The organism is Streptomyces sp. NPDC002838, from assembly GCF_040295365.1.
Lineage (GTDB): Bacteria > Actinomycetota > Actinomycetes > Streptomycetales > Streptomycetaceae > Streptomyces.
Window position 1 is genome coordinate 1 of the sequence record NZ_JBEOVF010000007.1, and the last position, 57,671, is coordinate 57,671.

At 70.7% G+C, this 57,671-nt stretch carries 42 protein-coding genes, 6 tRNA genes, 2 pseudogenes and 1 riboswitch; of the genes and pseudogenes, 20 read left to right on the top strand and 30 right to left on the bottom strand.

Going from position 1 to position 57,671, the window contains the following annotated elements:
* Positions 1 to 514 precede the first annotated feature (514 nt).
* Complete coding sequence (locus ABT063_RS11525; protein ID WP_351057052.1) at positions 515 to 1,069, bottom strand: MarR family winged helix-turn-helix transcriptional regulator; 555 nt, start codon at positions 1,067 to 1,069, stop codon at positions 515 to 517.
* Between the two features lie 141 nt (positions 1,070 to 1,210).
* Between ABT063_RS11525 and ABT063_RS11530 the strand changes: the two genes are divergently transcribed.
* Complete coding sequence (locus ABT063_RS11530; RefSeq protein WP_351057295.1) at positions 1,211 to 2,491, top strand: MFS transporter; 1,281 nt, start codon at positions 1,211 to 1,213, stop codon at positions 2,489 to 2,491.
* A gap of 61 nt (positions 2,492 to 2,552) precedes the next feature.
* Here the strand turns inward: ABT063_RS11530 and ABT063_RS11535 are convergent, their stop codons facing one another.
* From ABT063_RS11535 to ABT063_RS11545, 3 genes are all read right to left on the bottom strand, one after another.
* Positions 2,553 to 3,635 carry a hypothetical protein gene (locus tag ABT063_RS11535; protein ID WP_351057053.1) on the bottom strand — a complete coding sequence of 361 codons (1,083 nt, stop codon included), beginning with the start codon at positions 3,633 to 3,635 and terminating at the stop codon, positions 2,553 to 2,555.
* A gap of 585 nt (positions 3,636 to 4,220) precedes the next feature.
* Positions 4,221 to 5,870 (bottom strand): SpoIIE family protein phosphatase, encoded by a 1,650-nt coding sequence (locus ABT063_RS11540; RefSeq protein WP_351057054.1) that lies wholly within the window; start codon positions 5,868 to 5,870, stop codon positions 4,221 to 4,223.
* Positions 5,871 to 6,141: 271 nt separating this feature from the next.
* Positions 6,142 to 7,518: an NAD(P)/FAD-dependent oxidoreductase gene (locus ABT063_RS11545; RefSeq protein ID WP_351057056.1), complete on the bottom strand. Its 1,377-nt coding sequence runs from the start codon at positions 7,516 to 7,518 to the stop codon at positions 6,142 to 6,144.
* A gap of 378 nt (positions 7,519 to 7,896) precedes the next feature.
* Between ABT063_RS11545 and ABT063_RS11550 the strand changes: the two genes are divergently transcribed.
* Together ABT063_RS11550 and ABT063_RS11555 are read left to right on the top strand one after the other, a co-directional pair.
* Positions 7,897 to 8,685 (top strand): TetR/AcrR family transcriptional regulator, encoded by a 789-nt coding sequence (locus tag ABT063_RS11550; protein WP_351057057.1) that lies wholly within the window; start codon positions 7,897 to 7,899, stop codon positions 8,683 to 8,685.
* A gap of 272 nt (positions 8,686 to 8,957) precedes the next feature.
* Positions 8,958 to 10,937 carry a sigma-70 family RNA polymerase sigma factor gene (locus tag ABT063_RS11555; protein WP_351057058.1) on the top strand — a complete coding sequence of 660 codons (1,980 nt, stop codon included), beginning with the start codon at positions 8,958 to 8,960 and terminating at the stop codon, positions 10,935 to 10,937.
* Between the two features lie 21 nt (positions 10,938 to 10,958).
* Here ABT063_RS11555 and ABT063_RS11560 read toward each other — a convergent pair whose 3' ends face one another.
* Both ABT063_RS11560 and ABT063_RS11565 read right to left on the bottom strand, forming a co-directional pair.
* Positions 10,959 to 14,252 carry an ATP-binding protein gene (locus tag ABT063_RS11560; protein ID WP_351057059.1) on the bottom strand — a complete coding sequence of 1,098 codons (3,294 nt, stop codon included), beginning with the start codon at positions 14,250 to 14,252 and terminating at the stop codon, positions 10,959 to 10,961.
* Between the two features lie 336 nt (positions 14,253 to 14,588).
* A complete protein-coding gene (locus ABT063_RS11565) occupies positions 14,589 to 16,688 on the bottom strand; it encodes an asparagine synthase-related protein (RefSeq protein ID WP_351057060.1) in 2,100 nt (699 codons plus the stop codon).
* A gap of 751 nt (positions 16,689 to 17,439) precedes the next feature.
* Here ABT063_RS11565 and ABT063_RS11570 point away from each other — a divergent pair.
* The 4 genes from ABT063_RS11570 to ABT063_RS11585 all read left to right on the top strand — a co-directional run bounded on the left by ABT063_RS11570 (position 17,440) and on the right by ABT063_RS11585 (position 22,749).
* Positions 17,440 to 18,864 (top strand): NsdA family TPR-like regulatory protein, encoded by a 1,425-nt coding sequence (locus ABT063_RS11570; protein WP_351057061.1) that lies wholly within the window; start codon positions 17,440 to 17,442, stop codon positions 18,862 to 18,864.
* 190 nt (positions 18,865 to 19,054) lie between these two features.
* On the top strand, positions 19,055 to 20,275 hold the full coding sequence (lhgD, locus tag ABT063_RS11575) for an L-2-hydroxyglutarate dehydrogenase (protein WP_502990799.1): 1,221 nt from the start codon (positions 19,055 to 19,057) through the stop codon (positions 20,273 to 20,275).
* Positions 20,276 to 20,470: 195 nt separating this feature from the next.
* Entirely contained in the window at positions 20,471 to 21,379 is a 909-nt protein-coding gene (trmB, locus tag ABT063_RS11580) for a tRNA (guanosine(46)-N7)-methyltransferase TrmB (protein ID WP_351057063.1), read from the top strand.
* A gap of 50 nt (positions 21,380 to 21,429) precedes the next feature.
* The gene (locus tag ABT063_RS11585) at positions 21,430 to 22,749 is read left to right on the top strand and encodes a PrsW family intramembrane metalloprotease (RefSeq protein ID WP_351057064.1); all 1,320 of its coding nucleotides are present in this window, start codon (positions 21,430 to 21,432) and stop codon (positions 22,747 to 22,749) included.
* Positions 22,750 to 22,933: 184 nt separating this feature from the next.
* Here ABT063_RS11585 and ABT063_RS11590 read toward each other — a convergent pair whose 3' ends face one another.
* The 4 genes from ABT063_RS11590 to ABT063_RS11605 all read right to left on the bottom strand — a co-directional run bounded on the left by ABT063_RS11590 (position 22,934) and on the right by ABT063_RS11605 (position 26,744).
* Positions 22,934 to 23,881, bottom strand: a complete 948-nt coding sequence (locus tag ABT063_RS11590; protein WP_351057065.1) for an aldo/keto reductase — start codon at positions 23,879 to 23,881, stop codon at positions 22,934 to 22,936.
* An 82-nt stretch (positions 23,882 to 23,963) separates the two neighbouring features.
* Positions 23,964 to 24,992: a M23 family metallopeptidase gene (locus ABT063_RS11595; RefSeq protein ID WP_351057066.1), complete on the bottom strand. Its 1,029-nt coding sequence runs from the start codon at positions 24,990 to 24,992 to the stop codon at positions 23,964 to 23,966.
* A 12-nt stretch (positions 24,993 to 25,004) separates the two neighbouring features.
* Positions 25,005 to 25,162, bottom strand: a riboswitch (cyclic di-AMP (ydaO/yuaA leader).
* Between the two features lie 305 nt (positions 25,163 to 25,467).
* Positions 25,468 to 25,541: transfer RNA gene (locus ABT063_RS11600), tRNA-Met, on the bottom strand.
* 75 nt (positions 25,542 to 25,616) lie between these two features.
* On the bottom strand, positions 25,617 to 26,744 hold the full coding sequence (locus ABT063_RS11605; RefSeq protein WP_351057067.1) for a dihydrofolate reductase family protein: 1,128 nt from the start codon (positions 26,742 to 26,744) through the stop codon (positions 25,617 to 25,619).
* 55 nt (positions 26,745 to 26,799) lie between these two features.
* Here ABT063_RS11605 and ABT063_RS11610 point away from each other — a divergent pair, with 55 nt between their 5' ends.
* Positions 26,800 to 27,318, top strand: coding sequence for a MarR family winged helix-turn-helix transcriptional regulator (locus tag ABT063_RS11610; protein WP_351057068.1), 519 nt, complete (start codon positions 26,800 to 26,802; stop codon positions 27,316 to 27,318).
* A 155-nt stretch (positions 27,319 to 27,473) separates the two neighbouring features.
* On the top strand, positions 27,474 to 28,115 hold the full coding sequence (locus tag ABT063_RS11615) for a GTP cyclohydrolase II (protein ID WP_351057069.1): 642 nt from the start codon (positions 27,474 to 27,476) through the stop codon (positions 28,113 to 28,115).
* A gap of 15 nt (positions 28,116 to 28,130) precedes the next feature.
* Here the strand turns inward: ABT063_RS11615 and ABT063_RS11620 are convergent.
* Positions 28,131 to 28,583: pseudogene (locus tag ABT063_RS11620) on the bottom strand (response regulator transcription factor); the annotation flags it as partial.
* Positions 28,584 to 28,719: 136 nt separating this feature from the next.
* A pseudogene (locus ABT063_RS11625) lies at positions 28,720 to 28,977 on the bottom strand (sensor domain-containing protein); the annotation flags it as partial.
* 238 nt (positions 28,978 to 29,215) lie between these two features.
* On the opposite strand from ABT063_RS11625, the gene ABT063_RS11630 reads away from it, so the two are divergent.
* A complete protein-coding gene (locus ABT063_RS11630; RefSeq protein WP_502990800.1) occupies positions 29,216 to 30,307 on the top strand; it encodes a sugar ABC transporter substrate-binding protein in 1,092 nt (363 codons plus the stop codon).
* A gap of 163 nt (positions 30,308 to 30,470) precedes the next feature.
* Here ABT063_RS11630 and ABT063_RS11635 read toward each other — a convergent pair whose 3' ends face one another.
* Both ABT063_RS11635 and ABT063_RS11640 read right to left on the bottom strand, forming a co-directional pair.
* Positions 30,471 to 30,794: a hypothetical protein gene (locus ABT063_RS11635; RefSeq protein WP_351057071.1), complete on the bottom strand. Its 324-nt coding sequence runs from the start codon at positions 30,792 to 30,794 to the stop codon at positions 30,471 to 30,473.
* Entirely contained in the window at positions 30,791 to 31,138 is a 348-nt protein-coding gene (locus ABT063_RS11640; RefSeq protein WP_351057072.1) for a DUF6247 family protein, read from the bottom strand. The genes ABT063_RS11635 and ABT063_RS11640 overlap by 4 nt, the downstream gene beginning before the upstream one ends.
* A 93-nt stretch (positions 31,139 to 31,231) precedes the next feature.
* Between ABT063_RS11640 and ABT063_RS11645 the strand changes: the two genes are divergently transcribed.
* A complete protein-coding gene (locus ABT063_RS11645; RefSeq protein ID WP_351057073.1) occupies positions 31,232 to 31,615 on the top strand; it encodes a class I SAM-dependent methyltransferase in 384 nt (127 codons plus the stop codon).
* 92 nt (positions 31,616 to 31,707) lie between these two features.
* Here the strand turns inward: ABT063_RS11645 and ABT063_RS11650 are convergent, their stop codons facing one another.
* The 7 genes from ABT063_RS11650 to ABT063_RS11680 form a co-directional block, all read right to left on the bottom strand.
* A complete protein-coding gene (locus ABT063_RS11650; protein ID WP_351057074.1) occupies positions 31,708 to 31,905 on the bottom strand; it encodes a hypothetical protein in 198 nt (65 codons plus the stop codon).
* Between the two features lie 356 nt (positions 31,906 to 32,261).
* A tRNA-Lys gene (locus tag ABT063_RS11655) sits at positions 32,262 to 32,334 on the bottom strand.
* A 131-nt stretch (positions 32,335 to 32,465) separates the two neighbouring features.
* On the bottom strand, positions 32,466 to 34,001 hold the full coding sequence (locus tag ABT063_RS11660; RefSeq protein ID WP_351057075.1) for an amino acid permease: 1,536 nt from the start codon (positions 33,999 to 34,001) through the stop codon (positions 32,466 to 32,468).
* A gap of 48 nt (positions 34,002 to 34,049) precedes the next feature.
* On the bottom strand, positions 34,050 to 37,169 hold the full coding sequence (locus tag ABT063_RS11665; protein ID WP_351057076.1) for an FG-GAP repeat domain-containing protein: 3,120 nt from the start codon (positions 37,167 to 37,169) through the stop codon (positions 34,050 to 34,052).
* Positions 37,170 to 37,376: 207 nt separating this feature from the next.
* Entirely contained in the window at positions 37,377 to 39,530 is a 2,154-nt protein-coding gene (locus ABT063_RS11670; protein ID WP_351057077.1) for a DEAD/DEAH box helicase, read from the bottom strand.
* 219 nt (positions 39,531 to 39,749) lie between these two features.
* Positions 39,750 to 40,277 (bottom strand): hypothetical protein, encoded by a 528-nt coding sequence (locus tag ABT063_RS11675; protein ID WP_351057078.1) that lies wholly within the window; start codon positions 40,275 to 40,277, stop codon positions 39,750 to 39,752.
* An 88-nt stretch (positions 40,278 to 40,365) separates the two neighbouring features.
* The gene (locus ABT063_RS11680; RefSeq protein ID WP_351057079.1) at positions 40,366 to 40,716 is read right to left on the bottom strand and encodes a metallopeptidase family protein; all 351 of its coding nucleotides are present in this window, start codon (positions 40,714 to 40,716) and stop codon (positions 40,366 to 40,368) included.
* 85 nt (positions 40,717 to 40,801) lie between these two features.
* Between ABT063_RS11680 and ABT063_RS11685 the strand changes: the two genes are divergently transcribed.
* The 4 genes from ABT063_RS11685 to ABT063_RS11700 all read left to right on the top strand — a co-directional run bounded on the left by ABT063_RS11685 (position 40,802) and on the right by ABT063_RS11700 (position 42,750).
* On the top strand, positions 40,802 to 42,388 hold the full coding sequence (locus ABT063_RS11685; RefSeq protein ID WP_351057080.1) for a metallophosphoesterase family protein: 1,587 nt from the start codon (positions 40,802 to 40,804) through the stop codon (positions 42,386 to 42,388).
* A gap of 80 nt (positions 42,389 to 42,468) precedes the next feature.
* Positions 42,469 to 42,541, top strand: a tRNA-Glu gene (locus ABT063_RS11690).
* A 36-nt stretch (positions 42,542 to 42,577) separates the two neighbouring features.
* Positions 42,578 to 42,652 (top strand) — tRNA-Asp (locus ABT063_RS11695).
* 24 nt (positions 42,653 to 42,676) lie between these two features.
* Positions 42,677 to 42,750: transfer RNA gene (locus tag ABT063_RS11700), tRNA-Phe, on the top strand.
* 89 nt (positions 42,751 to 42,839) lie between these two features.
* On the opposite strand, the gene ABT063_RS11705 is transcribed toward ABT063_RS11700, so the two are convergent.
* Complete coding sequence (locus ABT063_RS11705) at positions 42,840 to 43,205, bottom strand: hypothetical protein (protein ID WP_351057081.1); 366 nt, start codon at positions 43,203 to 43,205, stop codon at positions 42,840 to 42,842.
* 253 nt (positions 43,206 to 43,458) lie between these two features.
* Between ABT063_RS11705 and hrpA the strand changes: the two genes are divergently transcribed.
* The 3 genes from hrpA to ABT063_RS11720 all read left to right on the top strand — a co-directional run bounded on the left by hrpA (position 43,459) and on the right by ABT063_RS11720 (position 48,082).
* Positions 43,459 to 47,436, top strand: coding sequence for an ATP-dependent RNA helicase HrpA (hrpA, locus tag ABT063_RS11710; RefSeq protein ID WP_351057082.1), 3,978 nt, complete (start codon positions 43,459 to 43,461; stop codon positions 47,434 to 47,436).
* 94 nt (positions 47,437 to 47,530) lie between these two features.
* Positions 47,531 to 47,605 (top strand) — tRNA-Asp (locus ABT063_RS11715).
* Between the two features lie 273 nt (positions 47,606 to 47,878).
* Positions 47,879 to 48,082 (top strand): DUF6274 family protein, encoded by a 204-nt coding sequence (locus ABT063_RS11720; protein WP_351057083.1) that lies wholly within the window; start codon positions 47,879 to 47,881, stop codon positions 48,080 to 48,082.
* Positions 48,083 to 48,495: 413 nt separating this feature from the next.
* Here the strand turns inward: ABT063_RS11720 and bldC are convergent, their stop codons facing one another.
* The gene (bldC, locus tag ABT063_RS11725; protein WP_003949541.1) at positions 48,496 to 48,702 is read right to left on the bottom strand and encodes a developmental transcriptional regulator BldC; all 207 of its coding nucleotides are present in this window, start codon (positions 48,700 to 48,702) and stop codon (positions 48,496 to 48,498) included.
* Between the two features lie 507 nt (positions 48,703 to 49,209).
* Entirely contained in the window at positions 49,210 to 50,052 is an 843-nt protein-coding gene (locus ABT063_RS11730) for a DUF8083 family protein (protein ID WP_351057084.1), read from the bottom strand.
* Positions 50,053 to 50,274: 222 nt separating this feature from the next.
* Here ABT063_RS11730 and ABT063_RS11735 point away from each other — a divergent pair, with 222 nt between their 5' ends.
* Complete coding sequence (locus ABT063_RS11735; RefSeq protein WP_351057085.1) at positions 50,275 to 51,372, top strand: Leu/Phe/Val dehydrogenase; 1,098 nt, start codon at positions 50,275 to 50,277, stop codon at positions 51,370 to 51,372.
* Between the two features lie 285 nt (positions 51,373 to 51,657).
* Positions 51,658 to 51,906: a DUF3073 domain-containing protein gene (locus ABT063_RS11740; protein WP_124440914.1), complete on the top strand. Its 249-nt coding sequence runs from the start codon at positions 51,658 to 51,660 to the stop codon at positions 51,904 to 51,906.
* A gap of 69 nt (positions 51,907 to 51,975) precedes the next feature.
* Here the strand turns inward: ABT063_RS11740 and purM are convergent, their stop codons facing one another.
* The 6 genes from purM to ABT063_RS11770 all read right to left on the bottom strand — a co-directional run bounded on the left by purM (position 51,976) and on the right by ABT063_RS11770 (position 57,573).
* On the bottom strand, positions 51,976 to 53,055 hold the full coding sequence (gene purM / locus ABT063_RS11745) for a phosphoribosylformylglycinamidine cyclo-ligase (RefSeq protein WP_351057086.1): 1,080 nt from the start codon (positions 53,053 to 53,055) through the stop codon (positions 51,976 to 51,978).
* A 45-nt stretch (positions 53,056 to 53,100) separates the two neighbouring features.
* The gene (gene purF, locus ABT063_RS11750) at positions 53,101 to 54,630 is read right to left on the bottom strand and encodes an amidophosphoribosyltransferase (RefSeq protein ID WP_351057087.1); all 1,530 of its coding nucleotides are present in this window, start codon (positions 54,628 to 54,630) and stop codon (positions 53,101 to 53,103) included.
* 72 nt (positions 54,631 to 54,702) lie between these two features.
* The gene (locus ABT063_RS11755) at positions 54,703 to 55,164 is read right to left on the bottom strand and encodes an META domain-containing protein (protein ID WP_351057088.1); all 462 of its coding nucleotides are present in this window, start codon (positions 55,162 to 55,164) and stop codon (positions 54,703 to 54,705) included.
* A 49-nt stretch (positions 55,165 to 55,213) separates the two neighbouring features.
* A complete protein-coding gene (locus ABT063_RS11760; protein WP_351057090.1) occupies positions 55,214 to 56,011 on the bottom strand; it encodes a maleylpyruvate isomerase family mycothiol-dependent enzyme in 798 nt (265 codons plus the stop codon).
* Positions 56,012 to 56,206: 195 nt separating this feature from the next.
* Positions 56,207 to 57,040: a M23 family metallopeptidase gene (locus tag ABT063_RS11765; RefSeq protein ID WP_351057091.1), complete on the bottom strand. Its 834-nt coding sequence runs from the start codon at positions 57,038 to 57,040 to the stop codon at positions 56,207 to 56,209.
* Between the two features lie 32 nt (positions 57,041 to 57,072).
* Complete coding sequence (locus tag ABT063_RS11770; RefSeq protein WP_351057092.1) at positions 57,073 to 57,573, bottom strand: ArsR/SmtB family transcription factor; 501 nt, start codon at positions 57,571 to 57,573, stop codon at positions 57,073 to 57,075.
* Positions 57,574 to 57,671: the final 98 nt, after the last annotated feature.

Consider the following 57,671-nt stretch of genomic DNA (forward strand, 5'->3'; position numbering starts at 1 on the left):
GTTGAGTTCTCAAGGAACGGACGCTTCCTTCGTACTCACCCGAGAGACTCTCTCGCGGCTTTCCTCCGGGCGCTTCCCTTCGGTCTTGCGTTTCCGACTCTACCAGATCGTTTCTCGATCCGATTCCCAGTCGGAGGGGGTTTGCTTTCCGGCCTCTCGGCCTTCCGGCGATGTTGACTTTATCAGATCCTCTCGGTGTCCGACGCCCAGTCAACCGGGCTTGTCCTCGCGGCCGTTGGGCCGTTCCGACGTCTCAAACCTTAGCGGATTCCCTCGGCAGGTCCCAAATCGAGGTGCCGAGCCCAAGTCGAATTGAATTCGGGCACGCCGAATTCAACCCCGTTGGGAGATCGCGCTGATGGTTTGAGGTGCCGCTCATGCGGCGGATGTGCTGTCGCAGAACCGTTACGGCTCCGCGGCAACCCGAAGAACTTTACGGATCGGGCAGGGGGCTGTCAAGTACCCCCTGTCAAGATCTTTTACTGACGCCCCGGGTCCGGCATCGGTCCAGGTCTCAGTCCAGGTCACTGAGGCGTCCGCCGGCGTCCGGCTGGGCGTGCTCCACCCTGCGCAGGAGGCGGGTGAGGACTTCGCCGAGGGCTGTGCGGTCGTCCGGTGAGAGGTCCTGGAGCAGGTCCTCCTCGAAGACCGATGCCAGGCGCATGGCCTCCAGCCACTTCTCACGGCCCTCGGCCGTGAGCTCGACGATGACACGTACGCGATTCGACTCATCACGTTCTCGGGTGACCAGTCCTTCGGCAACCATGCGGTCGATCCGGTGGGTCATCGCGGCCGGCGTCAGGCCGAGGCGCTTGGCGAGGTCGCTGGGGCCCATGCGGTAGGGCGGGCCGGAGAGGACGAGCGCCTTGAGGACCTCCCACTCGGCGTTGCTGATGCCGAGGGCTGAGGTCTGGCGGCCGTAGGCGACGTTCATACGGCGGTTCAGGCGGGACAGCGCCGACACGATCTTCTCGACCTGGGGGTCGAGGTCCTGGAACTCGCGCTGGTAGGCGGCGATCTGCTCTTCGAGGGTCGGCTCACTGCTGATGCTGCCGGAGGTGTCGCCCATGCGCGCAGTATCGCATGGACCTGCTTGGCGTTGAAGTCCTTCTATGTGTACTGTTTAGCTTCGAACTTTAGCTTTGAAGTCTTCAGCTCTAACTACTGAGGTCTTCCAACCAACTCGAGAGAGGTGAACGTGACCAGGGCGATGGGCGCAGCGATGCGCCGGATCCATGTGGGCAACGCACTCAGCGCGTTCGGGCTCGGTTTCACCGTCCCGTACCTGTACGTCTATGTGGCGCAGGTGCGGGGACTGGGAGCCGTGACGGCGGGGCTCGTCCTCGCCGTGTTCGCCGTGGCCGCGCTGGTCGTGCTGCCGTTCGCCGGGCGGGCCATCGTCCGGCGGGGCCCGCTGCCGGTGCTGCTCGCCGCCCTGGTCTCTGCCGCGCTGGGGGCGCTGAGCCTGGGGCTCGCGGGCAGTGCGACGACCGTACTGCTGTCCGCGGCCGCGCTCGGGGCGGGGCAGGCCGTGATGCAGCCGGCGCTCGCGACGATGATCGTGGACTGCTCGACGGCTCGGACGCGGTCGCGGGCGTTCGCGACGCAGTTCTTCCTGCAGAACCTGGGGCTCGGGGTGGGTGGGCTCATCGGCGGGCATCTTGTCGACACCACTCGCGTCTCCTCCTTCACGCTGCTGTTCGCGATCGAGGCGGCGATGTTCCTGGTGCTGGTCGTGGTGATGGCGACGGTGCGGATGCCGCACTCACCGCGGATCGCGGATGCGCCGGGGCGGTCGGGAGCCGTCCGCGGGAGCTGGAAGCAGTTGCTGGGCGACCGGGCCATGGTGCAGCTGTGTGTGCTGGGGTTCGTGCTGTTCTTCGCCTGTTACGGGCAGTTCGAGTCGGGGCTTAGTGCATACGGCGTGGAGGCGGCCGGGATCTCGACGTCCGCGTTGGGGTCGGCGCTGGCGGCGAACACCGCGGTGATCGTGGTTGCGCAGTTCGCCGTGCTGAGGTTCGTGGAGCGGCGGAGGCGGTCTCGGGTGATCGCGTCCGTGGGGTTGATCTGGGCCGTGGCATGGGGCGTGGCGGGCTGTGCGGGGCTCGGGAACGGCAGCCGGGAGATGGCCACGGCCGCGTTCATCTCGACGTACGCGCTGTTCGGCCTGGGTGAGGCGATGCTATCGCCGACCGTCGCTCCGTTGGTTGCGGACCTCGCGCCGGCCGGGATGGCCGGGCAGTACAACTCCGCCTTCGCCCTGGTGAAGCAGCTCGCGCTGGCTGTCGGTCCGGCGGTGGGCGGGCCGATGGGTGCCTCGCTGCACGCGCCGTACATCGTGACGTTCCTGCTGTTCTCGCTGGGCATCAGCGTGCTGGCGCTGCGGCTCGGACGGCACCTCACGGACGTGCAGGACAAGCCGGCGCTCGCGCACAGCCGGGTGGTCGCCGGGAGCGGAACGTCCGCGGAGCCCATGGCGGCGCAGGCATGATGCGCCGGCCTCGGAGGCGTACGACAGCGTCCTGACCGGTCTGTCGCGTGGGCTGCCGTTGTCACACCCCGGTGCCGTTCAGGCCGCTCGTGCTTCGGTCACGCGGAGCTTGTGGGCGGAGAGTACGGCGGCGAGGAGCGCCGCGAAGTAGGTCGCCCCGGCCAGTACGCCCAGCTGCCACCAGGGGACGCTCAGGACGAAGCCGGGCGAGATAGCGGCGCAGGATGCGGGTCTGGCTGCGGGTGGCGGCCAGTACGGCGGCAAGGGCCAGGAGCACCAGGCCCACCGCGGTGGCCAGCAGCGCCGCCGGAGGCACCGGGTCATCGGGCTCCACCTGGATCAGGACGGCTCCGGCGTCCATGCCGGCGTTGATGACGGCCTGCTGCAGGGCCCGGGCCCTGGTGTCGGGGACGCCGGTGACCATGACCGGTCCGTGTGTCTGGATCGGCAGGTCGAGCGCGTTCGCCGTCGCGCGCAGCATGATGCCGTCGGAGCCGGTCCGCCACTCGGCCGGGGTGACCTCGACGGAGGTCGCGGGCAGCTCGGCGGTGCGGCCCAGGACCTTGTCGCCCTCGCGGACGACGAGACGGGTGTGTGCGTTCGTGCCGATGGGGGCGTCGGAGACGTGCGACCAGACCAGCAGGCCGCCGTCGCGCAGTACGGAGGTCTGGGTGGAGTCGAGCCGACGGCCGATCAGCCGTTCGACGTCGCCGGGGGTGGCCGCGGCGAGCAGGCTGCCGTCGTCGCCTTCCCGGCTCGCCATCCGGGGGTTGTCGGGGTCGTCGGCGATCAGGTAGCGCGCTTCCGCACGGGGCAGGCCGTCGAGCGCGCCGTCGGCCAGCAGGACCTGCCCGGAGAGCACCGCGGGGTACGACTGCTTCTCGGCCGTGCGGATCAGGGTGTCCAGGAGGGTGACGTAGCCCAGCGATGCCCCGAACAGCACGGTGAGCACGGCCAGGGCAGCGCCGGCCCTGGCCCGGTCGGCGGCCAGCTGGCGGCGCACCAGGCGGCGGGGCCCGCCCTCCGGCAGGAGCCTGAGCACCCCGGAGAACACCTCGGGGGTGATCAGCAGTACCGCGGCGATCAGGACGCCGGTCAGGACCATGGCCTGGGCGGGCGAGCCGACCCAGGTGGCGTACACCACCGTGGCGCACCAGGCGGCGACGGCCAGCAGGTGCCGGGCGCGGCGGGCGGACGAGCGGTCGGTGGGTCGACTTGCCGGAGCCGCTGGCGCCGTAGATGCACACGAACTCCCCCGCCCGGGCGGTTAAGTCCACCTCTCGCGCGGCCCGAACGGTCTCGGCCTCGGAGTGGTAGGCCTTGCACACCCCGCTCGTCCGGACGAGCGGTGCACCAGCGGCTGTGTCCATTCAGCACCCGCTCGTCGTATGCCAGGACGTGATCTCGTCGCTGTTCCCAACCGGTATGGCTGACGGCGCGGTTGGCCCGCGAGTCCATCTCGTCGTTGCGGTCACCACTGAGGTTCGTCCACGTGGACGAGCCGTGGCCGCGTTCGCCGATCATCCACCGGAAGTCGCTGTCGCCCCACATGCACATGTTGTTCGAGTGGCAGTCGCTCAGGGCCGCGTTCGCCACGCCCCGGCGTCGGGACCCGCCTCCACGCGGCCCGCATCGCCTGGCACACGGGGATCGGCACCACCCGTCGACCGGAGCGGCCGGTGCCCGAGTCCGTGTGACGGCCTGTGGCGGGGGTGGAGCACCCCGCTCGTCAGGTCGTCCCCCGCGGCAGGACGAACTCGCACCACACCGCCTTCCCACCGCCCGGCGTCCGCCGAGACCCCCACGCCGACGCGATCGTCGCCACGATGGCGATGCCCCGCCCCGACTCGTCCCCGGGTTCCGCGCGCCGGCGTCGCGGGAGGTGGTCGTCGCCGTCCGTGACCTCGACGATCAGTCGGCGGTCCGTGCGCCTCAGGCGCAGTCGCATGGGTGGGGTGCCGTGCTGGAGGGAGTTGGCGACCAGTTCGCTCGCGGCCAGGACACCCAGGTCGTGCAGTTCCACCGGGAACCGCCAGCTCGTCAGCACGCCGGAGGCGAACGCACGCGCGCGCGGCGCCGCTTCCACGCCGCCCAGCAGTTCCAGGGCCGCGTTGCGGAAGAGGTCGCTGTCCGGGCCCGTGCGGGCGGGGTGCTGGAGGACCAGGACGGCCACGTCGTCGTCGTGGTCCGCCGTCACGCCCGCCGAGCGGACCAGGCGGTCGCAGATGACCTGGGGGGTGCCGGTCGCGCCCGCCAGGGCTCGCTCCAGGGAGGCGATGCCCTCGTCCAGGTCCTCGTTCCGCCGCTCCACCAGGCCGTCCGTGTAGAGCACCGCCGTAGAGCCCGGGCTCAGCGGGATCGAGCCCGAGGCGTGCATCCAGCCGCCCGTGCCGAGCGGTGGGCCGGTCGGTTCGTCGGCGCGCTGGACGGCTCCGCTCTCGTCGCGGACCAGGATGGGCAGGTGGCCGGCCGAGGCGTACACCAGCCGGCCCTCGTTCGGGTCGTGGACGGCGTACACGCACGTGGCGATCTGGTTGGCGTCGATTTCCATGGCGAGGCCGTCCAGCAGCTGGAGCACCTCGTGCGGGGGCAGGTCGAGGCGGGCGTACGCCCTGACGGCCGTACGGAGCTGGCCCATGACCGCGGCCGCGCGGACCCCTCGGCCCATGACGTCGCCGATCACGAGTGCCGTGCGGCCGCCGCCCAGTGTGATCACGTCGTACCAGTCGCCGCCGACCGCGGCCTCCGTGCCGCCGGGGTGGTACGTCGCCGCGATGCGCAGGTCGTCCGGTTGTTCGAGCTCTTGCGGGAGCAGGGACCTCTGGAGGGTGACCGCGGTTTCGCGCTGACGGCGTTCGCTGGCTCTGAGGCGTTCGGCGGCTTCGGCGTGGTCGGTGACGTCCGTCGCGAAGACGAGAACGCCGCCGTCGCCCTCGGCGACCGGCGTGCACGTGAAGGTGTACGAGCGGCCGTCGGGGGCCTTGCGGGACTTGACCGTGCGGGGCTTGCCGCTGCGCAGGACCTGGTCCAGGAGCGGGAGCAGGCCGATCTCGTCCAGCTCCGGGAGGGCCTCGCGGGCCGGCGCACCGGTCGGGCGGGCGCCGAAGGCGGTGACGTAGGCGTCGTTGACGTAGGCGAGTCGGTGGTCGGAGCCGTGGACGAGGGCGACGAGGGCCGGGACACGGTCGAGGACCTCGCGCACCGGGAGTTCGTCGACGGCGGGCACGGGTGGTGCCGCGTCGGTGAGTTGTTCGGCGCGGGCCGCGGGGACGGAGCCCGAGACCTCTCCCCGCCGGTCCGGGAGGACCGTCTGTTCGGTCCGCGCTGCCGCGCGGCGCTGCGTTCCGGGGAGCCGGGCGCTCCAGCGCGTGAAGTTCACGAATCCTTGCCTCGTGTCATCGTCTTTCGGCGTATTCGGCCTGTTCGGCCTGTTCGGCCTGTTCGGCCTGTTCGGCGTTTCAGGCCGGCTCCGGACCCGGCCGGGGGTCTGGTGGGTGGTGGCGCCCCGAGGGTGCGGCACTGTGGGGAAAGCCTCGGGGGTTCGAAGGGCGGGGTCTGTCCGTCCAAGGTCGGGGACCAGTCTGGCAGGGCGGCCGACCGGGTCGACATCCGTCAGACGCCTACCTTGCGGCCGGAGTTCCTCGGTCCGGTCAGGACGACCCCTTCGGGTTGTCCGTCGGTGTGTGAGGAGGCTTTCCACCGGCCGCGAGTTCGAACTCCGCTCGGGGATGTTCGAGTAACCCCAGGGAGACGATCTCCCTCTTGAAGAGCCCGGACAGGGTCCATTCGGCCAGGACACGGGCCTTGCGGTTGAAGGTGGGCACCCTGCTCAGGTGGTAGACGCGGTGCATGAACCAGGCAGGGTAGCCCTTCAGCTTGCGTCCGTAGACGTGTGCGACGCCCTTGTGCAGCCCCAGGGAGGCGACTGAACCGACGTACGGATGGGAGTACGTCTCCAGGGGCTCGCCGCGCAGGGAGTGCGCGATGTTGTCGCCGAGGGTCTTGGCCTGGCGCAGCGCGTGCTGGGCGTTGGGGGCGCATTCCCTGCCGGGTTCCTCGGCGGTGACGTCGGGGACGGCGGCGGCGTCGCCCGCCGCCCACGCGTGCGTGGTGCCCTCGATCGTCAGCTGGGGGGTGCATTTCAGCCGACCGCGTTCGTTCAGCGCCAGGTCCGTGGCGGCGAGGATCGGGTGGGGTTTGACGCCGGCCGTCCAGACGACCGTACGGGTCGGGAAGCGGGCGCTGTCGCTGAGGACGGCGACGCGGTCCGCGCAGGATTCCAGGCGGGTGTCCAGCCGTACGTCGATGTTGCGGCGGCGCAGTTCGGTGACCGTGTAGCGGCCCATCTCCTGGCCGACCTCGGGCAGGATGCGGTCCGAGGCCTCGACGAGGATCCACTTCATGTCCTCGGGGCGGACGTTGTGGTAGTAGCGCGCGGTGTAGCGGGCCATGTCCTCCAGCTCGCCGAGCGCCTCGACTCCGGCGTAGCCGCCGCCTACGAAGACGAAGGTCAGGGCCGCGTCGCGGACGGCGGGGTCGCGGGTGGAGGAGGCGATGTCCATCTGCTCGATGACGTGGTTGCGCAGGCCGATGGCCTCCTCGACGGTCTTGAAGCCGATGCCGTGGTCGGCGAGGCCGGGCACGGGCAGGGTGCGCGAGATCGAGCCGGGGGCGAGGACGAGTTCGTCGTACGACAGCTGCTGGGGGCCGGTGCGCTCTTCCTCGGTGGCGAGCGTGGTGACGGCGGCGGTGCGCTTGGCGTGGTCGATGGAGGTGGCCTCGCCGACGACGACTCGGCAGCGGTCGAGGACGCGGCGCAGCGGTACGACGACATGGCGGGGGGAGATGGAGCCCGCGGCCGCCTCGGGGAGGAACGGTTGGTAGGTCATGTACGGGTCGGGAGTGACCACGGTGATCTCCGCCTCGCCCCGCCCGAGTTCCCGTTTCAGCTTCCGCTGGAGGCGCAGGGCCGTGTACATCCCGACGTAGCCGCCGCCGACAACGAGAATGCGCGCACGTTCCTTCACCCTCCCATGACGCACCCGACGCTTGCGTTTGTCCACAGCCCCGACAAATTGTGTGACCGTGAGCCGTGGGCGCGCAGGGTTGGCCGAATCACCGGAGTGCGGGGAAGGACCGCAGGTCAACGGGGGTGCGTCAGGTGCCCGGAGGGGGCGCAATCGGGACTTATGCCACCCGTACTCCGATCGGGGGGCGCTCCGTGCGGAACGTGCCCCTTCTGAATTGACCCTCACTCAACTATGTTCGTGTGTCGACGGGGTGTAGGGGGATGCGCCTTCGGGTCCGCGACAGGCGGAGCCGTGAACCGGGCTTGTTCCGATCGCTCCGGCTTTCAATGGCGGGGAGAGTCTCCGGGGGGAGACGTCATTACCGGGGGAACACTTATGCATGTTCAGGACTCTCATTGGTCGTCCGCGTCTGCCATCGCATCCGGTGGCGGGGGGCTGGGCGGCGCGATGGGTTCGGCGATGAGCGCGGCGGGGGGCAACGGACGCGGGAACAGTGCGCGGACGACGCCGCTGCGGGTGGACGCACAGCGCAATCTGGAGCACGTGCTGCGTGCGGCGCGCGAGGTCTTCGGCGAGCTGGGGTACGGCGCGCCGATGGAGGACGTGGCGCGGCGCGCGCGGGTCGGTGTCGGCACGGTGTACCGGCGCTTCCCGAGCAAGGACGTCCTGGTGCGGCGGATAGCCGAGGAGGAGACCTCCAGGCTGACCGACCAGGCACGTGCGGCGCTCGGGCAGGAGGACGAGCCGTGGTCGGCGCTCTCGCGCTTCCTGCGCACGTCGGTGGCCTCGGGCGCCGGGCGGCTGCTGCCGCCGCAGGTGCTGCGGGTCGGCGTGGCGGACGAGGGCGCGGACGGGGCGCGGGTGCCGCAGCAGCGGACGCAGCCGGGTTCCGGGGAGCTGCGGCTGGTGCCGGAGGGGTCTTCGGCGCTCTCGGCGGACTCCGCGGTCGACGACGCGGGGGCGGCGGCGCTGCTCGAGGTCGTGGGGCAGCTCGTGGAGCGGGCACGCGCGGCGGGCGAGCTGCGGGCCGATGTGTCGGTGGCGGACGTCCTGCTGGTGATAGCCACGGCGGCGCCTTCGCTGCCGGACGCGGCGCAGCAGGCGGCGGCCTCGGCGCGACTGCTGGACATCCTGCTGGAGGGGTTGCGGTCGCGGCCGATGTGACTCGAAGGGGTGATGATGGCGCGAGGCCGCCGCGTCGCCCTCGCGCCGGGCACCCACCGGGAAACATTCCGGTCATTTCGGGCGTGCGACTCAACTCCCGGCCTGGGGACGTCGATTGAGCCTTCCCCGTGCGGGTGACGGCTGTTACCGCCTTGCGGGAAGTCCCCACGGACGAGTGGATGGGCCGTATCGCCTGGTCCTGAACAAAAGCCAATATGGCACTCTGACCCGATGTTCGGGACTGGTTGGGCAGGCGGCGGGGGCTTTCCGCGATGAGCTTTGACGGGCGGGACGGGTCACTCGGTGACGACGACGGGGAGGCTAGCGGCGCGGCCTCCCCGTATGTGCCGAGCCAGGGCGGACGGGCCGGCTTCCCGCAGGGCGGCAAACCGGTCGAGGCCACCATCCCGGCGCAGGGCGGCGAGCCCGTCGAGGGGAGCGTGCCGGCCCAGCGCGACCGGCGCGAGGACAGCGGCATCCTGCCGCCGCCGAGGGAGCTGCCGCCGTCCGACGCCGACCTGATCGACCGGATGCGCTCGGGCGACGACACGGCCTACGAGGCGCTCTACCGGCGCCACGCGGACGCGGTGCGCCGGTACGCGCGCACCTGCTGCCGTGACGGCCACACCGCCGACGACCTCACGGGGGAGGTCTTCGCCCGCATGCTCCAGGCGGTGCGCGGCGGCTCCGGGCCCGAGCACGCCGTACGCGCGTATCTGCTCACCACCGTCCGACGGGTCGCCGCGAGCTGGACGAAGTCCGCGAAACGGGAGCAGCTGGTCGACGACTTCGCGGTGTTCGCCGCACAGTCCGCGCACTCCTCCGAGGCGTCCGACAACGACACGCTCGACCTGGGCGCCGACGTCCGCGCGATGCACGAGGCCGAGCAGTCCATGGCCATGCAGGCCTTCCGGTCGCTGCCCGAGCGCTGGCAGGCCGTGCTGTGGCACACCGAGGTCGAGGACGAGTCGCCGAGCGAGGTCGCCACGCTCTTCGGACTGGACGCCAACGGCACGCGCGTGCTCGCCAGCCGCGCCCGCGAGGGCCTCAAGCAGGCCTACCTCCAGGCCCACGTCAGCGCCAGCCTCACCGGCGACGAGGAGTGCGCCCGCTACGCCGACCGGCTGGGCGCCTACGCCCGCGGAGGCCTGCGCACGCGCGCCGAGCGAGGTCTGCGCAAGCACCTGGACGAGTGCGCCCAGTGCCGGCTGGCGGCGGGCCAGATCAAGGAAGTCGCCAGCGGTATCCCCGCGGTCGTGCCGGTCGCGGTCATCGGCTGGTTCGGCGCCGCCGGGTACGCCAAGGCCGCCGGGCTCATCGCCGGCGGGGCGGGCGCGGCCGGTGCCGCGGGGGCCGCCTCGGCGGCGAGCGGCGGCTCGTCGGGCGGGGCGGGCGCCGGTGGCGGCGCGGCGGCCTCCGAGGGGCTGGGTGCGCCGGTGAAGGCGGGGATCGCGGCCGGTGCGGTCGTCGTGGGCGTCGCCGCGGCGGTGGTGTACGCACTGATGAACAACGACGATCCGGTCGGGAAGCAGAACGACGCCAATCCGCCCGTGCCCTCCGCGATCGTCGAGAAGTCGCCGACACCCGCGCCGCCGAAGCCTCCTGAGAAGGAACCCGCGCCGAATCCGCCGGTGATCGCAGCCGCGCACACCCCTGCTCCCGCACCGACACCGACACCGACTCCTACGCCCAGGCACACCCCTACGCCCAGGCCCACCCCTACGCCGACGCCCACACCGCCCCCGACGCCCCCGACGCCCGCGCCGACGCCGACCCCGAAGCCCACCCCCACACCGACTCCGCCGCCCCCGCCCGCTCCGGTCGTCTACCAGTGGAGCGAACTGTCGTACGACATCACCGGCGACGGCACCGAGCCCGAGATGCGGATCGGCGAGAGCAGTTGGGTGTGGCAGCGGTACGGCGTGTCGGTCGCCGACAAGAGGTACGCGCACGGCGTGACCGTGCACGGCCACTCCTCCGTCACCGTCGACCTCAACCGCGCCTGCTCCGCCTACGACGCGCTGGTCGGCGTGGACGACATGACGGCCGGGCTCGGCAAGGTCTACTTCTCCGTCTACGCCGACGGGGTCCGGCTGTGGCGGTCGGCGATGGTCAAGGGCGGCGACGCGGCGGTGCCCGTCCATGTGAACCTCGCCGGGCGCACGACCGTACGGCTCGTGGTCGAACCGCACAGTCACTTCGACAACCTGGCGCTCGCGGACTGGGCCGAGTCGAAGTTCACCTGCACCTGAGGCCCGGGGGCTCCGGGGGGTTCACGGCGTCTGCCGGGCCGGGTGGGCGTGCAGGGCCTCGCCGAGTTCACGGAGGACGTCGGCCGGGGTGAGGGACGCGCCCCTGGTGTACTCCTTCTCGTACCGCCCGGCGCCGAGTTCGGCTCGGGCGGCGGCCTCCGTCCGCTCGGCCTCGGCGCGCTCGGGCATGGGGCGCGGATGGCCGCCGCGCCAGTGCTCCGCGGCGGCGAGCAGGCGGGCCACGCGCGCGTGGTCACCGAGGTCGGACAGCAGGGCCGCCGTGCCCTCCACGAGCCCGGCCGTCACCGCCTCGGCGCACCGCCGCTCCACCGCCTCGCGGACGCTGTCGACCAGCTGCGGCAGGCCGTGCTCCGGGCCCGACTCGGCGACCGTCACCCAGGCCTCGACCGCGTTCAGCATCACCATGAACTGCGGCGGCGGAGTGCCCCGCCAGGTCTCCGCACGGGCCGCCCCGCACAGCTCCCGCGCGCGGGCGGCGTCCTTCTCGTCCAGCGCGATCTGGGCCCGCATCAGCAGGACGAAGGCCCGGCTGTCCGCCACGCCGTGCCGGTCGGCGGCGGCGCTCGCCTCGTCCAGCATGGTCAGCGCGGCCCTGCGGTCGCCTGCGCGGTAGTCGATCTCGGCCAGCCGGGCGATGAGGAAGGGCGTCTCGGCGTACGCCCCCACCTCGTAGGCAAGCCGGAGTGCCTCCTCGTACTCCCCCTTGGCCTCCTCGAAGCGGCTGCGCGCCATGCCGGCCTCGCCGGCCGCGCTGCACACCTGGGCCCGGATCCAGCGGTCGCCGGCGCGCCGGCTGAGCGTCCTGAGCTCCGCGAGATCCTCATCCACGCCCTCCAGGCCGCCCGGTGAGTCGACGACCATGTGCGTACGGAACATCAGAATGACGGCGACCGCCCAGTCGTCGCCGTGGGCACGGCAGTTGGCGACGGCGGCGTCCATGACCGCCCGGATGTCCTCCGAGCCGTTGATGACGTAGCTGGTCAAAGGCCAGACGATGCCCGGCATTCGGGCCGCGTCCGGGCCGCCCCGCTCGAAGTGCTCCCGCACCAGGTTGACGTACCGACGCAGCCGGTCGTCCATCCGCCCGGCCAGCGGCTCGTGCTCTGCCGTGAGGAAGAGGTGCAGGATCCGCAGGCGCATCCGCAGGGGGTACAGCGGATGGTGTGCCTCCTCGTGCGGGGCGGCGAGGAAGGTGTCGACGGGGTCCGGGCCGCCGCCGGTGGAATCTCCGGCGGTCGCGTCCCTGGCGGCACCCAGGCGCAGGACCTGGTCGATCCACTCCGCGCCCTCGTGATGGTAGTTGCGCAGCCACCAGAACCAGCCCATGGCGAGGGCGAGGGAGCCGGCCTCCTCCTCGTCCGCGGCCGTCACCGCGCGGTGGAGGGCCGCGCGGATGTTGTCCAGTTCGTTCTCCAGGCGGGCGATCCACGGGAGTTGCCCGGCGGAGCGCAGCAGCGGTTCGGCCTCCTCCACCAGGGCGCGCGCCCACGCGCGGTGTCGGCGCTCGGCGGCGGCGCGCGGCCCGGGGGACTCGGCGGCGCGCTCGGTGGCGTACTCGTGGATGGTCTCCAGCATGCGGTACCGCATGCCGTCGCCGCCGGGGTGCTCGTACGGCCTGGCGACGATCAGGGACTTGTCGACGAGCGCCCCGAGCAGGTCCGCCGCCGGGCCGGTGCACACGGCCTCCGCCGCCTCCAGCTCCCATCCGCCCGCGAACACGGACACCTCGCACAGGACCGTCCGCTCCTGGTCGTCGAGGAGCTCCCAGGACCAGTCGACGACCGCGCGCAGGGTCTGCTGGCGGGGCAGGACCGTGCGGCTTCCGGAGGTGAGCAGGCGGAAGCGGTCGTCGAGGCGGTCGGCGATCTGCCGGGGGGTGAGCAGCCGCAGCCGGGCCGCCGCCAGCTCGATGGCGAGCGGCAGCCCGTCGAGACGGCGGCAGATCTCGGCGACGGCATCTTTGTCGCCGAGTACGGCGGCCGCGTCGGGGCGGACGGCGGCCGCGCGCTCCGCGAAGAGGCGCCGCGCCTGGTCGGGGAGGAGGGGCTCGACGGGGCGCACCGACTCGCCGGGGACGCCCAGGGGTTCACGGCTGGTGGCGAGGATCGTGAGCCCCGGGCAGCGGGTGAGGAGGGTTTCGGCGAGGGCGGCCGCCGCGTCGATCACATGTTCGCAGTTGTCAAGGATCAGGAGTTGGCCGCGCGGGGCGCAGTACTCGATCAGCAGGGCGACCGGGTCGTCCTGCGGGGCCGTCAGCTCGCTGGTCATGAGCACGGTCTCGCGCAGACCGAGCGCGCTGACCACCGCGCCCGGCACCGCCTCCGGCCGGTCGAGCGGCGCCAGCTCGACCAGCCACGCCTGCGGGAGCCCGGCGGCGGCTTCCTCGGCGAGGCGGGTCTTTCCGGAGCCGCCCGGTCCGGTGAGGGTGACGAGGCGGGCCCTGTGCAATTCGGAACGGATGGCGTCGAGTTCGGGTTCCCTGCCGACGAAAGTCGTCAGGCGGGGGTGGATGTTGGTGGTGCGGTCGGGGGGCGGGGTTTGTGGTTCCCGGGCCGGTGGGATGTGTGGTTCCCGGGTGGGTGAGGTGAGCAGGTCGGTGTGCAGGGCGCGGAGTTCGGGGCCCGGGTCGGTGCCGAGGCCGTCGGCGAGGGTGCGGCGGGCGGTCTCGTACGCGGCGAGGGCGTCGGCGCGGCGTGCGGTGTCGCGCAGGGCGCGGATGAGCAGGGCGTGCAGTGGTTCGTCGTAGGGATGTGCCGCGGTCAGTTCCTTCAGCTCCGGTACGACGTCCTGGGCGCGGCCGAGTCTCAGGTCCGCCTCGATCCGGGCGCGGGTCGCCTCCAGGCGCAGTGCCTCAGGGCGCGCTGCGGCGGTGCGGTCGGGGAGGTCGGCGAGGGCGGGGCCGCGCCACAGCGCGAGGGCGTCGCGGAGGTCGCGGGCGGCGGTGCGGGCGTCGCCGTTCGCCAGGGCGGTGGTGCCCTGCCGTACCAGGCGCTCGAAGCGGAAGAGGTCGACGTCGTCCGGGGCGGCGGCAAGTCGGTAGCCGCCGGGCTCGGAGGTGACGGCGTCCTTGCCGACGGTACGGCGGAGGCGGCCGACCAGGGCCTGGAGGGCGGCCGGGGCGTCCTGGGGCGGGGTGTCGGCCCAGACCTCGTCGATCAGGGTCTCGGGTGCGGTGACGCGGGCGGGGCGCAGGGCGAGGGCGGTGAGCAGGGCGCGGAGGCGGGGGCCGCCGAGGGGTACGGCGGTGCCGTGGTCGTCCTGTGCCTGGGTGACGCCGAGGATTGTGTACCGCACCGGGCCATTGTCGCCGGGGTGTCTGTGCGGGGGGTTGTGGAGCCGCGGTTTCTCGTTGCCCGGGGTTGGTTGGGCACCCGGCGCTGGTGCGGGCCTGGCTGGGGGCTCCGCCAGGCCCCCCGGCCTTTGCCCACCCCGCCGCCCGACTCCGTCGGTCGAGAAGTCGCCCTCTGAGGGCTCCGCCCCAGACCCCCGGGCCTGGGCCCACCCCACCACCCGACTCCGTCGGTCGAGAAGTCGCCCTCTGAGGGCTCCGCCCCAGACCCCCGGGCCTGGGCCCACCCCACCACCCGACTCGGTCGGTCGACAGGGGACCCCCGCCTCGGCCCGGCGGCCTCAGGCGAACGCGTTCCCGCCCCCGGAGGCCAGCGCGCCCCTCTGTGGTGTGATTCCCGCCGGTACCGCCCGCTGGCGGGCCGGAGTTCCTGTCCAGCAGGTGCCTCGGCGGGCGAGGAGGCGGCCCAGCCACAGTTCCAGGGAGACCAGGTCGGCCAGGCCGTCCAGGGGCAGGGGTTCACCCTCTGCCGCCGCGCGGAGTGCCTTGCGGACCACGCGGGCCTCCACCAGGCCCGCCTGCGCGAGCAGCGGCGTGTCGAAGAGGTCGATGAGGGAGTCCGCGGCCACCCGCAGGCCCGTGCGGGCGGCGGCTGTCGAGGACGCGTGGGACGGGGCACCCCAGCCCGGCGGGAGGTCGGCCACTCCGGCGCCCTCCAGGACCATGCGGAGGATCGCCGCCCGGGCGCCCGGCTTGACCCGCAACGCCTCCGGCAGAGCGCGGCAGGCGCGGACGACCTGGTTGTCGAGGAACGGCGTGTGCAGGCGCTGGAAGCGGATCTCGGCGGCCTGCTCCAGCACGCGCAGGTCCGCCGCGTGCCGGGCCAGTGCCGCCCGCGCGCGGAAGTCGCCGGGGCGTTGGCCGGGGCCGACCCCGGAGCGGTGCGTGTCGCCCTGCAGGCGAACCGATACTTCAGCGAGCGCCTCGCCGGTCAGCCAGCGGGCGGCGGGGCCGGGTCTGGCCCAGGTGAGCGCGGCGAGGGACGCCCCCACGGCACCTCCGGGCTCGTCGAAGCGGCGCTGCATGAGGCGGTCGGCGAGGACTTCGAGGCCGCTGCGGTACGGGGTGCGGGACAGGCGCCGGGCGGCGCTGTACACACGCGCGGGCACCAGCACCGAGCCGTCCGCCTTCGCCAGGGCGGCGACCGGGCGTACGAGGTGGCGGCGCTTGCGGTCCATCAGCAGGTCCGCAAGGCGGGCCGGGTGCGCGTCCAGGACCTGGCGGGCGCCGTAGCCGGTGAAGTGGTCCGCGCTGCCGGAGGCGAGCCGCGCGCGGTGGCGGGCCGCCGTCACCAGGGACGGGCCGGGCTCGTCGGTCAGCGGGCCGTCCAGGTCGGCGTACGGAAGGGTCTCCTCGCCGCCGGCCACCACCACGTGGTGCAGGCGGGGGTTGGCCGCGAGTGTCCCGGCCCGTTCCACCTCGGCCTCCCGGCCGCCGACCACCAGGTCGTTGAAGGTGACCGCGAGCAGGCGCTCGCCCGCGCCCGTGCCGTGTCCCAGGACCGTGCCCGGCATGCCCGGGAGGCCGGCGGCGAGCAGGGCCAGGGTGGCGGAGGCCGGACCGCCGGAGAGGTCTGCCCCGATGCCCGGAACCGGCATCCCGCGCGCGGCACGCCGTTCGGCGGGCCCCATGCCGGGGACCGGACCGGGGTCTATGTCGGCGCCGGGGACGTGCCGAGGTGCCGACAGTCGCGCGCGTACCGCGTCGACCAGCGCGTCGCGTACCGCGTCGACCGCGCTGTCGGGGTCGGCGGAGGGCGCCGCCACCGCGAGGGAGGCGACCGGCTCGTACCCGGCGATCTCGCGGGCCCCGGTGCGCAGGATCAGCGCGTGCCCCGGCGGGATGCGCCGTACGCCGTCGTACGGGGTGGAGTCCTGCAGGGCGGCCGACACGTCGGGGGCGGCGAGCAGCGCGGCGAGGTGCCCGAAGTCGAGGTTGGCCTCGATGAGGTCGGCGAGGGGGAGCGCGGCCGTCGCATAGGCCGTGCCCTGCGCCCAGGGGGTGTAGAACACCGGGCGGGCGCCCGCGAGATCGCCGCACACGGTGATCCGGCGGCCCACCTGGACGACGGCCGTGTAACTTCCCGGCCAGGCCGTCAGATGCCGAAGTGCGCCCCCGCGCGCGGCGAACAGGCCCACCCGCAGCTCCTCGTCGGAGGCGCCGCAGGTGCCGAGGACGGCGATCCGGGTCTGCGCGTCGGCCCTCACCACCCGCACTTCGTCGGGGCGCCAGTCGCCGACCGCCCACAGGGGATCGGGATCGCCCCACAGCAGCTGGGAGCCCACCGGGTGCAGGGTCTCACCGTCGTGCCCGGTGGCCCCCGCGGAGCCGATCGCGGCGGCTCCCGCGGCGGTGCTGCTCCATCCCACCAACCACCGCATCGACGCCTCCACAGGCTGTGGACAACCAGTGCACCGTTCGAACCGGTCACCATGCTGCCATGAAGGACGCGCACCGGAGGGGCGGCGGAGCCGCTTGTGCTCCCTGGAATGCGCCCCGGCGGATACTCCCCCACCGCACCCGCACCCCGTCGAACACCCGGACGAGGCAAGGAGATCGCGGGCGGACGGGAGAGTGGGCGAGAGGGAACGGCAGAGCGACTGCGACGCGAATGCGCCCCCGATACGCTCCCCAAAAACACCGAACGCGCCCTCAAGTGCCGTGGTAGAAGGGCTGATGCCCTTGACGAGGGAGGGTCGATTTTCGGCCAAATCGGCGCAGCCGGAGCGGCCTTGAGCGCGCTCCGCACACGCTCCGTACATGCTCCGCCCACCGCTCGGCGGGCGCGCAGCCCGGGAGACGTCAGTTCGCCCCCCGGGCCGGTCCGCCGCCCGCGGGGATGGAGGCGGCGGCATCCCCCAGCCCACTGGATCCAGTACAGCGGGCCGACCCACGCAGGAGCCATGGAACCGCTCCCCTCGATGGCCGGAGAAGAGCGCACGGACGGGCGCACGGCCACACAGCGGGAGCACGCCGCAACTCCCCGTGTTGGAGCCGCACTTCAGTACGGACCACAATCCCGCCAACCGGAACAATGCCCCTTAACGCTTGGGATGCGGCGAACTACGCTGGGTTTACGAATGCCGCATGGTTATGCCAGCGCGGCAGCCGTCTGTGTCGAGGGGTGGCGCAATGTCCAGGGAGCAACGCGGGCCGAACGAAAAGCTCGGCGCCGTTCTCGCCCTCGCGGGAATCAGCAACGCAGGACTCGCCCGGCGCGTCAACGACCTTGGCGCTCAACGCGGGTTGACTCTTCGCTACGACAAGACCTCGGTGGCCCGCTGGGTCTCCAAGGGCATGGTGCCGCAGGGTGCCGCGCCGCACCTCATCGCCGCCGCGATCGGCCAGAAGCTCGGCCGCCCGGTGCCGCTGCACGAGATCGGTCTGGCGGACGCGGATCCCGCACCCGAAGTGGGCCTCGCCTTCCCCAGAGACGTCGGACAGGCAGTGAAGTCGGCGACGGAGCTGTACCGCCTCGACCTCGCCGGACGCCGGGCCGGCTCCGGCGGCATCTGGCAGTCGCTGGCCGGTTCGTTCGCAGTAAGCGCATACGCAACGCCTGCCTCTCGGTGGCTGATAACCCCGGCCGACAGCTCGGTCGCGCGCGAGGTGAACCCCGCCGAGGGCTCCGGCGCACCGCTCAAAGTCGGCCACAGCGATGTGCAGAAGCTGCGGGAGGCAGCCGAGGACGCCAGGCGCTGGGACTCCAAGTACGGAGGCGGCGACTGGCGTTCGTCCATGGTCCCCGAGTGCCTGCGGGTGGAGGCGGCACCGCTGCTGCTCGGCTCGTACTCGGACGAGGTGGGCCGGGCGTTGTTCGGCGCCTCGGCCGAGCTGACCCGCCTTGCCGGGTGGATGGCCTTCGACACCGGACAGCAGGAGGCCGCGCAGCGGTACTACATCCAGGCGCTGCGCCTCGCGCGCGCGGCGGCCGACGTCCCCCTCGGCGGGTACGTCCTGGCCTCCATGTCGTTGCAGGCGACCTACCGCGGCTTCGGCGACGAGGGCGTCGACCTCGCCCAGGCCGCCCTGGAACGCAACCGGGGTCTCGCGACCGCCCGCACCATGAGCTTCTTCCGCCTGGTCGAGGCACGCGCACACGCGCGTGCGAACGACGCCCAGGCGGCCGGTGCGGCCCTGAAGGCGGCCGAGGGCTGGCTGGAGCGGGCCCGCGACGGCGACAACGACCCGTCCTGGCTCGGCTTCTACTCCTACGACCGTTTCGCCGCCGACGCCGCGGAGTGCTACCGCGATCTGAAGGCGCCGCGTCAGGTGCGACGGTTCACGGAACAGGCGCTGTCGAAGCCGACGGAGGAGTTCGTACGCTCGCACGGGCTGCGGCTCGTCGTATCGGCCGTCGCCGAGCTGGAGTCCGGCAATCTCGATGCGGCATGCGAGCAGGGGGTGCGGGCGGTGGAGGTCGCGGGGCGCATCTCCTCTGCGCGTACCACCGAGTATGTGAAGGATCTGCTTCATCGGCTGGAGCCTTACGGGGATGAGCCGCGGGTGGTGGAGTTGCGGGAGCGGGCTCGGCCGTTGCTGGTGGCTCCCGCCTAGGGGAGCCGGGTCCCTCGCGTCTGCCGGGTGCCTGTGGGTTCGGGGCCGCGGGTTGTGTGTGGCTGGTCGCGCCCACGCGGCGGAGCCGCAAATTGATACCCGCCCCGCGCCCCTTTGGGGCGCTCCCGCATCCCGCGTTTGAAGGGGCTGTCAGTGGCGCAGTGCACTATCGAGGTGGGAGGTGGTGCAGGTGGCGTCGCGGGTGCCGGGGGTCTCGTACGACTGTGACGTGCTCGTGGTCGGTGGTGGGATCGTGGGGCTGGCCACGGCGTATGCGATCACGCGGGCCGTGCCGGGCACGCGGGTGACGGTGCTGGAGAAGGAGCGGGGGCCGGCCCGGCACCAGACGGGGCGCAACAGCGGGGTGATCCACAGCGGGATCTACTACCGGCCGGGCTCGCTCAAGGCGCGGTATGCCGTGAAGGGCGCCGCCGAGATGATCAAGTTCTGCGCGGAGTACGACATCCCGCACGCCGTCACCGGAAAGCTGATCGTCGCGACGCAGCGGGAGGAGCTGCCTCGGCTGCACGCGCTGGTGCAGCGCGGGCGGGAGAACGGGATTCCGGTACGGGAGCTGGGCGCGGCCCAGATCGCGGAGTACGAGCCGGAGGTGCGGGGACTCGCGGCCATACACGTCGGGACGACCGGGGTGTGCGACTTCGTGGAGGTCGCCCGGCAGCTGGGCGAGGCTTCGGGGGCGGAGATCCGGTACGGCGCGGAGGTTGTGCGGATCGACCGGCGGGCGGGGCTCGGGGTCGCCGTGCTCACCGGGGCCGGGGACGTCGTACGCGCGCGCGTGCTCGTGAACTGCGCCGGGCTGTACTGCGACGAGGTCGCTCGGATGACCGGGGACGAGCCGGGGATGCGGATCGTGCCGTTCCGGGGGGAGTACTACTCGCTGGCGCGGCGCGAGCTGGTGCGGGGGCTGGTGTATCCGGTGCCGGATCCGGCGTTTCCGTTCCTCGGGGTGCATCTCACCCGCGGGATCGACGGGGATGTGCACATCGGGCCCAACGCGGTGCCGGCGCTGGCGCGGGAGGGGTACGGGTGGGGGACCCTGCGGGTGCGGGAGCTGGGGGCGACGCTGGCGTGGCCGGGGGCGTGGCGAATCGCTCGGCGGCACTGGCGGTACGGGGCGGGGGAGCTGCGGCGGTCGGTGTCGAAGGGGGCGTTCGTCGGGGCGGTGCGGAGGTTGTTGCCCGGGGTTGAGGAGGGGGATCTGGTGCCGGCCGCGGCGGGGGTGCGGGCGCAGGCGGTGTTGCGGGACGGGACGTTGGTGGATGACTTTCTGATTCGGGAGGGGGAGCGGGCTGTGCATGTGCTGAACGCGCCTTCGCCTGCGGCGACGGCTTCGCTGCCGATCGGTCGGGAGGTGGCTCGGCGGGCGTTGGCTGTGCTGGGCACGCTGTGAGGGGGCGGTGGTTTTCGCCCCCGCCGCCCGCCCGCACCCGCACCCGCCGACAGCGCCAACCCCCACAGGGGCCATCCGCACCCGACAGCCAAAGCCGCACGGGTGGTGCGGGTGGGAACACAAACCCGGCCGAAAGCCGGGTGCCCCCGGACGGACCGGTCGACAGGTCACCGTCCCCGTAAAATCGACCTCACTGTGTCTGACTTTCTCCACTCCCCCGAAACCCCCCAGCCAGCCGCCCCCGTCCCCACGCCCGGCGGTGGTTCCCTCCGGCGCACCCGGGCCAAGGGCGAGCCCCGGTTCCCGGACGGCCCCCAGGCCGATCCCGCCGGGTCGCACTTCGAGCGGCGGATTCGGAGTTTTCAGCCGCGGCGGAGTCGGGTGACGGCCGGGCAGGCGGACGCGTTGCAGCGGTTGTGGCCCAAGTGGGGGCTCGATATCGACGGGCAGCGCGCCATCGATCTCGGTGAGCTGTTCGGGAACGGCAATCCCGTCGTCCTCGAGATCGGGTTCGGGATGGGGGAGGCCACGGCCCGGATGGCCGCCGCCGACCCGGACACCAACATCCTCGCCGTGGACGTGCACACCCCGGGGCAGGGCAATCTGCTCAGTCTCGCCGACAGGAACGGGCTGTCCAACATCCGGGTGGGGAACGGCGACGCGATCATCCTGCTGCGCGAGATGCTCACCCCCGACTCCCTCGACGGCCTGCGCGTGTACTTCCCCGACCCCTGGCCGAAGAAGCGGCACCACAAGCGGCGGCTGATCCAGCCGGAGTTCCTCACGCTCGCCGCGACCCGGCTCAGGCCGGGGGCGATCGTGCACTGCGCGACCGACTGGGAGCCGTACGCGGAGCAGATGCTCGAGGTGCTCACGGCGCACCCCTACTTCGAGAACACGCAGCCCAACGGCGGTTTCGCGCCACGTCCGGCCTTCCGGCCGCTGACCCGTTTCGAGGGGCAGGGACTGGAGAAGGGACATGTCGTGAACGACCTGCTCTTCCGCCGCGTACAGCACGAGGACCAGCAAGAGAGCCGACAAGAGAGCCGGCACGAAAGCCGGCACGAAGACCGACGCGAAGAACAACCCCCCACCGGCGCCTGAGCCGCCTCACGCTCCTGCGGCGGCGCCTCTGCCTCGTTAGGGTCAATGCCGTGGCCACCTGTCCCCCGTACCCGACGCACCCCAGTGATCCCGCCGACGGCGCACTGCGGCACGCACACTGGTGGCAGAAGAAGTGGGTGCGTTACGGCGCGCTGATCACCCTCCTCACGCTCTCCGGGCTCGTCATCCTCGCCCTTGTCCGCGAACAGACCGGCACCGAGGGGTTCCTGGTCGGGCTCGGGCTCGCGGTGCTGCCGGTGCCGCTGCTCATAGCCGTCTTCCGGTGGCTCGACCGGGTGGAGCCCGGCCCCTGGCGGAACCTGCTGTTCGCCTTCGCCTGGGGGGCCTGCGCGGCGGCGCTGATAGCGATCGTCGCCAACAGCTTCGCCACCAGATGGATAGCGACGGCGACCGCCGATCCCTCCAGCGCGGACACTCTCGGGGCGACCGTGATAGCGCCGGTCGTGGAGGAGTGCGCGAAGGCGGCCGCGGTCCTGCTCGTCTTCCTCTTCCGACGCCGGGACTTCACCGGCATCGTCGACGGGGTGGTGATAGCCGGGGTCACCGCCACCGGCTTCGCGTTCACCGAGAACATCCTCTACCTCGGCACCGCCTTCGGCACCGACCAGCTCACCGGCGACAGCGGGATCGCCTCCGTCACCGCCGCGACCTTCTTCGTGCGGGTCATCATGTCGCCGTTCGCGCACCCGCTCTTCACCGTCCTCACCGGCATCGGCTTCGGCATCGCCGCGCTGTCGGGCGACCGCCAGCATGTGAGGCGTGTCCTGCTCCCCCTGTCCGGGCTGCTGCTCGCGATGGGCATGCACGCGATCTGGAACGGGTCGTCGACGTTCGGCGAGTACGGGTTCTTCGCCGTCTACGCGGCCTTCATGGTGCCCGCGTTCGGGCTGCTGACCTGGCTGGTCATCTGGACCCGGCAGCGCGAGCTGAAGACCGTACGGGAGGAACTGCCGGCGTACACCGTGGCGGGCTGGCTGACCCCGGCCGAGCCGTACGCGCTCGGCTCGATGCGGGCCCGGCAGCTGGCCCGCGACTACGCCCGGCACCACGGCGGGCGGTCCGCGGCGCGGGCGGTCGCGCAGTACGAGGCGTACGCGACCTCGCTGGCGTTCCTACGGCATCGGGGGCGCCGTGGCCGCGCGGGCGCCGACTTCGTCGTACGGGAACGGGAGTTGCTGCACGAGCTGTGGCGCCGCCGGGAGGTGGCGCGTCCCGCCCTGGACCACGCGGCACGGGTGACGGCCCCGCCGGTGGCGGTGGCCGCGCCGCCGTGGCCGGTGTACGGGGTGTACGGGTATCCGGCGTCTCCCGTGGTGCGGTATCCGGCCTACAACCCGTACCGGACGTGATCGCCGAGCGTCGCGGCGGCTACGACACCGCCGGATCCCGCCGTCGCGGCTGAGCACCGCCGCGGCGAAGAGAAGCGGCCGACGGCAGAAAGCGGCCATCCGAAGCTCAAGCCGCCGAGAAGAACCCGCCCGCCCGAGAACCAGGCCAACGCCTCCGGCAAGTCAGAACCCAGCCTCCGGCGAGTCAGGCCGACGCCTCCGCCAGGCGTGCGAGCTCGGGCTCCGTCAGGGTGAGCTCCGCAACGCCCAGCAGCGCCGGCAGCTGTTCCACCGTCCGCGCGGAGGCGATCGGGGCCGCCACCGTCGGCTGGGCGGCCAGCCACGCCAGGGCGACCGTGGGGACCGGGGCGTCGTGGGCCTCGGCGATCTCGTCGAGGGCGGCGAGGACCTTCCGGCCGCGCTCGGTCTCCAGGTGCTTGGCGGCGCCCGCGGCCGCCCGCGCGCTGTCGACCGTCCTGCCGGGGCGGTACTTGCCGGTGAGGAAGCCGGAGGCCAGCGCGTAGTACGGGACGGCGGCCAGGCCGGAGCGCTCGGCGAGGTCCTGCAGATCGCCCTCGTAGGTGTCGCGCGAGACCAGGTTGTAGTGGGGCTGGAGGGCCACGTACCGCGCCAGGCCCTCGCGGTCGGAGAAGGCGAGGGACGCCTCCAGCCGCTCGGCGGAGATGTTGGACGCGGCGATGTACCGCACCTTGCCCGAGCGCACCAGTTCGTCGAGCGCGCCGATGATCTCCTCGACCGGCACTTCCGGCTTGTCGAAGTGGGTGTAGTAGAGGTCGATGTAGTCGGTGGCGAGGCGGCGCAGTGAGGCGTCGGCGGCGGCCTTGATGTTGGCGGCGGACAGGCCCCGGTACTCAGGGTGCTGGCTCACCTTGGTCGCGATCACCACGTCCGCGCGGTTGCCGCGTACCTTGACCCACTTGCCGATGACGGTCTCGGACTCGCCGCCCTCGTTGCCGTCGACCCACGACGAGTACGAGTCGGCCGTATCGACGAAGTTGCCGCCCGCGGCCGTGTACGCGTCGAGCACGGCGAAGGAGGCAGCCTCGTCGGCGGTCCAGCCGAAGACGTTGCCGCCGAGGGAGAGCGGGAAGACCTCTAGGTCCGAGTTACCGAGCTTGCGGAGAGAAGTCATGCTGTGGATCAACAACCGCGGTGGAGCGCCCCATTCCGGAGGCGCCCGCAAAAACCGCGTAAATCGACGCGGGCTCAGGGTCTCAGGGGTTGAGTCCCTTGCTCCGCAGCCAGGCCATCGGGTCGATCCCGTTGTCGGCCCCGCCCGGGTGGACCTCCAGGTGGAGGTGCGCGCCGGTCACGTTGCCCGTGGCGCCCACGCGGCCGATGACATCGCCGGTGTTGACCTTCTGGCCGACGCTGGCGCTGATCGACGACTGGTGGGCGTACCAGATCTCCGTGCCGTCATCGAGGGTGAGCACCGTCTTGTAGCCGTACGACCCCTCGTAGCCGGCCTGGGTGATCGTGCCGCTGTGCACGGCCTTGATCAGCGTGCCCGTGGGCGCGGCGAAGTCGAGGCCGGTGTGCTGGCCGGAGGACCAGTAGGCGCCGGCCTGACCGAAGGTGGAGGTGATGGTGTACGAGGAGGTCGGCAGCGTGTACTGCCTGGCCAGCTCGGCGAGGCGCTCGGCCTCGGCCTTCTGCCTGGCCTCTTCCTCCGCCTTCTGCTTCGCGGCGGCGGCCTTGGCCTCGGCCTCCTTCGCCGCCTTGGCGGCCGCTTCGGCGGCCTGCTTCTCGGCGGCGGCCGCGGCCTCGGCGGCGGCCTTGCTCTCGACCTGGTCCTGCTGCTGCTCGGCCTGGGCCAGGATCCTGGAGCGCAGCGCCTCACCGGCGCCCGCGGCGCCCTGATCGGTGTCGGCGGAGGCCACACCGACGCTGCTGAGCGCGGTCGCGGAGCCCTCGGAGGCTTCGTCGTCCGATATCAGGGAACCCACGTTGGGCAGGTCGGGCAGGGAGATGGACACCGGCGGCTTGCCGGTCTGCGCGCTGGCCATGCCGCCCGCGCTGACGGCGGCTATGACGCCGACGCCGAGGACGGTGGAGCTGCGGGCGAGTCCGCCACGCTGCTTGGCGACACGGTGCCGGCCGCGTACGGGTCGGAGGGACTCCTCGGTGGGGTTCCACTCCGTCCAGGGGCCCTCGTCGGTGCGGTAGCTGTCGTAGCCGAAGGTCTCGGTGTCGCGCTGGCTCGGCTCGAGCGGGGCTTCTGGGGCAGGCCGGTTGGACGCCACGTGGGGCGTGCTCCTTTCCTTCCTTCTCGCCTACCGGGTTAGCTGACGGGTTCGGAGCAGGAAGGTCTCCTACGCGCGTATACCAGCCGTGACTTCACGGTGGTATCCACGCGATTCACCCCATGGTGGTGGTTCCCCGGTTCCCTTGCGGAATTCGGCGCGTGCGCACGGAGCCGCCTCTTGTGACGGCTGGGACGACCGCGCTGCGTTATCGAACGTTAATAGACCCGGGGGCTCGATTCCAAGCTGTTCCACTTGATCATTAACGTTTTCGCCCAGGACTTTACGGCCCATGACCGGCGAAAAACGGGCGAGTTGGCCGCGCCTCATGTGTCACACAGGTATTGACGGTATGTCAGTTGTTATGCGGAGGGCGGTCGCCCGGTCACCACCCGTGACAACGGTCACGAGCGTGCGGGACACACGAAAAAACCGAGGGCCGGAACCCTTTCGGATTCCGGCCCTCGGCCTTCAGTAGCGGGGACAGGATTTGAACCTGCGACCTCTGGGTTATGAGCCCAGCGAGCTACCGAGCTGCTCCACCCCGCGTCGGTAAACACCAGTGTACGCCATGCGAAGGACACAAGTCGCCACGGTTGTCATCGGGGTGGTGCGGGCGCCCTTTCACCCCAGCACATGCCGATTCGGCCCCTTGGCCCGCCCCTCGTACTCCGCCAGCACGACCACCTCCGCACCTCCAGCCGCCAGCACCCCGCTCCCATCGGCCCCCGGCACAAACGTGTCCGGCTCCCGCCAGGCCGTCACCACCCGCCGCACACCCGCCTCCAGGATCAGCCGAGCACACGGCACCGGCCGAGACGCCCGCCGTGCGCACGGCTCCAGGCTGCTGTACACCGTCGCGGACGCCAGCCGAGGATCACCCGGTTCGATCTTCCCCAGCGCCGCCTCCTCCGCGTGCTCGACGGAGTCGCCCTCCCGGGAGTACCCACGCGCCAGCTCCGTACCGTCGGCCGCCACCACCACCGCCCCGACACTGAAGGCCGTCGCCGACGGCGGACACCGCTCCGCCAGCTCGCACGCGAGCCGCAGCCAGTGGTGATCCGCAGCCGACGCGGCCCCACCCACCCCGGGCGCCGTGGGCTCGTACCGCATCAGTACGACGTCACCGACCGCCCGCGTCTCCACCAGCCGCAGACGCCCGCCCTGGTAGGGCCCGGGCCCGAAGAGCCGCGGGGCCTCCGGATCGCCGACGAACAGCGGCGCCAGCACCAGCTGGAGCTCGTCCGCGAGCCCCTGCCGCAGCAGCTGGGTGTGGATCTGTCCGCCGCCCTCGACCATCAGGCGGCGGACCCCGCGGACGTCGTGCAGGTGCGTGAGGAGCCGCCGCCAGTCGAGTTCGGCACCCAGGGGGGCGATATCGGCGGCCAGGCCCAGTGCCCGGGCCCGCTCCGCACCCTTCTCCGTCGTATAGACGATCTTCTCGCCGCCCGTGTGCCAGAACTTCGCCGTCGGGTCGAGGTCCCCGGAGCCGCTGACCGTGACCTTGAGCGGGTACTCCGGCTTGCCGGCGGCCACCCGGGCCGCCCGTCGCTCCGGCGAGTTGACCAGCAGCCGCGGATTGTCGGCCCGGATGGTCCCCGCGCCGACCAGGATCGCGTCGACGGACGCCCGGACCGCGTCGACCCGGTCGAAGTCGGCCGGGCCGGACAGCAGGAGGCGCTCGGGGCCGGTGTCGTCCAGGTAGCCGTCGAGGGAGACGGCGGCGGACAGCAGGACGTAGGGATGAGGCATCGGCACGCTCCCCGGCGGGCTTGGTTCAAGTTTGAAACAAACTTACACTGGTGGCATGACGACTCGCTGGCTCACCCCGAAGGAGCAGCGCGCCTGGCGCGCGTACATCGCCGCGACGCACCTCCTGGAGGACGCGCTCGACCGGCAGCTCCAGCAGGACGCCGGCATGCCCCACCTGTACTACTCCATCCTGGCCACCCTCTCCGAGGCTCCGGAACGGCGCCTGCGTATGACCGACCTCGCCGAGCAGCTGAAGATCACGCGCAGCCGGCTGACGTACGGGGTGACACGGCTGGAGAAGGACGGCCTGGTACGGCGGGAGAGCTGCCGCTGGGACAAGCGCGGCAGCCTCGCCATTCTCACCGACGAGGGCATGACGATCCTGGAACAGGCGGCACCGGGACACGTCGAAAAGGTGCGCGCCTCCCTCTTCGACCATCTCACCGAGGAACAGGTGGGCCAGCTTGAGGAGATCTGCTCGGGAATCACCCGGGCCCTCCAGGGAGACGACGGGGAGCGCCCCGCCACCGACGAGGTCCCTTGGCGCCGCCGCTCGTCTCCGTCCTTCCAGTGAACCCAGTGAACCCAGTGACCCTGGTCACAGATCCGCCGCTTCCTCACCATTTCCCCATTGCTTCAAATTTAAAGCATAGGGTAGGGTCCGTACCCGTAGATCTGCTTCAAATCTGAAGCAGATGTGACCACCGGACCCTACCCGGGAGAACCCGTATGCCCGACTTCCCCGCCGCCACCCCGCGTTCCCGCGTCCGGGTACCGCTGCGCTTCCACGACGGCTATGGCGTCGACGCCGAACTGGTCACCTTCCACGGCCTGGCCGACGGCCAGGAACACGTGGCCATGGTCCTCGGCGACCCCGCTCCCGGCACGACCCCGCTGGTCCGTCTGCACTCCGAGTGCCTGACCGGCGACGTCTTCGGCTCCGCCCGCTGCGACTGCGGCCCGCAGCTGCGCGAGGCGGTCGAGCGCATCGCCGACCGCGGCGGCGTCCTGCTCTACCTCCGCCAGGAGGGCCGCGGCATCGGCCTCTACAACAAGCTCGACGCGTACGCCCTCCAGGACCAGGGCCTCGACACCTACGCCGCCAACACCGCGCTGGGCCTGCCCGAGGACGCCCGCGACTACACGGCGGCGGCGCAGATGCTCCAGGCCCTGGGCGTCTCCACCCTGGACCTGCTCTCCAACAACCCCGACAAGGCGGGCCAGTTGCGCGACCTCGGCATCGACGTCCGTGACCGCGTGCCCACGGGCGTCTTCACCACCGCACACAACGTCCGTTACCTGCGCGCGAAGGTCCTCCAGACCCAGCACACGCTGCCGCTGGGCGAACTGACGGGACTTCACGCGGTCTGACGGCCAAGGCCTGTATCACTGAGGGGTGTGCGCCAGGTACGCCAGCACGGCCAGCACCCGCCGGTGCCCGCTGTCGCTCGGCGGCAGCCCCAGCTTCAGGAAGACGTTGCCGATGTGCTTGTGCACAGCGCGCTCCGTCACGACGAGCATCTTGGCGATGGTGGCGTTGTCATGCCCCTCCGCCATCAGCTTCAGCACCTCGCGCTCGCGCGGGGTGAGCGAGTCGAGCGGGGTGTCGCGGCGACGGGTCAGCAGCTCGGTCACCACCTCGGGGTCCAGCGCCGTACCCCCGCCCGCGACCCGCTCCAGCGCGTCGAGGAACTCGTCCACCCGCCCCACCCGGTCCTTGAGCAGGTAGCCGAGACCGCCCGTGCCCCCGCCCAGCAGTTCGGCGGCGTACGACTCCTCGACGTACTGCGAGAGCACCAGCACCGGCAGCCCGGGGATCTTCTCCCGGGCGACCCGCGCCGTCGGCGAGCCGGACGATCAACGGCAGCACGACCGCACGCCGCCGCAGCAGCCCGCACCCCACACCGTCGACGACCAGCCCGACGGGCCACAGCGGCAGCGCGAGGAGGACGAGGGCGCCGTAAAAGTAGTAGGCGAGCATCCAGCGCAGGTCGGTGAGCGTTCCCGGATCCCGTACGGCGATCCGCAGCCGCTCGCGCAGCGTCCCGCCGATGGTCTGATACGCCTCGGGGATCCGCCGCCCCGTCCACGCGGCCGTCAGCCCCCGCTTGGCCCCGGCGATCCGCCGGATCAGCACCACCGTCTCGGGCAGCATCCAGGCACCGACCACCGCGACCGTGCCGATGGCGGCGATCAGCAGCACGGTGATGAAGATCCACACACCGAACGCCATCGCCGCGGCCACGACGAGATGCACCGTGGCCCAGGCGGCCCGCTGAACGGTTTCCACATGGCGCAAACGCTGGGCGACCCGGTGGCGGCGCGCGGGGGAGGAGGTACCCGGGCGGAGGGTGTAGCGGGCTACACCAGGGGCGTGGGCTGGGCCGTGTGCTGTCCGGTGCTGGTGTCGGCGTCCGGTGGCCTCGGAGCCACTCCCGTGGTGGACTCGTAGGTGCTAGGAGGCCGGGGAGATGCGTGCGTGTCTGCGTGGTGTTGTCGGCGTCGTGACAGCTGTGTCACTGGCCGTCGGTCTCGGCGCCTGCGGGCAGTCCGGCGAGTCCGGCGGCTCGGGCGAGAACCTGAGGATAGGCCTCTTGCTCCCGGGCTACGGGGGGACCACCCGCTGGGAGCAGTTCGACAAGCCCCTGATCGAGGAGAAGATCAAGGACCTGTGCGCCGACTGCACGGTGGAGTACGCCGACGCCAGGCTGAACGCGGCCACCCAGGGGCAGCAAACGGAGGCGATGATCGCCAAGGGGGTCGATGTCCTGATCCTCGCCTCCGTCCACGCCGAGGCGATCCGCTCTTCGATCAGAGACGCACACGCGGCGGACATTCCCGTCGTCGCCTACGACCACCTCGCGGAGGGACCCATCTCGGCCTACGTCTCCTTCGACCCCCACGCCATCGGCGAGCTCCAGGGCAAGGCACTTCTCGAGGCTCTGGGCGACAGGGCCCGCGACAGCCAGATCGTCATGATGAACGGCGATCCCATCAACCCGGACGCGAATGCGTTCAAGAAGGGCGCGCTCTCCGTCCTCGAGGGCAAGGTGAAGATCGGCAAGGCCTACGACACGCCCGGGTGGGAGATCTCGACGGCCCACCAGAACATGAAGAACGCCATCGCCACCCTCGGCGCCGACAGAATCGACGGTGTCTACGCCGCCAACGACTGGCTCGCCTCCGGCGTCATCTCCGCCCTCAAGGCCGCCCGCATCAACCCGTTGCCACCGGTCACCGGCCAGGACGCTCTTGTCTCGGCCATCCAGCGCATCGTCACCGCAGAGCAGTACATGACCGTCTACAAGTCCTACGCGGACCAAGCCGCCGCAGCCGTTGAGATGGCCCTCGCCCTGGGCCGCGGCGAGAGCCTCGACGCGATCGCCGAGGACCGGGTCAGCAACGCCACCACCAAGGACATCCCGGCCGTCGTGCTCCCCGCGGTTGCCGTGACCCGGGACAACATCGAAGACACCGTCGTCAAGGACGGTATGTACACGATCGATCAGATCTGTACGGCGGAGATCGTGGCGGCTTGCGATGCGGCGGGGCTGAGGTCGTGAGGGCTGTTCGTTCTCGGCACGTACGTCGTTGCGGGTTACCGCGTACGAAGGGGCGCGGGGTCCTATTCGACGGAGCCCGGCGTGCCGGGCCCCGCACACAACCCCTCCGGGGGTGCCGGGGGTCACCGGCTTGACACGTGACCGGCTTCGGTTCGCCGCCGGTTCACTGCCAGAAGACCTCCACCACCACGATCTGCGGATCCTCGGGGCGCCGGTCGAAGGTGTAGACCAGCCAGCCCCGATGGTTGTCGAAGTAAAGGATGTACGGCCCCTTGGGATCGGTGGACCGCACCGGTTGGACATACATGCTCTCCGGGAGGTCGCCATCGGCGTCGATCCCCCGGAAGTACGGATCCTTCGCGGTGACCAGTTCGGCACGGGCCTCGTCCACCATCTTCCGCACATGTTCAGGCAGCGCATCGCGGCAGGCGAGGGCATCGAGCCGCCAGTCCATCTGCCAGGGCGGCCCCATGAAGTCGTCGGTCACTGGCCGGGCCCCAGCTCCCGCGCGCTGTAGCGGATCCTCGACACCTCTTCCAGAAGGGCCTTGGCCTCGGCGTAGTCGGTGGCCTCTGCCGCACGGCGGTGGAGATCGTCCACGTGAGCGTCGAGCTTGGGGTCACGGGCGATCGAGTATTCGACCCACCAGCGGGCCAGGAATGCGGGCAGAGGGGCGAGGTCGTAGGTGTCGGCGATCGCCCGCTTCCAGTGCTCGTCGAAGTCGGGAAGGAGCTGCGGAGCGTGCCGGGCGATTGCCTCACGCAGCGCCTTCGGGGTCCGCTCGGGCATGGGGGGGACGACCGATGTCGGTTCGGCTGCGTGGGCAGTCATGGCCGATGGCCTCCTTCGACGTTTCGTGGTTACGACCATAGTCCGGCCCTCCGGTTCCGCGCGGGCCGTTCGTGTCCGGGTTCCCACTCTCCGGTGTCCTCGGTGTCCGGTGCGGGCAGGCGCCGTTCCTACGTGCGCGACGCCGACCCCTTCGATGCCGTGTACTCGGTGTACGGGGCGGCGTGGTTCACGGACCCGGCCGTCCTGCTCCCGGCCGTGCGTGAGCGGCTACGGCTGGGCGGCACGCTGGTGTTCTCGCAGCGGCCGCCCGTCGAGGGCTGCTACGGCTGCCAGGCCTCGTACATTCCGCGCGGCGCCGACGAGGACCCGCTCGTCGTGAAGCGCTGGGACTACGAGCCGGAGGTGTGGGAGCAGCTGCTCGGCAGGTACGGCTACGCGGACGTGCGCACGCAGGTACTGGCCGCGCCGCCCGGTCCGCGCACGGTGGGCACGCTCATCGTGCGGGCCCGCGCCTGACAGTTGCAGCGGCCCCGGTCGGCTGACCTCCTCGCCGACCGGGGCCGCTCATGTACCTCGGCTGCCGAGGTAGCGAGTCGCTAGAGGCCCGGTCAGCCGTGGCCATTACCTCCGCAAGCCTCCACTGGCGTGGCCACCAAGGCGGAGATGCCGCCGTCGTCGCCCATGTCATCCAGATTTGCGCACATAACGCCCGTGTCCGAGTCAGCGGCTGCGGGGTAGGCCGTTGTGAGCAGGGCACCGGCCGCGAGGGCCACGCCGCCCGCTATCGCAGTGATACGTCGCTTCATGATTTCTCCTTCTCGGGATGCCACTGCCGCGCCCAAGCCCGGCCAGCCAGCCAGCCAGACGTGCCTGCCTGCCAGGAGGGGCGCAACAAAGGGGCAGGGCCCGGGGAATGGGGAGGGGCGGACCCTGCGCCTCCAGTGACCCACCGTCCGCGATCTGGCGCACGCCCACAGGAGCCCTACTGCGCCGTGCAGGTGGTGGTCCAGCTGCAACCGTCGCCGTTCACCCGAGGCACTGGAGGCCGCCCACATCGTGATCGCCTACCGTTCGGGCGAGCATGGGGCGAGCCAACGATCTCTGAGCCCCCGAAAATGCCGTGAGCCCCAGTCCAGATACCGTCTGAACTGGGGCTCCGCTGTAGGCCGTGTGGGACTCGAACCCACAACCAATGGATTAAAAGTCCACTGCTCTGCCAATTGAGCTAACGGCCCTGGCGATGTTGCCACCCCGAGCATAGCCGGACGAGGCCGTGTCTCCGATCGGGTATCGGCGACACGGCCGCGCCGGGCAGTCAGAACCCACTGAGCACACACTCAGAACCCACTCCGAACGCACGGGAGTGTCACGGATCAACCGGCTCCGGCGCCCCCGCCCGAGCCGCCTCCCTCGCCCGGGTCCGTTCGTGATCCGGGTTCAGGAACCAGTGCCGAGCCGACACCACCCACCACGTCGCCGCGAACCCCAGTACGACCAGAACGGCGACCGGCGCGTAGTTGAACGACTCCCACGTCACCGGCGACACCTGCGGAAGCATGAACAGCACCGTGATCACGCAGACCCACGCCACCGCCACCACGCCGATCGCCCGGGACCACCGCCCCAGATGCCACGGCCCGCGCTCGAAATCCTCCCCCTTCCGCAACCGCAGCAGCGTCGGGATGACGTACGCGATGTACAGACCGATCACGGCGATCGAGGTCACCGCCGCGTATGCGGTGACGTTGATCAGATACGGCAGCCCCAACACCAGCGCCCCCATCGCCGCCAGCCACACCGCCGCCACCGGCGTCCGTGTGCGCGGGCTCACCGTGTGCCAGACGTGGGAGAAGGGCAGTGCGCCGTCCCTCGAGAACGCGTAGATCATGCGGCTGTTGGCCGTCACCGACGCCATCCCGCAGAACAGCTGCGCCCCGATCACGACCAGCAACAGCAGCTTGCCGGCCGTCGCGCCCAGCGCGTCGAGCAGGATCTGGGCCGGCGGCGCCCCCGTCGGGGACGCGAGGGCACCGTCGTAGGACTGGATCGCGAAGGTGAAACCGAGGAGCAGGACGAAGCCCGCTATCCATGACGTCCAGATCGAGCGGACGATCCCCTTCGGGCCGGCCGTCGACGCGTCGTGCGTCTCCTCCGTCATGTGGGCCGAGGCGTCGTACCCCGTGAAGGTGTACTGGGCCATCAGCAGGCCCAGCAGCACCACGTACACACCACTGCCCCAGCCCGTGTTGTTCACGAACTCGCCGAACACGAAGGACGCCGACTGGTGTTCATCCGGAACGAAGGTCAGCGCTCCCACAATCACCGCCACGCCCAGAACGTGCCACCACACGCTCACGCTGTTCAGGAGCCCGACGATCCGGACCCCGAAGGTGTTCAGCAGGCCGTGCAGCACCAGGATGCCCGCGAACAGCAGCACCGTGCGGCCCGGTGTCACCTCGAAGTCGAACTGGAGATTGAGGTACGCCCCGAGGAAGGACGCCGCCCCGAAGTCGATGCCCGCCGTCACCGCCACCTGGCCCAGGACGTTGAACCAGCCCGTGAACCAGGCCCAGGCGGCGGCCGTACGCGAGGGCGCCAGGCGGTGCGCCCAGAAGTACAGGCCCGCCGACGTCGGGTACGCCGAGCAGATCTCGGCCATGGCCAGACCCACGAAGAGGGTCATCAGGCCCACCGCGACCCAGCCCCACGTGATCACCGCCGGGCCGCCCGTGTTCATGCCGAACAGGTACAGCGTCAGGCAGCCCGACAGGACCGAGATGATCGTGAAGGAGACCGCGTAGTTGGAGAACGCCGACATGCGGCGGGCGAGAACCTGCGTGTAACCGAGCTGGGCCAGCCGTTCCTCGTCCGTCAGCCCACTCGCTGTCGCGTCATCTGTCATGCCCCCAGCGATTCCCTCGCCGAGGGCATGACACACGTCACAACTTGGCTAGAAAATACCCTTGTAGCCCTTCCAGCCGCTCGCGATCTTCACCCGGGCCGCGAACGACCCCTTGCCGTTGCCGGTCTGGCGGTACAGATGGCCCGCCGTGTCCCGCACCACCAGGTCGTTCTTGCCGTCGCCCGTGATGTCCCCGACGCCGACGATCGCGTTGTAGGACGCGCCCCACTTGGAGAAGACCTTCACGCGCTCCTTCAGCAGACCCGTCCCCGTGCCGTTGTAGCGGTACAGCGTCCCCGCCTTGTCGCGCGCCAGCACGTCGCCGATGCCGTCGCCGGTCAGGTCACCGGCGCCCACGATCTTCGTGTAGCCGGTCCACTTCGAGCGGATCTTCTTCCCCGCCGCCAGCGTCCCGTCGCTCTTCGCCGCGAACAGATGGATGTCCCCGGTCGAGGCCTTGCGCGCCAGCAGGTCCGGCCGCTTGTCACCGGTCAGGTCGCCGGGCGAGGTGAGCACGTTGTACGCCTTCCAGCCGGTGCCCAGCTTCGTGTACGACATCGAAGGCGCCGGCGCCAGCCCGCACTTGACCTTGTAGCCGCGCAGCGAACCGTCGCTCATCCGCACCAGCACGTCATTGCAGTTGTCCCGGTTCAGGTCGCCGAACGGGACGGCCACGACGGACGTCGACCAGCCGCTCCCCGACACCTTCCCGGAGAAGGTGCCCTTCCCCGTGCCCCGCTGGAACGTCAGCGCACCGGAGGAATTGAGGGTGAGCAGATCACCCGTGCCGTCGGGCAAGCCCTGCGAACCCGTGTGGTCGTGGCGTACGGGGGCGCCGTGCAGCAGCTTCACCGAGCCCCGCACCTCGACCGGCCCGCCGACGCCGTCCGCGGGCGTGACGGACAGGGTCCAGTCGTACGGGCCGCTCGGCAGCAATTCGCCCGCAGACGTCCTACCGCCCCACCCGAGACTGACCTCGCCCCGCGCCGCCCCGCCGTCCCGGACGTCGACGACCTTGCCGGTCGCCTTGGCGCGCACGGTCAGCCGCCAGTTCGCCGACGGCTTCGACAGCAGCACGGTGGTCAGGGTGTCGGGGGTCTCGTCGACCTCCTTGGACTCGACGTACGACGCGCTCTGCGCGGGCCCGAGCAGCCGCAGCGGCTGCTGCGCCACCCCGGACGGTACGAGGTGCACGCGCTCCTCGCCGTCGACGTACGCGGCGTTGGCGCCGGCCTCGTCGACGGTCCAGCGCACGTCCCGCTGCGAGACACCGGGCGTGTCGGGCAGGTCACCGACGACCCGGCTCGCGGACGTGCCGCCCGCGACCGTCGTCAGCGTCAGCTTCCCGGCCTGCTGGTCGTGCGTGACGACGTACCCGTCGCCGAGCTTCGCCTCGCCCGTCGGCACGGGCACCGACTTCTTCGCCGTACGGTCGTAGACGCCGGCCCGGCCGTCGCAGGTCCAGTACAGGTAGCGGCCGAGCGCCTGGAGTTCGGTGGGCTTGCAGCCCGCGTCGGTGGTGAGGGTCTCGGTGGTCTTCTTGGCGGTGAGGTTGTACGCGGTGACGCTGCCGGGGGTCGTGCCGGCCGTCCACAGGACGTCACCGGAGAGGGCGGCGGCGCCCGGGGGGCGGGTGACGGACGGGGTGCCGTGGTCGCCGATCTTGTAGACGTACTGCTTGTCGGTGTCCGTGTAGAGGACGTACCGCCCGGACACGTCGGTGATACGACCGCCCGTCGGCACGGTCCGGTCCCAGAGCCGCGCCTCGGTCGGCCCGTTGACCCGGATCAGATCCTGTGTGTCCGAGTTGGTGTGCTCCAGCCAGGCGATCCGGCCGTCGGCGGTGCCGAAGACCTGGGAGCAGGACACGTCGTTCGCCGGGCAGGTGCCGACCACCACGTCGGAGACGATCCGGGGCGTGAACTCGGAGCGCTCGCCGAAGGCGGGGGTCCCGGTGGCGGCGACGGTCCGCACGTAGTCGTTGCGCTGCGTGCTCCCGCTGGTGTCGGTGACGACCAGGCGACCCTGCTCCAGGGACAGGCCCTGGATCGGGGCGGGCGGCTTCGGGAGGGCCTTGACCTGCGTGACGACGGGCTTGCCGTCCGGGCCGGCGTGGATGCGCTGGATGCCCCAGTCGTCGGCGGTGGTACGGCCGATGGTGAGGGCGCTGCCGTTCGGCTCGGCGGACAGATCGGGGGCCGTCGAGGTGAGCAGGGTCACTGAGGCGCCGCCCGCGATGGGCTGAGCCGTCACCTGGTTGGTCCTGTTGAGGCGCTGGACCAGCCAGTCGCCCACCAGCGCCACGTAGTTGGCGGAGCTCCTTCCGGTCAGGACCACCTCGACGGGGGTGGCCGACAGGTCGGAGCGGGGCAGCACCAGCACCTTGGTGTCGCGCGTCCGGCTGTAGACGGCGACGTAGTCCGGCGAGACCTCGACGCGGCTGTAGGTGGTGGAGGGCAGCGGCCGGGTCCAGCTCACGACCCGGGCGGTCGTGCGGTCCACGGCCACCATGCGGGCGGTGCCGTCGAGCATCGCCTGGAAGACCAGGCCCGAAGCGTCGGCGCCGCGTGGCTGTCCGAGCGTCATGCCCGCGGGCAGCCCGCCGACCTCCTTGTCGACGACAGACCCGTCCGCGCCGACGGTCAGCAGGTGGATGACCCGCCCGGTCGTCCCGTCGGCGTTCGTGACGGAGTGGTACGTGACGACCGTGGTGCCGTACACGGTCAAGAAGCCCTGACCTGTGGGCAGTTCAAGAGTGCGGGTGGTGCCGTCCGCGGCGTTCCAGAGGTCGATACGGGCGCCGGGGTAGCGGTACGCGAGTACGTCGCTGCCCGTTCCGGAGACGGCCACGGTGCCTGTCGTCTTCGGCGTTTCGAAGGTCTTGCCGTCGGCGTATCGCGCCCACAGGTAGCCGCGGGTGCCCTCCTGCCGGTGGAAGACGCCCTCGGTGCCGGCCCCGTCCGCACCCGTGAGGCTGTCGGGGTAGTGGAGCGCCGCCGCCAGGTTGGTGCTCCGCAGCGCGGCCGGCACCACCGTCTCCTGCGGCGCCTCCGCCGCGGCCGCCGACGGCAGCAGCGGGCTCAGCCCGGCCGCGAGCGCGGCGGAGGCGGCCACGGCGACGGCCGCGCGTCTCGCTCGGGAGTGACGTACGAAGACATGACGAGCCAAGGACAAGGCGATCCTCCCCGAAAGAACGAGAGGAACGCGCGCCGCTTCGGATACCCCGGCCCCGGCGGTCACATCCCCCTCATAAGTCAGCTGATATTACAGGTTCTTCACAGCTGGACACATGAAAAAGCCGTGGCCCCACCCGAGTTCGGGGTGGGGCCACGGCGCTGACTACTGGTCGGCGTCAGCCGTTACATCACTCTTACGTCAGCTGTTGCGCTTCCAGCGCGGCTTGTCCTCGCGGCGGCCGACGGAGCCGGCGCCACGGTGGTCGTCACGACGGCCGTACGGGCGGTCGTGGCCACCGGTACGGAAGCCGGGGCGGTCGCCCTGACGGTCGCGGTTGAACGGACGGTCGCTGCCGCGGTGCCCGCCGCGCTCGTCCCGGCGCTCGAAGGGACGGGCCGGACGGTCGTCACGGCGGAAGCCGCCACGGTCGCCGTCCCGACGCTCGAAGGAACGGCCACCGCGGTCGGAGCCCCGGTCGTCACGACGGTCGAAGGAACGACCACCACGGTCGGCTCCACGGTCACCCCGGTCGTCACGGCGGAAACCGCCACGGTCGCCGTCCCGACGCTCGAAGGAACGGCCACCACGGTCGGCCCCACGGTCACCCCGGTCGTCACGACGGTCGAAGGAACGACCACCACGGTCGCCCCGGTCGCCCCGGTCGTCACGGCGGAAGCCGCCACGGTCGTTGTCACGACGCTCGAAGCCACGGCCGCCGTCGCGGTCGCGGTCCCGGTTGAACCCGCCACGGTCGTTGTCACGACGCTCGTAGGAACGGCCACCACGGTCGGCCCCACGGTCACCCCGGTCGTCACGGCGGAAACCGCCACGGTCGCCGTCCCGACGCTCGAAGGAGCGCTCCGCCCGGTCGACCTCCTGCGCCACCGGCTGCTGGGGCACGGACGCCTCGACCACCTCGGCGGCCTCGGCGATCGCCTGCGCCTCGGCCACCGCGGCCTCGGGGTCCTCGCCCCGCTCGCGGGCGGCCCGGGCGACCAGCCGGTCGGCCTCCTCGCGCAGCTCGGTAGCGCGGCGCTGCGCCCGCTCCAGCTGCTTGGTGAGGTGGGCGACCTCGCGCTCGGCCTGCTGGGCCGCGTTGGCCGCGGACTCCGACTGGACCTCGGTCATCGACCGGGCGCCGGTGATCTCGGCGACCTCGGGCTCGAAGGCCGTACCGGAGTTGATGATGTGGCGCGAGGCGTCGACGCCCGCGTCCTCCATCAGCCGGAAGATCTGGCGGCGCTGGTGCGGCAGCGACAGGGAGACGACGGTGCCGGAGCGGCCCGCACGAGCGGTACGCCCGGAGCGGTGCAGGTAGTCCTTGTGGTCACCGGCGGGGTCCACGTTCAGTACCAGGTCGATGCCGTCGACGTGGATACCGCGCGCGGCGACGTCGGTCGCGACGAGCGCGTTGACGTAACCGTCCTTGAAGTCGGCCAGCGTCCGCGTCCGCGCGCCCTGCGTCATGCCGCCGTGCAGCGCGTCCGCCTTCACCCCGGCGTCGCGCAGCTGCTCGGCGATACGGTCGGCGCCCAGCTGGGTGCGGACGAAGATGATCGTGCGGCCCTTGCGGGAGGCGATCGCGGCGGTGACCGGCGCCTTGTCCTTGGGCTTCACGATCAGGATGTGGTGCGACATGGTCGTCACCGCGCCCTGGGCGGCGTCGACCTCGTGCAGGACGGGGTCGGTGAGGTAGCGCTTGACCAGGGTCGCGATCTCGTTCTCCATCGTCGCGGAGAACAGCATGCGCTGACCGCCCGCCGGAATCTGGTCCAGCAGCTCGGTGACCTCGGGCAGGAAGCCCAGGTCGGACATCTGGTCGGCCTCGTCGAGGACGGCCACCCGGACGTTCTCCAGCGAGCAGGCGCCGCGGTTGATGATGTCGCGCAGCCGGCCCGGGGTGGCGACGAGGACGTCGACGCCGCGCTCCAGGGCGTAGATCTGGTTGCCCATCGACGTACCGCCGCAGACGACCTTCATCTTCAGGCCGAGCACGTCGCCGTACGGCTGCAGCGCGTCCGCGACCTGCATCGCGAGCTCACGGGTCGGCGTGAGGATGATGCCGCGGGGCTTCTTCTTCTCGGTGTGACCGCCGGACAGCTGGGTCAGCAGCGGCAGACCGAAGGAGAGGGTCTTGCCGGAGCCGGTGCGGCCACGGCCGAGGATGTCCTTGCCGGCCAGGGCGTCCGGGATGGTCGCGGCCTGGATCGGGAAGGGGGTGGTCACGCCGTTCTGGGCGAGCTTGCGCACGACGCCCTCGGGGAGACCGAGGTCCGCGAAGGTGACCTCGGGAACGTCCTCGGCGGCCTCGTTCTCGGGCACGACGACGTGATCAGTACTGGAAATGGACATGCGTATGCGAAACCTTCCGGAGTCTCGTCGGCACGCGCCCGTCAACTCCGTGATTCGCAAACGACCGCCTCTATGCGGTCCGCCACGGCAAGGGAGAGTACGCGCCACACGGCGCGCTCTGCGTTGGCGCCGGGCAAGATGGGATCAAACGATCTACCACCATACGCACCCCCCACCCCCGAAGGCAAACCGAGCCTCATAGCCGCAGGTCAGCGGAGTTCACGCGGGCGAGCCCGCCTCCGGTGCGGGCTCTCGCCGGTCCAGTTGCGGACCCGGGGGCTCGTGCGCCGACGAGGACGGCTCGGCGACCGTCGGAGTCGGCGTCGGGGACGCGGGCGGTTCGTCCGTCGGCGTCGGCGTCGGCTCGGCCGTGCGGGTGGGAGTGGGCGGCGCCTCGGTCGGCGACGGCACCCCCGGCTTGTCCGGCTTCGCCGGCCCGCCACCCCCGGCCGAGGCGGACGCGCTGGGACGAGCCGACGCCGACGCCGACGGCTTCTCCGACTTGCCCTTGCCCTTCTTGTGCTTGCCGTGCCCGCGATTGCCGTCCCCGGCCGCCGCGTCGACCCCGGAGCCGCCGCCCGACACCGCCGCCCCGCCGTCGGGCGCCTCGCCGCCCCGCTGACCGGCGGAGTGCGACGGCTTCGCGCTCCCGCCGGCGTCGTCGTCGCCCACGCTCATGCAGCCGGCGGCAGCGGCGACGGCCATGACCGCGGCGGCCAGACGGACGGGTACGTACAAGGGGCGCACGAGCAGCCACCTCCGGGGGATGGTGAAGGAGTCAACTTCTTCAACTCCCGCCGCCCACAAGAGGACACGCGACCCGTTCCGCGGCCGCTCAGCCGTATCCGAGGGCGTGCAACCGCGCGTCGTCGATCCCGAAGTGATGGGCGATCTCGTGCACGACGGTCACCTCCGTCTCCTCGACGACCTCCTCCCGCGACTCGCACATCCTCAGCGTCGGCCCCCGGTAGATCGTGATCCGGTCCGGCAGCACCCCGGCGTACCACTCACCCCGGTCGGTCAGCGGAGTCCCCTCGTACAGCCCGAGCAACTCGGGATCGTCCGTCGGGGGCTCGTCCTCGACGAAGACCGCGACGTTGTCCATCAGCCGGGTCAACTCCGGCGGAATACGGTCCAGCGCCTCGGCAACCAGTTCCTCGAACTCCTCGCGCGTCATCTCCAGCACAGGCCCATTGTCCGGTACGAAACAGCCGTACGAGAGTCATGAGCACGCCCGCATATCCACATCCGGACTTGGGCATACGGGACCAATGGCCCGCGTCCCCGTCGTCGCTCGGAGCGTCGTGAACCGCATCCGCAGGACCCCACGTGCCCTCGCGCGCCACTACCGCACGCGCCGGCCCCACCCGACCGTCGAACTCGTCCCCCAGCCGCACCCCTGGACCCGCGCCCTCGGTCTCGTCACCGTCGTCGTCGTGGGCGCCTGGCTGGGTCTGCTGATCGTCGGCAACGTACGGACCTCGGTCGGCCCCATGAACACGACGATGACCCTGCGTCCGTCGCTCACCGGCGGCACGAAGATCAACGTCTCGCCGCTCGGCGCGCTGCAACTGGACAGCCACGTCGCCCCCGTCCGCCTGGACGTCAATGTCGACCAGCTCGACCCGGTCCGCTCGCAGGCCCTCGTCGACCACCCCGAACGCCTCTCCGGCCTCCAGGACGAGGTCAGCCAGGACGTCGAACACGGCACCCTCGACCTGGCGCTGCGCTCCTGCGTGGCCGTCGTGTCGGGCGCCACGGCCCTCGGCCTCGCGGTCTACCGCCGCCCCCGCCGGGCCCTCGCGGCCGGCGGCCTGGCGTTCACCCTCCTGGCCGCCTCCGGAGGAACCGCGTTCGCGACCTGGAACCCCGAATCGGTCCTGGAGCCGAAGTTCTCCGGCCTGCTCTCCTCCGCGCCGTCCCTCGTCGGCAACGCGCGCAGCATCGTCACCGAATTCGACGTCTACCAGAAGGAGTTGGCGCGCCTGGTGACGAACGTGACGAAGTTGTACGACGCCACCTCCACGCTCCCCGCCTACGCGCCCGACCCGACCACCATCCGCGTCCTGCACGTCTCCGACATCCACTTGAACCCGGCGAGCTGGAAGATCATCGCCTCGCTGGTGGACCAGTACAAGGTGAACGTGATCGTCGACTCCGGCGACACCATGGACCACGGCACGGCGGCGGAGAACGGCTTCCTGGACCCGATCGAGAACCTCGGCGCCCCCTACGTCTGGGTCCGCGGCAACCACGACTCCCTGGTGACGCAGCGCTATCTGGAAGGCCTGAAGAACGTCCACGTCCTGGACGACGGCCGGCCCGCGACGGTCGCGGGCCTGCGCTTCGCGGGCATCGGCGACCCCCAGTTCACCCCCGACCGTACGAACAAGCCGGGAGCCGAGCAGTCCCAGGAGCTGGCCGGCGCCCGCCTGGCCTCGGCTCTGCGCGACCAGCGGAGGGCCGGCAGCCCGGTCGACATCGCCGTCGCCCACGAACCGTCGGCGGCCCGCGAGGTGGACGGCGAGGTCCCCCTGGTACTGGCCGGCCACGTCCACCACAACGAGATGGAGGTCCTGAAGTACGGCACGCGCCTGCGCATCGAGGGCTCGACGGGCGGCAGCGGCCTGCGCGCGGTGGAGGGCAAGTACCCCGACCCCATCGAGGCGTCGATCCTCTACATGGACCGCGACACCCGCCGTCTCCAGGCCTGGGACGAGATCAAACTGGGCGGCTTGGGTCTGACGACGGCCGAGGTCAGCCGCCACCTCCCGGCGGAGAACCAGCCCGGAGCCACCCGCTCGCCCTCACCCACGTCCCCCACCCCCTCTCCGCCCGCTTCTCCGACCGCCCCGTAAACCGTTTTGGCGATAGCTCCCGCCATCCCATATGCTTCTCACGTCCCCGACGCGCTGGAAAGCGCCCAGGCGGGCCGATAGCCCTCATCGTCTAGCGGCCTAGGACGCCGCCCTTTCAAGGCGGTAGCACGGGTTCGAATCCCGTTGGGGGCACGCAGTACGGTGTGCGACACTGTCGTACACACGCATGGTCCTGTGGAGCAGTTTGGAGTGCTCGCCACCCTGTCAAGGTGGAGGCCGCGGGTTCAAATCCCGTCAGGACCGCTGAGGTTTCCCCGGAATCCTCGTGGCTGGGTAGCTCAGTTGGTACGAGCGATCGCCTGAAAAGCGATAGGTCGCCGGTTCGACCCCGGCCCCAGCCACCTTCGCCCACCAGGGCCCACAGCCCCACCGAAGATCTTCGGTGGGGCTGTACTTATGTCGGTACAACAACGGTGATCAGGGCAACCCCCTAGGTGCCGTCGTTGTGGACGTGCGCTGACGGCTCAAGCTCCCGGCTGCCTGTGCGGTCGTTGTGGCGGGTGCGGTTGAGTCGGCGGCCGCTGTGTCGGTTGCCTGTGGATGTGGTGGCGATGTTGGCGATGCCGAGGTCGACGCCGATGAAGCCCTGCGGGGCGGAGTTCTGGGTGGTTTCGGGTACGTCCAGGGTGGCCGGCAGGTACCAATCGCCGTTCTGTTGGATCAGGTCCGATTCGCCTTGGCGGTACTGGGCGAGGAGTCGGAGTTGTTCTTGCTGTCCGGTGAATTGGAGGCGCTTCATGCGGCCCGTCACAGTCCAGATGGAGACCGTGCGCTGTTCCGTCTGCCAGGACAGCATGCGGTCGTCGTAGGGCTGGCGGCGTCGGTGCGGAAGGTGGGTGGTTTGCTGGTGGCTGCGCGGTGCCGTCGGGATCCCGGGGGTCCGAGGGACCGGCTTCAAAACGGCAAAGTCGATCGCCTTGGGCGTCCCCAAGCGACGGGAGTCGACGCCTAAGGCACCGCCGTCCCAGCGGAGCTGGTGAAGGACGTCTCACCGCCGGAGGCAAAAGCGTTCGCCAGGAAAATCCGGAGGATGAGATCCTGGACCGCGTATGTCTACGCACCCTGCCCCCGGCGCCCCCGCTCTCGGCACTCTCGCCCCCCGCCTGACCGAGCTCTCCCTGCGCGATGCGCACCGGCTCGGGCGCAGGCTCGAAGGCGCGCGCAAGATCCGTAAGCCTGAGGCCCGTGCCGCCGTGCTCGGCGAGATCGAGGCGGAGGTCGCGAAGGCCGAGGCGCGGATGGGAGAGCGGCGCGCCCGTGTGCCCGCCGTGACCTACCCCGCGCAGCTGCCCGTCAGCCAGAAGAAGGACGAGATCGCGGCCGCCATCCGTGATCACCAGGTCGTCATCGTCGCCGGCGAGACCGGTTCCGGGAAGACGACCCAGATCCCGAAGATCTGTCTTGAGCTGGGGCGGGGGGTCCGGGGCATGATCGGGCACACGCAGCCCCGTCGTATCGCCGCCCGTACCGTCGCCGAGCGCGTCGCCGAGGAGCTCGACACCCCGCTCGGTGAGGCGGTCGGCTGGAAGGTGCGGTTCACCGACCAGGTGAACCCGGACGGCACCTTCGTCAAACTGATGACCGACGGCATCCTGCTCGCCGAGATCCAGACCGACCGCGAGCTGCGCGCCTACGACACGATCATCATCGACGAGGCCCACGAGCGGTCCCTGAACATCGACTTCCTGCTGGGGTATCTCGCCCAGCTGCTGCCCAAGCGGCCGGATCTGAAAGTCGTCATCACCTCCGCGACCATCGATCCCGAGCGCTTCTCCCGGCACTTCGGCGACGCGCCGATCGTCGAGGTCAGCGGGCGGACGTATCCCGTCGAGGTGCGCTATCGGCCTCTCCTGGAGGAGGACGGCGAGGACTCCGACCGGGACCAGATCACCGCCATCTGCGACGCCGTCGAGGAGCTCCAGGCCGAGGGCAAGGGCGACATCCTCGTCTTCCTCTCCGGCGAGCGGGAGATCCGGGACACCGCCGACGCGCTGGAGAAGAGGAAATACCGGTTCACGGAGGTGCTGCCGCTGTATGCCCGGCTCTCCCACGCCGAGCAACACCGCGTCTTCCAGTCCCACACCGGTCGCAGAATCGTCCTGGCGACCAATGTCGCCGAGACCTCCCTCACCGTCCCGGGCATCAAGTACGTCATCGACCCCGGCTTCGCCCGCATCTCCCGCTACAGCCACCGCACCAAGGTCCAGCGGCTGCCCATCGAGCCGATCTCCCAGGCCAGCGCCAACCAGCGCAAGGGCCGCTGCGGACGGACCAGCGACGGTGTCTGCATCCGGCTGTACGGCGAGGACGACTTCAACGCCCGGCCGGAGTTCACCGACGCGGAGATCCTCCGTACGAACCTCGCCTCCGTCATCCTGCAGATGACCGCCGCCGGCCTCGGCGACATCGAGAAGTTCCCGTTCATCGACCCGCCGGACCACCGCAACATCCGCGACGGCGTCCAGCTCCTCCAGGAGCTCGGCGCGCTCGACCCGGCGCAGAAGGACGTACGCAAGCGGCTCACGGACACCGGCCGCAAGCTCGCGCAGCTTCCCGTCGACCCCCGCCTGGCCCGTATGGTCCTGGAAGCCGACAAGAACGGCTGTGTCCGCGAGGTCATGGTCATAGCGGCCGCGCTGTCCATCCAGGACCCGCGCGAACGCCCCGCCGACAAGCAGACCCAGGCCGACCAGCAGCACGCCCGCTTCAAGGACGAGACGAGCGACTTCCTCGCCTACCTCAACCTGTGGCGCTACATCCGCGAGCAGCAGAAGGAGCGCGGCTCGTCGTCGTTCCGGCGCATGTGCAAGCAGGAGTACCTCAACTTCCTGCGCATTCGCGAATGGCAGGACATCTACACGCAGTTGCGGACCGTCGCCAAGCAGATGGGCCTCCGTCTCGAGGACCCCGCGGCGGGTACCGACGCCCCCGCCGACCGCATCCACGTCTCCCTCCTGGCCGGCCTGCTCTCCCACATCGGGATGAAGGACGTCAAGGACGGCAACAAGAACGAGTACCTGGGGGCGAGGAACGCCAAGTTCGCGATCTTCCCCGGCTCGGCCCTCTTCAAGAAGACCCCGCGCTTCGTGATGTCGGCGGAGCTGGTGGAGACCTCCCGCCTCTGGGCCCGCGTCAACGCCAAGATCGAGCCGGAGTGGGTCGAGCCGCTCGCCGAGCACCTGATCAAGCGGACGTACAGCGAACCGCACTGGGAGAAGGACCAGGCGGCGGTGATGGCGTACGAGAAGGTCACGCTGTACGGCGTCCCGATCGTCGCCCAGCGGAAGGTGAACTACGGCCGGATCGATCCCGAGGTCTCTCGCGAGCTTTTCATTCGCAACGCCCTGGTCGAGGGCGACTGGCGCACGCACCACAAGTTCTTCGCCGACAACCGCAGACTCCTCAGCGAGGTCGAGGAGCTGGAACACCGCGCCCGGCGCCGGGACATCGTGGTCGACGACGACACGCTCTTCGACTTCTACGACCAGCGGGTCCCCGAACACGTCGTCTCCGGCGCCCACTTCGACTCCTGGTGGAAGCACAAGCGGCACGAGCAGCCCGACTACCTCGACTTCGAGCGGGAGATGCTCATCCGCGAGTCGGCGGAGGCGGTCACCAAGGACGACTATCCCGACACCTGGCGGCAGGGCCCGCTGAAGTTCCGCGTCACGTACCAGTTCGAGCCGGGCGCGGACGCCGACGGTGTGACCGTCCACGTCCCGCTCCAGGTCCTCAACCAGGTCACGGACGAGGGCTTCGACTGGCAGATCCCGGGCCTCAGGGAAGAGGTCGTCACCGAGCTCATCCGATCCCTGCCGAAGCCGATCCGCCGCAACTACGTGCCGGCGCCGAACTTCGCGAAGCGGTTCCTGGACACGGCGGTGCCGTTGCAGGAGCCGCTGACGACGACCATGGCGCGCGAGCTGAAGCGCATGGTCCAAGTCTCCTTCACCGCCGACGACTTCGACTGGTCGAAGGTTCCCGACCACCTGCGCATCACCTTCCGGATCGTCGACGAGCGGCGTCGCAAGCTGGCCGAGGACAAGGACCTGGAGGCGCTGAGGCTCCGGCTGAAGCCGAAGGCGCGCAAGGCCCTCTCCCAGGCCGCGGCGGCCACCGCCGAGCGGCAGGGCGGCGAGTCCCTGGAGCGCAAGGGCCTGACCGACTGGACGATCGGCGCTCTCACCCGCGTCTTCGAGACCCGCCGCGCCGGCCAGCCGGTCAAGGCGTACCCGGCGCTGGTCGACGACGGACCGACGACGAACACCGTCTCCGTACGCCTCTTCGACACGGAGGCGGAGCAGCAGCAGGCGATGTGGAAGGGCACGCGGCGGCTCATCCTGCGCAACATCCCGGTCAACCCGGCGAAGTTCGCGTCCGACAAGCTGACGAACCCCCAGAAGCTCGCCCTGTCCGCGAATCCGCACGGCTCCGTCCAGGCCCTGTTCGACGACTGCGCGATGGCCGCGGCGGACAAGCTGATCGGGGACTTCGGGGGTCCGGCGTGGGACGAGGAGTCGTACCGGAAGCTGTACGACAAGGTCCGCGCCGAGATCGTCGACACGACGGTCCGTGCGGTGGGGCAGGTGCAGCAGGTGCTGGCGGCCTGGCAGTCCTGTGAGCGCCGCCTGAAGGCCGTACGGAGCCCCGCGCTGCTGCCGAACCTCCAGGACGTGCGCAAGCAGCTGGACGCCCTCGTGAAGCCTGGCTTCGTGACGGAGGCGGGCATACGACGTCTCCCCGACCTGATGCGCTACCTGGTCGCCGCGGACCGGCGCCTCCAGCAGATGCCGACGAACGTCCAGCGGGACACCACGCGCATGGGCAAGGTCCACGAGATGCAGGACGAGTACGCGTGGCTCCTGGAGCAGATGCCGCAGGGCCGCCCGATCCCGTCCTCGGTCCTGGACATCCGCTGGATGATCGAGGAGCTCCGGGTCAGCTACTTCGCCCACGCGCTCGGTACGGCGTACCCGATCTCCGACAAGCGGATCGTGAAGGCGATCGACGCGGCCGTGGCGCCGTAACGGCGCCTGTACGGTGGGTGAGTTCGACCGGGGCCTCACCCTCCTGTACAGTCTCTTCTCGCAGCACAGCGCAACACCAAGTGCCGCGAAACCTGGTCCTGTGGAGCAGTTTGGAGTGCTCGCCACCCTGTCAAGGTGGAGGCCGCGGGTTCAAATCCCGTCAGGACCGCAGTGAAGGAAGAGGGCCGCATCCCGGACCGGGACGCGGCCCTCTCTCGTGTCCGCACACCACCAGACCGCTCTCGCCGCCCTGTCAAGGTGGAGGCCGCGCCCGCGGCGCAGCCGCAATCGGGTACGGCAAATCCCGTACCGCATCAGATAAGAGAGCCCGGGTCTTCGGACCCGGGCTCTCTTGCGTCCACGCCATCTTGACGCCGTCACATTCGCTCGGTACCCAGAAACCAGGGCCCCGCTTCCCGCGCGGCCCCCCTGGAGGTGGCGTATGGCGGCATCGGCTAGGCACGAAACGCGGGCGTTGCTTCGCGCGCATCTGTCGGCCGCTGCCTCGTACCGCCATCTGACGCACCACTGCCCCATCTGCCACCGTCTGCTCCGACTGGCGCTGGACTCCGCTCCCCGACCGGCACAGGCCCCGAACGAGAGCGTCGAGGGCGAGACGCCCACCAGCGCGCCCTCCAGCTCATGACGATCTCCACTAGCGCACACAGGGCAGGGGCAACAAGGACTCTGGCATGTGACGGGTGTCACCGCATGAGTTTCTGAAATCGCGGTACTTACACCTCGCCTACAACTGGTCAATTTAATATGTGCAATTGCACCCTGCTCAGAGCCTGCCCACAGGAGATCCGACACCCCTCCCCAGACTCCGACAAGGCCGCTCACAGAGCAGCCCGCCCGACCACGTCCCGCACACAAAAAAGATCGCGCTGGACCCGGCGGAGTCCAGCGCGATCGACGACGCACCCTTGGCACTTGCTTGGGAAGCCCCGAAGAGCTTGGGGATGAGGGCCTGTTGGGGCAGGACCCGCGTCGCTTGGAGCTAGGGCTTCGGGCGTCTCGGCCGGTAGGGGCCTGCCGAAATGCCCGAATATTCGGTTGTCAGGCCTCGCTGCGCTGCTGCGGGATGCCCGCGAGCAGAGCACGGACCTCCGCCTCGCGATAGCGACGGTGCCCGCCGAGCGTGCGGATCGAAGTGAGCTTGCCGGCCTTCGCCCACCGCGTGACCGTCTTGGGGTCGACGCGGAACATCGTGGCGACCTCAGCCGGGGTCAGCAGCGGCTCGGCATCAGGGGTGCGAGCGGTCATGAGCGGCCTCCTCGGGAGAACCGAACCTTCTCGGTTCTTTCCTCTAAATTCTGCACCTTGACCCGCGTTGCCCGAAATGGCGGACGCGAGTCGAGTCGGTTATAGGACGAACGGCTTGTCCTCGGCACTACAACTACACCATCTGTCCAGCCGCGTCGGCCAAACCGATGGAATTGCCCCTCCAGGTGTTCATCAGCGACGGAAGCCGATGGACCATGCCATAGCGGACAGTCACGCCACTGTGACGATCAGTCACAGGACGATCAGGAGTCACCAGACCCCCCAAAGCGTGCAATGCGAGCGGAATCCTCCCCGGACTCCTTGTCCTATTTTGGCATGAGGAGGGGCAAGGGACGCAAGAGCCGCGTACGTGCGGTCCGTCACGCTTGCCGATACTTGACCCACACTTGAGATGAACGCCCGGATCGGGACCTACGTCCCATGTTGACGAAACCTCAGGAACCTCAGAGCGAGGACGAAACCCCAAAACGGGCGCCACGTCAAACGTCAGTTCGCAGACCGCCGGTCCCGCACCGACCGCCACCGCTCCACGAGCCGCCCGTACGCCTCGCCCGCCGCGACCCCGTCGCCGCGCCGCAGCGCCTCGATGCCCTCGGCCACATCGGCCGCCGAGTGGTCGTCCTCCAGCTCGCCGGCCGGCAGCGTGTGCACCAGCCCGCCGTAGTCCAGCTCCACCAGCGAGCGCGGATGGAACTCCTCCAGCCAGCGCCCGACGTCCACCAGGCCGTCGATCAGCGGCCCCTCGTCGATGGCCTCCTTCAGGGCCCGCAGGCCCCGCGCCACCCGCCGCCGGGCCTGCACCATCGGCGTGCGGTAGCGCAGCATCGGAGGGACGTCGCCGGAGCCCTTGTCGAACCGCCGCTCCTCGTCCGCGACCAGCACGAACCAGTTGAGCGGCACCTGCCAGGTCGCCGTACGGATCCACGGCCGGGCGTCCGGGTTGCGGGCCAGCCAGCGCTCGTAGTCCTGGGTGGCCTGCCGCCGTACGACCGGCGGCAGCACCGCGTCCAGGACGGGCGCCGGAAGCTCCTCGGCCAGCTCGCCGAGGGCCTGCCAGCCGCGCAGCCGGGTGCGCCACGGGCACACGCACAGCACCCCGTCGGTCTCGAGCACGAAGGCGTCGCCGCTCTCGTGCACCGGCACCGGGATGGGCGGGGTGGGCAGCAGATCGGCCAGCGAGCGGCGCAGTTCGTCCTGGTAGGACGGGCGGTCGGGGCGGCGGGCGTAGCGCGCCCAGTGGCTGCGCTCCGGCTCCGGGAAGGCGGCCAGCGGCTCGTACACGCGCAGATACGTCGCGTACGGAACGATCACCGAGGACACCTTGGGCACGCCTGCTCCCTCCCCCGCCGTCTGCCGGGAAAACCTGCGAAACCCGCACACCGACGAGCGGGAAAACCATGCAAATCGTCGCACGTCCGTACTCCAGGCGGAGGTGATCCCCCGCGCCACGCGATCTGCGGGCTCGCACAGGTCTAATCTCATGCTCACAGGCCCCGCCACCCATACGGGAGCCCGTGTCCGACCGCCGCTACTTACCAGGGAGTCACCACCGTGACCGACGTAACCGGCGCGCCCGCTGATGTCCTGCACACCCTGTTCCGTTCGGAGCAGGGGGGCCATGAGCAGGTCGTGCTCTGCCAGGACCGCGAGAGCGGCCTGAAGGCCGTCATCGCCATCCATTCCACTGCCCTGGGCCCCGCCCTCGGCGGCACCCGCTTCTACCCGTACGCGAACGAGCGGGAGGCCGTCGCCGACGCGCTGAACCTCGCGCGCGGGATGTCCTACAAGAACGCCATGGCCGGTCTCGACCACGGCGGCGGCAAGGCCGTGATCATCGGCGACCCCGACCGGGACAAGAGCGAGGAGCTGCTCCTCGCCTACGGCCGGTTCGTGGCCTCGCTCGGTGGGCGGTACGTCACCGCGTGCGACGTCGGTACGTACGTCGCCGACATGGACGTCGTCGCACGCGAGTGCCGCTGGACGACGGGCCGGTCGCCGGAGAACGGGGGCGCCGGGGACTCCTCCGTCCTGACCGCCTTCGGTGTCTACCAGGGCATGCGGGCCTCCGCCCAGCATCTGTGGGGCGACCCGTCGCTGCGCGACCGCAGGGTCGGCGTCGCGGGCGTCGGCAAGGTCGGTCACCTCCTGGTGGAGCACCTGCTCGACGAGGGTGCCGAGGTCGTGATCACGGACGTGCGCGAGGAGGCCGTAGGGCGGATCCTCGACCGGCACCCGGCGGGCGTGACGGCCGTCGCGGACACGGACGCGCTGATCCGCGTGGACGGGCTCGAGATCTACGCCCCGTGCGCGCTGGGCGGGGCCCTCGACGACGACACCGTGCCGGTGCTGACCGCCAGGATCGTGTGCGGCGCGGCCAACAACCAGCTCGCCCACCCGGGCGTCGAGAAGGACCTCGCCGACCGCGGGATCCTCTACGCGCCGGACTACGTGGTGAACGCCGGCGGCGTCATCCAGGTCGCCGACGAGTTGCACGGCTTCGACTTCGAGCGGTGCAAGGCGAAGGCCGCGAAGATCTACGACACCACGCTGGCCATATTCGCACGTGCGAAAGCGGACGGTATCCCTCCGGCCGCCGCGGCCGACCGGATCGCCGAGCAACGGATGGCGGAGGCCCGCAGGAGGCTGTGAGCCGGGTCTGACCGGTACCCGTCGGTGGACGGTTAGAGAGAACTCTCACTTCTACCGGCGGGTCGACCGCCGATAAGTGGTTAAAATCGCCACTGACCAGCGAGGACGGGGCGCCTCGAAGGTCCTGCGCACACGCGCGTGCTGCGGGCGACGTACCGTATGGGCGCGGGCTCAGGTACCGTGGAAGCCCTACGGACCGGTCTCTCCGCGGAGAGCCCGTTCCGGATCATGAACGCGTGTCAAGACTCTGGGGCCGTCGAGCCCCGTCGTTGAGGGGGTCGAGCCATGGGGCGCGGCCGGGCCAAGGCCAAGCAGACGAAGGTCGCCCGCCAGCTGAAGTACAACAGCGGTGGGACTGATCTCTCACGCCTGGCCGAGGAGCTGGGCGCATCGACGTCGAATCAATCGCCGAACGGCGATCGATTCGAGGACGATGAGCAGGACGACGACGATCTGTACTCGCGGTACGCCGACCTCTACGAGGACGGCGACGACGAGGACGAGGATTCCTCACAGCAACGTCGCGGCGCTTGACCTTGTACTGAGCACTCACCCGGTCGGTGGCTTCGGTCACCGACCGGGTTCTGTGCTGCTTACAAGGGGTCAGGCGTAGTCACCGACCAGGGCGGCACCCGTGGTGTGCTCCCCCCTGTCCGTGATCTCGCCGGCGACCCATGCGTCGACGCCTCGGTCGGCCAGTGTGGCCAGGGCCACGTCCGCCGACTCCTCCGGGACGATCGCGATCATGCCGACGCCCATGTTCAGGGTCTTCTCCAGCTCCAGGCGTTCGACCTGACCCGTCTTGCCGACGAGGTCGAAGACCGGGGCCGGGGTCCAGGTGGAGCGGTCGACGATCGCGTGCAGCTCGTCGGGGATGACGCGGGCCAGGTTGGCGGCCAGGCCTCCGCCGGTGACGTGCGAGAAGGCGTGCACGTCGGTGGTGCGGATCAGGGCCAGGCAGTCCAGGGAGTAGATCTTCGTCGGCTCCAGGAGTTCCTCGCCCAGCGTGCGGCCGAACTCCTCGATCCGCGCGTCCAGGGAGAGCCCCGCCTGGTCCAGCAGGACGTGCCGGACGAGCGAGTACCCGTTCGAGTGAAGACCGGAGGCCGCCATGGCGATCACCGCGTCACCCGTACGGATGCGATCGGCGCCGAGAAGCCGGTCGGCCTCGACCACACCGGTGCCGGCGCCGGCGACGTCGAAGTCGTCCGGGCCCAGCAGTCCGGGGTGCTCGGCCGTCTCGCCGCCCACCAGGGCGCACCCGGCCAGGACGCAGCCCTCGGCGATGCCCTTGACGATGGCGGCGACGCGCTCGGGGTGGACCTTGCCGACGCAGATGTAGTCGGTCATGAACAGCGGCTCGGCGCCGCACACCACGATGTCGTCCATGACCATGGCGACCAGGTCGTGGCCGATGGTGTCGTAGACGCCGAGCTGACGGGCGATGTCGACCTTGGTGCCGACGCCGTCGGTGGCGGAGGCGAGCAGCGGGCGCTCGTAGTTCTTGAGGGCGGAGGCGTCGAAGAGGCCGGCGAAGCCGCCGAGGCCGCCGAGGACCTCGGGGCGCTGCGCCTTCTTCACCCACTCCTTCATCAGCTCGACGGCGCGGTCGCCCGCTTCGATGTCGACACCTGCTGTTTTGTAAGACGCAGTCGCGTAGCTGGCACCAGTTGTCTCAGACATGGCTAATGAGAACCTTCGTGTCGTACAGCAGGTGAGTGCGGGCTTCTACGGGCGGCGGATCGCGTCGGCCGCGGCCGTGGCGGCCGGGCCCGCGGCCAGCTCCGTCTCCAGGAGCTGCTTGCCGAGCAGCTCGGGGTCGGGGAGCTCCATCGGGTACTCGCCGTCGAAGCAGGCGCGGCAGAGGTTCGGCTTGGCGATGGTGGTCGCCTCGATCATGCCGTCGATGGAGATGTACGCCAGGGAATCGGCGCCCAGCGAGGTCCCGATCTCGTCGATGGTCATGCCGTTGGCGATGAGCTCGGCGCGGGTGGCGAAGTCGATGCCGAAGAAGCAGGGCCACTTCACGGGCGGCGAGGAGATCCGGATATGGACTTCCGCCGCCCCGGCCTCGCGGAGCATGCGCACCAGGGCCCGCTGGGTGTTGCCGCGCACGATCGAGTCGTCGACCACGACCAGGCGCTTGCCCTTGATGACTTCCTTGAGCGGGTTCAGCTTCAGGCGGATACCGAGCTGGCGGATGGTCTGGGAGGGCTGGATGAACGTACGGCCGACATACGCGTTCTTCACCAGGCCGGCGCCGAAGGGGATGCCGGACGCCTCCGCGTAGCCGATGGCGGCCGGGGTGCCGGACTCCGGAGTCGGTATCACCAGGTCGGCCTCGACGGGGGCTTCCTTGGCGAGGCGGCGGCCCATCTCTACCCGGGAGAGGTAGACATTGCGGCCGGCGATGTCGGTGTCCGGGCGGGCCAGGTACACGTACTCGAAGACGCAGCCCTTGGGCTTCGCTTCCGCGAATCGGGAGGTCCGAAGACCGTTCTCGTCGATGGCGACGAACTCGCCCGGCTCTATCTCGCGGACGTAAGCGGCACCGCAGATGTCGAGGGCGGCGGACTCGGAGGCGACGACCCAGCCGCGCTCCAGCCGGCCCAGGACCAGCGGGCGGATGCCCTGCGGGTCGCGGGCGGCGTAGAGGGTGTGCTCGTCCATGAAGACGAGGCTGAAGGCGCCGCGCACCTGGGGCAGGACCTGGCCGGCCGCCTCCTCGATGGTCAGCGGCTTGCCGTCGTCGTCGACCTGGGCCGCCAGCAGCGCGGTGAGCAGGTCGGTGTCGTTGGTGGCCGCCACGCGCGGAGTGCGGCCGCCCTCCTGCTTGGGCAGGTCGGCGACCATCTCGGCGAGCTGGGCGGTGTTGACGAGGTTGCCGTTGTGGCCGAGCGCGATGGAGCCGTGCGCGGTGGCACGGAACGTCGGCTGGGCGTTCTCCCACACGGAGGCGCCGGTGGTCGAGTAGCGGGCGTGTCCGACCGCGATGTGACCCTGGAGCGAACCGAGCGAGGCCTCGTCGAAGACCTGGGAGACCAGGCCCATGTCCTTGAAGACGAGGATCTGGGAGCCGTTGCTGACCGCGATTCCCGCGGATTCCTGGCCCCGATGCTGGAGGGCGTAGAGCCCGAAGTAAGTGAGCTTGGCGACCTCTTCGCCCGGAGCCCAGACTCCGAAGACGCCGCAAGCGTCCTGGGGGCCTTTCTCACCGGGGAGCAGATCATGACTGAGTCGACCGTCACCACGTGGCACGCCACCGAGTGTAGGCGAGATCGACCACTGGTCCGAATTGGGTAATGCTCCAAGACGGTTCGAAATAGTGGATCACTTGACGGCGACGGCCCGCACGCTCGTTCCGTTCGTGCTGGTCAGCGTGAGGTTGTCGGCGTCCACCCGGTAACTGATCTTGCCGTCGAAGAGGCTCAGCAGGGCCCGTTCGGTCTTCATGAGTGAGGTGTCGCACATCATTCGGGTGGTGGCCGGGCGGCCGACAGTGATATGTCCGTCGCGGACCGTGGCACTGGCGTTGACGTGGTTGCAGCCGAGCCGGCCCGCGACCTTGCCCGTCTTCTCGTCGAAGGCGAGGTACGGCTTCCCCTGGGCGCGGTGGGTCGCGCCGTCCGCCGTGAAGCCGTCCACCCTCCATTCGACGCCGGTGACGGGGCGCTGGACGCCGACCGAGCCGCTGCCGGGGTCACTGCCCGCCTTCTCGCTTCCGCAGGCCGCCACGAGCGGAACGATCGCGGCGGCGGCCGTCAGGATCACGCGCTGCTTTTGCCTGTACATGCCGATTCGACGGGGCGGGTGGGGTGATCGGTTCCCTCGCCGGTTCCCGTTACGACATCAGCGGCAGCAGTCCGCCGAGATCCGCCCGCTCCCCGCTCGCGCTGACCTCGGCCGCCTCGACGGCGTCCTTCCAGGTCACCCGCCCGGTGGCGAGCCGGATCCAGGTCAGCGGGTCGGTCTCGACGACGTTGGGCGGGGTGCCGCGCGTGTGCCTCGGCCCCTCCACGCACTGCACGACGGCGTACGGCGGGATCCGCACCTCCGTGGAGCCGCCGGGGGCCTTGGCCGCGAGAGCGTCGGCGAGGAGGCGGGTGCAGGCGGCGAGGGTCTGACGGTCGTGGGGGATGTCCAGGCCGGGCACGGCGGCGTTCAGGTCGTCGGTGTGGACGACGAGCTCGACGGTGCGGGTGACCAGGTAGTCGGCGAGGGTCATGGCGCCGGTGCGGGCGGCCAGGAGACGGGTGCCGGGGGCGGTGGCGAGGGCTTCGGTGATCCGCTCCTCGGTGCGGGCGAAGAGGGCGTCGAGGTCGGGGTTGGCCAGGGCCAGCTCGCGGGTGCCGTCGTCGATGTCGGCGGCGCGTACGGCGGTCGCGAACGGCCAGTCCACAAGCGTGAGCTCGGGCTTGGTCGGCTCGTCCCGGTCGAGGTTGCGGCTGACGGTCTCCACGGCCATGGTCACGTGCGCGGCCAACTCCCGTACGGTCCAGCCCTCCAGGCGGGTGGGGAGGGCGAGTTGCTCGGGGGTCAGAGTGCGTACGGCTTCCCGTACGTGCCCGAACTGGGTGAGCACCGCGGTGCGGATCTTGGCGGGGTCGTAGGTGCGGGCGCGCTTCTTGGCCGGGGGCATGGCGGCAGCTTAGGGCCTGTCCGGCGGATCAGGTCGCAGGAAAGCAGCGGTGCCAATAAGCGCAGGTGAGCGGGGTCTGGTGCGTCCAGCTGCAAGGCGGAGGAGGGCGTCGACGCGGAGCGTCGACAACCGACGACAACGCGGCAGATGGGCGTGCCAGACCCCGCGTCTGCGGCATGATCCGCCGGACAGGCCCTAAGCGGGCTGTGATGTCGTCGCGGGTGCCTCGAACACCTCGCGGTTGCGGGGGACGCCGAGGCCTCGCCAGGTGAAGGGGAGGCCGCGGGCGGTGTCCGGGTCGGGGCCGTCCATCAGCTGGAAGTGGAGGTGGGGCTCGGTGGAGTTGCCCGAGTTGCCGCAGCGGGCGAGGGGCTGTCCGGCGGTCACCCGGTCGCCTTCGCGGATGGTGAGGGAGCCGCGCTGGAGGTGGGCGTAGAGCGCGTAGGTGCCGTTGCCGAGGTCGAGGACGACGTGGTTGCCGACGATCCGCTTGACGCCGGACAGATCACGCACGGACGCCTCCAGGATCATCAGGTACAGCAGCGCGGGCAGCGACGTACGGCTCAGGTGGTCGCGCTGCCGGTCGGTGGCCCGTACGACGGTGCCGTCGGCCACCGCGAGGAGCGGGGCGCCGAAGGCCGGGAAGGCGCTGTTGCGGCGGGCGAGCGGCCACAGCCGGCTAAAGCCCGGGCGGGTGCCCGGCTCGGGCTCGGCGACGATGTCGATGGCGTAGGTCTGGCCGTAGGCGTGCGTGCCATGGCTCGGAGTGCGGTCGGCCGGGCTGTTCTGCGCCGACCAGCGGCCGGTGACGGGCGGGGCGACCTCGACCGGTTCCCGGGCCACGCGGGGACTGTCCGGGGCACCGCCCCACCTGTGGGCCACGATGACGATCACGTACGACAGGACGATCGGCAGGAAGTTCCACCACCACGGATAACCGAGGTCCAGTGAGAAGTGGGCGATCAGCAGGCCGACGAAGGTCAGCTGCAGAACGCGGTAGGCGATCTTGGCGAGTTTGCGTCCGGACATCGTTCCCCCTTGTTCGTGTTCGTGTCTGCGTGTCAGGGCAGGCCCACGGCCAACGCCACCAACAGCGGCACCACCCGCCCCGCCGGCACCTCGTAACGGCCCCGCCCGGTCGTGTGCAGCCAGCCTCCGCCGGTCAGCTGGCGCAGGTGGTGGTAGATCTGGCCGGTCGTGCCCACCTCTTCCAGTTCGGCGAGTTCGGCCGCCGTGCGCCGGCCGCCGAGGATCTCCCGGAGCAGCCGCAGCCGGACCGGGTGGCCGAGCGCCGCGAAGGACTCGGCGGCCCGCGTCCAGTCGTCGCTCAGCAGCTCTTCGGTCAGGGCGGTTTGCTGCCAGTCGTAGCGCTCCCCGGCCGGCAGCCGTACGGCGCCCGTGAACAGCACGCCTCCGCCGGCCACGCCCAGCCCGGCCAACTGCTCCTTCAGCCCGTGCAGGGCCCAGAAGTCGCTCTCGTCCAGCTGCGGCGCGGTGCGCTGCACGTTCTCCAGCGCCGCCAGCCTCCGCTCCAGGTCGGCGACGCGTTGCTCCAGTTCCACTGCGCCGATATTACGGAACTACGTAATTACGTGCAAGAGCAGAACGGCGACACGATGAAGCCCCCGCCCGGCGGACCGGACAGGGGCTTCAAACGCTT

Coding starts and splice junctions, on each gene's coding strand:
- ABT063_RS11525 (WP_351057052.1), bottom strand. CDS start 1,069: ATGGGCGACACCTCCGGCAGCATCAGCAGTGAGCCGACCCTCGAAGAG.
- ABT063_RS11530 (WP_351057295.1), top strand. CDS start 1,211: ATGGGCGCAGCGATGCGCCGGATCCATGTGGGCAACGCACTCAGCGCG.
- ABT063_RS11550 (WP_351057057.1), top strand. CDS start 7,897: ATGCATGTTCAGGACTCTCATTGGTCGTCCGCGTCTGCCATCGCATCC.
- ABT063_RS11555 (WP_351057058.1), top strand. CDS start 8,958: ATGAGCTTTGACGGGCGGGACGGGTCACTCGGTGACGACGACGGGGAG.
- ABT063_RS11565 (WP_351057060.1), bottom strand. CDS start 16,688: ATGCGGTGGTTGGTGGGATGGAGCAGCACCGCCGCGGGAGCCGCCGCG.
- ABT063_RS11570 (WP_351057061.1), top strand. CDS start 17,440: ATGTCCAGGGAGCAACGCGGGCCGAACGAAAAGCTCGGCGCCGTTCTC.
- ABT063_RS11590 (WP_351057065.1), bottom strand. CDS start 23,881: ATGACTTCTCTCCGCAAGCTCGGTAACTCGGACCTAGAGGTCTTCCCG.
- ABT063_RS11605 (WP_351057067.1), bottom strand. CDS start 26,744: ATGCCTCATCCCTACGTCCTGCTGTCCGCCGCCGTCTCCCTCGACGGC.
- ABT063_RS11610 (WP_351057068.1), top strand. CDS start 26,800: ATGACGACTCGCTGGCTCACCCCGAAGGAGCAGCGCGCCTGGCGCGCG.
- ABT063_RS11615 (WP_351057069.1), top strand. CDS start 27,474: ATGCCCGACTTCCCCGCCGCCACCCCGCGTTCCCGCGTCCGGGTACCG.
- ABT063_RS11630 (WP_502990800.1), top strand. CDS start 29,216: ATGCGTGCGTGTCTGCGTGGTGTTGTCGGCGTCGTGACAGCTGTGTCA.
- ABT063_RS11640 (WP_351057072.1), bottom strand. CDS start 31,138: ATGACTGCCCACGCAGCCGAACCGACATCGGTCGTCCCCCCCATGCCC.
- ABT063_RS11650 (WP_351057074.1), bottom strand. CDS start 31,905: ATGAAGCGACGTATCACTGCGATAGCGGGCGGCGTGGCCCTCGCGGCC.
- ABT063_RS11660 (WP_351057075.1), bottom strand. CDS start 34,001: ATGACAGATGACGCGACAGCGAGTGGGCTGACGGACGAGGAACGGCTG.
- ABT063_RS11670 (WP_351057077.1), bottom strand. CDS start 39,530: ATGTCCATTTCCAGTACTGATCACGTCGTCGTGCCCGAGAACGAGGCC.
- ABT063_RS11685 (WP_351057080.1), top strand. CDS start 40,802: ATGGCCCGCGTCCCCGTCGTCGCTCGGAGCGTCGTGAACCGCATCCGC.
- ABT063_RS11705 (WP_351057081.1), bottom strand. CDS start 43,205: ATGCTGTCCTGGCAGACGGAACAGCGCACGGTCTCCATCTGGACTGTG.
- hrpA (WP_351057082.1), top strand. CDS start 43,459: ATGTCTACGCACCCTGCCCCCGGCGCCCCCGCTCTCGGCACTCTCGCC.
- ABT063_RS11720 (WP_351057083.1), top strand. CDS start 47,879: ATGGCGGCATCGGCTAGGCACGAAACGCGGGCGTTGCTTCGCGCGCAT.
- bldC (WP_003949541.1), bottom strand. CDS start 48,702: ATGACCGCTCGCACCCCTGATGCCGAGCCGCTGCTGACCCCGGCTGAG.
- ABT063_RS11740 (WP_124440914.1), top strand. CDS start 51,658: ATGGGGCGCGGCCGGGCCAAGGCCAAGCAGACGAAGGTCGCCCGCCAG.
- purM (WP_351057086.1), bottom strand. CDS start 53,055: ATGTCTGAGACAACTGGTGCCAGCTACGCGACTGCGTCTTACAAAACA.
- ABT063_RS11755 (WP_351057088.1), bottom strand. CDS start 55,164: ATGTACAGGCAAAAGCAGCGCGTGATCCTGACGGCCGCCGCCGCGATC.
- ABT063_RS11760 (WP_351057090.1), bottom strand. CDS start 56,011: ATGCCCCCGGCCAAGAAGCGCGCCCGCACCTACGACCCCGCCAAGATC.
- ABT063_RS11765 (WP_351057091.1), bottom strand. CDS start 57,040: ATGTCCGGACGCAAACTCGCCAAGATCGCCTACCGCGTTCTGCAGCTG.